Origin of the sequence: Flavobacterium profundi, assembly GCF_006491645.1 — a bacterium.
GTDB classification, from domain to species: Bacteria; Bacteroidota; Bacteroidia; order Flavobacteriales; family Flavobacteriaceae; genus Flavobacterium; species Flavobacterium profundi.
Window position 1 is genome coordinate 1 of record NZ_VDCZ01000013.1, and the last position, 57,671, is coordinate 57,671.

Annotated in this window: 48 protein-coding genes (1 of these 48 running past the window's edge); 30 read left to right on the forward strand and 18 right to left on the reverse strand. The window is 31.6% G+C overall.

The genetic code is table 11. The annotated features are described in order from the left end of the window. Window positions 1–353 precede the first annotated feature (353 nt). The 3 genes from FHG05_RS15125 to FHG05_RS15135 all read right to left on the reverse strand — a co-directional run bounded on the left by FHG05_RS15125 (window position 354) and on the right by FHG05_RS15135 (window position 6,924). Complete coding sequence (locus FHG05_RS15125) at window positions 354–692, reverse strand: hypothetical protein (RefSeq protein WP_140998948.1); 339 nt, start codon at window positions 690–692, stop codon at window positions 354–356. A gap of 2 nt (window positions 693–694) precedes the next feature. Further along, the gene (locus FHG05_RS15130) at window positions 695–3,340 is read right to left on the reverse strand and encodes an EndoU domain-containing protein (protein ID WP_140998949.1); all 2,646 of its coding nucleotides are present in this window, start codon (window positions 3,338–3,340) and stop codon (window positions 695–697) included. A 62-nt stretch (window positions 3,341–3,402) separates the two neighbouring features. Beyond that, entirely contained in the window at window positions 3,403–6,924 is a 3,522-nt protein-coding gene (locus tag FHG05_RS15135; RefSeq protein WP_140998950.1) for a hypothetical protein, read from the reverse strand. Between the two features lie 267 nt (window positions 6,925–7,191). On the opposite strand from FHG05_RS15135, the gene FHG05_RS15140 reads away from it, so the two are divergent. Then, window positions 7,192–7,890 (forward strand): S24 family peptidase, encoded by a 699-nt coding sequence (locus FHG05_RS15140; protein WP_140998951.1) that lies wholly within the window; start codon window positions 7,192–7,194, stop codon window positions 7,888–7,890. 59 nt (window positions 7,891–7,949) lie between these two features. On the opposite strand, the gene FHG05_RS15145 is transcribed toward FHG05_RS15140, so the two are convergent. From FHG05_RS15145 to FHG05_RS15155, 3 genes are all read right to left on the reverse strand, one after another. Continuing rightward, window positions 7,950–9,830 carry a M1 family metallopeptidase gene (locus FHG05_RS15145; RefSeq protein ID WP_140998952.1) on the reverse strand — a complete coding sequence of 627 codons (1,881 nt, stop codon included), beginning with the start codon at window positions 9,828–9,830 and terminating at the stop codon, window positions 7,950–7,952. A 75-nt stretch (window positions 9,831–9,905) separates the two neighbouring features. Then, a complete protein-coding gene (locus FHG05_RS15150) occupies window positions 9,906–11,501 on the reverse strand; it encodes a S8 family peptidase (RefSeq protein ID WP_140998953.1) in 1,596 nt (531 codons plus the stop codon). Window positions 11,502–11,582: 81 nt separating this feature from the next. Further along, window positions 11,583–12,443 (reverse strand): MBL fold metallo-hydrolase, encoded by an 861-nt coding sequence (locus tag FHG05_RS15155; protein ID WP_140998954.1) that lies wholly within the window; start codon window positions 12,441–12,443, stop codon window positions 11,583–11,585. A gap of 172 nt (window positions 12,444–12,615) precedes the next feature. Here FHG05_RS15155 and FHG05_RS15160 point away from each other — a divergent pair, with 172 nt between their 5' ends. The 16 genes from FHG05_RS15160 (at window position 12,616) to FHG05_RS15235 (ending at window position 26,575) form a co-directional block, all read left to right on the forward strand. After that, complete coding sequence (locus tag FHG05_RS15160) at window positions 12,616–12,945, forward strand: HesB/IscA family protein (protein WP_140998955.1); 330 nt, start codon at window positions 12,616–12,618, stop codon at window positions 12,943–12,945. An 8-nt stretch (window positions 12,946–12,953) separates the two neighbouring features. Next, a complete protein-coding gene (gene sufB, locus FHG05_RS15165) occupies window positions 12,954–14,402 on the forward strand; it encodes a Fe-S cluster assembly protein SufB (RefSeq protein WP_140998956.1) in 1,449 nt (482 codons plus the stop codon). An 11-nt stretch (window positions 14,403–14,413) separates the two neighbouring features. Then, window positions 14,414–14,818 carry a hypothetical protein gene (locus FHG05_RS18545; RefSeq protein ID WP_198172273.1) on the forward strand — a complete coding sequence of 135 codons (405 nt, stop codon included), beginning with the start codon at window positions 14,414–14,416 and terminating at the stop codon, window positions 14,816–14,818. Continuing rightward, window positions 14,815–15,300, forward strand: coding sequence for a flavodoxin family protein (locus FHG05_RS15175; protein WP_140998957.1), 486 nt, complete (start codon window positions 14,815–14,817; stop codon window positions 15,298–15,300). The genes FHG05_RS18545 and FHG05_RS15175 overlap by 4 nt, the downstream gene beginning before the upstream one ends. Before the next feature lie 10 nt (window positions 15,301–15,310). Further along, a complete protein-coding gene (sufC, locus tag FHG05_RS15180; protein WP_140998958.1) occupies window positions 15,311–16,060 on the forward strand; it encodes a Fe-S cluster assembly ATPase SufC in 750 nt (249 codons plus the stop codon). A gap of 30 nt (window positions 16,061–16,090) precedes the next feature. Next, window positions 16,091–16,459 carry a four helix bundle protein gene (locus tag FHG05_RS15185; RefSeq protein ID WP_140998959.1) on the forward strand — a complete coding sequence of 123 codons (369 nt, stop codon included), beginning with the start codon at window positions 16,091–16,093 and terminating at the stop codon, window positions 16,457–16,459. A 51-nt stretch (window positions 16,460–16,510) separates the two neighbouring features. Next, window positions 16,511–17,827, forward strand: a complete 1,317-nt coding sequence (sufD, locus tag FHG05_RS15190; RefSeq protein WP_140998960.1) for a Fe-S cluster assembly protein SufD — start codon at window positions 16,511–16,513, stop codon at window positions 17,825–17,827. Window positions 17,828–17,972: 145 nt separating this feature from the next. Further along, entirely contained in the window at window positions 17,973–19,193 is a 1,221-nt protein-coding gene (locus tag FHG05_RS15195) for an aminotransferase class V-fold PLP-dependent enzyme (protein WP_140998961.1), read from the forward strand. 22 nt (window positions 19,194–19,215) lie between these two features. Continuing rightward, a complete protein-coding gene (locus FHG05_RS15200) occupies window positions 19,216–19,719 on the forward strand; it encodes a hypothetical protein (protein WP_140998962.1) in 504 nt (167 codons plus the stop codon). Window positions 19,720–19,722: 3 nt separating this feature from the next. Then, window positions 19,723–20,142, forward strand: a complete 420-nt coding sequence (locus FHG05_RS15205; RefSeq protein WP_140998963.1) for a SufE family protein — start codon at window positions 19,723–19,725, stop codon at window positions 20,140–20,142. Between the two features lie 32 nt (window positions 20,143–20,174). After that, the gene (locus FHG05_RS15210; RefSeq protein WP_130734880.1) at window positions 20,175–20,498 is read left to right on the forward strand and encodes an SUF system Fe-S cluster assembly protein; all 324 of its coding nucleotides are present in this window, start codon (window positions 20,175–20,177) and stop codon (window positions 20,496–20,498) included. Window positions 20,499–20,571: 73 nt separating this feature from the next. After that, window positions 20,572–22,407, forward strand: a complete 1,836-nt coding sequence (locus tag FHG05_RS15215; protein WP_140998964.1) for an ABC transporter ATP-binding protein — start codon at window positions 20,572–20,574, stop codon at window positions 22,405–22,407. 9 nt (window positions 22,408–22,416) lie between these two features. Continuing rightward, window positions 22,417–22,923: a DUF2480 family protein gene (locus FHG05_RS15220; protein ID WP_140998965.1), complete on the forward strand. Its 507-nt coding sequence runs from the start codon at window positions 22,417–22,419 to the stop codon at window positions 22,921–22,923. 122 nt (window positions 22,924–23,045) lie between these two features. Beyond that, window positions 23,046–23,957: a DUF3078 domain-containing protein gene (locus tag FHG05_RS15225; RefSeq protein WP_140998966.1), complete on the forward strand. Its 912-nt coding sequence runs from the start codon at window positions 23,046–23,048 to the stop codon at window positions 23,955–23,957. A gap of 19 nt (window positions 23,958–23,976) precedes the next feature. After that, on the forward strand, window positions 23,977–24,924 hold the full coding sequence (locus FHG05_RS15230; protein WP_140998967.1) for a hypothetical protein: 948 nt from the start codon (window positions 23,977–23,979) through the stop codon (window positions 24,922–24,924). Window positions 24,925–25,630: 706 nt separating this feature from the next. Beyond that, the gene (locus tag FHG05_RS15235; RefSeq protein WP_140998968.1) at window positions 25,631–26,575 is read left to right on the forward strand and encodes a hypothetical protein; all 945 of its coding nucleotides are present in this window, start codon (window positions 25,631–25,633) and stop codon (window positions 26,573–26,575) included. Window positions 26,576–26,627: 52 nt separating this feature from the next. On the opposite strand, the gene hflX is transcribed toward FHG05_RS15235, so the two are convergent. The 4 genes from hflX to FHG05_RS15255 all read right to left on the reverse strand — a co-directional run bounded on the left by hflX (window position 26,628) and on the right by FHG05_RS15255 (window position 32,787). Next, window positions 26,628–27,866, reverse strand: coding sequence for a GTPase HflX (hflX, locus tag FHG05_RS15240; RefSeq protein WP_140998969.1), 1,239 nt, complete (start codon window positions 27,864–27,866; stop codon window positions 26,628–26,630). A gap of 225 nt (window positions 27,867–28,091) precedes the next feature. After that, a complete protein-coding gene (locus FHG05_RS15245) occupies window positions 28,092–29,420 on the reverse strand; it encodes a DUF5689 domain-containing protein (RefSeq protein ID WP_140998970.1) in 1,329 nt (442 codons plus the stop codon). A 5-nt stretch (window positions 29,421–29,425) separates the two neighbouring features. Further along, complete coding sequence (locus FHG05_RS15250; RefSeq protein WP_181369184.1) at window positions 29,426–30,004, reverse strand: choice-of-anchor J domain-containing protein; 579 nt, start codon at window positions 30,002–30,004, stop codon at window positions 29,426–29,428. A gap of 11 nt (window positions 30,005–30,015) precedes the next feature. Further along, a complete protein-coding gene (locus tag FHG05_RS15255; protein WP_140998972.1) occupies window positions 30,016–32,787 on the reverse strand; it encodes a TonB-dependent receptor in 2,772 nt (923 codons plus the stop codon). Window positions 32,788–32,926: 139 nt separating this feature from the next. Between FHG05_RS15255 and FHG05_RS15260 the strand changes: the two genes are divergently transcribed. From FHG05_RS15260 to FHG05_RS15275, 4 genes are all read left to right on the forward strand, one after another. Next, entirely contained in the window at window positions 32,927–34,039 is a 1,113-nt protein-coding gene (locus FHG05_RS15260) for an endonuclease/exonuclease/phosphatase family protein (protein ID WP_140998973.1), read from the forward strand. An 86-nt stretch (window positions 34,040–34,125) separates the two neighbouring features. After that, window positions 34,126–34,665 carry a 3-hydroxyanthranilate 3,4-dioxygenase gene (locus FHG05_RS15265; RefSeq protein ID WP_140998974.1) on the forward strand — a complete coding sequence of 180 codons (540 nt, stop codon included), beginning with the start codon at window positions 34,126–34,128 and terminating at the stop codon, window positions 34,663–34,665. 203 nt (window positions 34,666–34,868) lie between these two features. Then, window positions 34,869–36,422 carry an L-piperidine-6-carboxylate dehydrogenase gene (gene amaB / locus FHG05_RS15270; RefSeq protein ID WP_140998975.1) on the forward strand — a complete coding sequence of 518 codons (1,554 nt, stop codon included), beginning with the start codon at window positions 34,869–34,871 and terminating at the stop codon, window positions 36,420–36,422. Between the two features lie 149 nt (window positions 36,423–36,571). Continuing rightward, window positions 36,572–37,999, forward strand: coding sequence for a hypothetical protein (locus tag FHG05_RS15275; RefSeq protein WP_140998976.1), 1,428 nt, complete (start codon window positions 36,572–36,574; stop codon window positions 37,997–37,999). A 41-nt stretch (window positions 38,000–38,040) separates the two neighbouring features. Here FHG05_RS15275 and FHG05_RS15280 read toward each other — a convergent pair whose 3' ends face one another. Continuing rightward, complete coding sequence (locus FHG05_RS15280; RefSeq protein WP_140998977.1) at window positions 38,041–38,811, reverse strand: DUF5995 family protein; 771 nt, start codon at window positions 38,809–38,811, stop codon at window positions 38,041–38,043. A gap of 89 nt (window positions 38,812–38,900) precedes the next feature. On the opposite strand from FHG05_RS15280, the gene FHG05_RS15285 reads away from it, so the two are divergent. Further along, window positions 38,901–39,653, forward strand: a complete 753-nt coding sequence (locus FHG05_RS15285; RefSeq protein ID WP_140998978.1) for a methyltransferase family protein — start codon at window positions 38,901–38,903, stop codon at window positions 39,651–39,653. Window positions 39,654–39,655: 2 nt separating this feature from the next. On the opposite strand, the gene FHG05_RS15290 is transcribed toward FHG05_RS15285, so the two are convergent. Continuing rightward, on the reverse strand, window positions 39,656–40,543 hold the full coding sequence (locus tag FHG05_RS15290) for a dienelactone hydrolase family protein (RefSeq protein WP_140998979.1): 888 nt from the start codon (window positions 40,541–40,543) through the stop codon (window positions 39,656–39,658). A 257-nt stretch (window positions 40,544–40,800) separates the two neighbouring features. On the opposite strand from FHG05_RS15290, the gene FHG05_RS15295 reads away from it, so the two are divergent. From FHG05_RS15295 to FHG05_RS15330, 8 genes are all read left to right on the forward strand, one after another. After that, entirely contained in the window at window positions 40,801–42,867 is a 2,067-nt protein-coding gene (locus tag FHG05_RS15295; RefSeq protein ID WP_140998980.1) for an ATP-binding protein, read from the forward strand. A 609-nt stretch (window positions 42,868–43,476) separates the two neighbouring features. After that, entirely contained in the window at window positions 43,477–43,932 is a 456-nt protein-coding gene (locus tag FHG05_RS15300) for a hypothetical protein (RefSeq protein ID WP_140998981.1), read from the forward strand. 20 nt (window positions 43,933–43,952) lie between these two features. Beyond that, complete coding sequence (locus FHG05_RS15305; protein ID WP_140998982.1) at window positions 43,953–44,279, forward strand: hypothetical protein; 327 nt, start codon at window positions 43,953–43,955, stop codon at window positions 44,277–44,279. A 5-nt stretch (window positions 44,280–44,284) separates the two neighbouring features. Next, window positions 44,285–45,322 (forward strand): patatin-like phospholipase family protein, encoded by a 1,038-nt coding sequence (locus FHG05_RS15310; RefSeq protein WP_140998983.1) that lies wholly within the window; start codon window positions 44,285–44,287, stop codon window positions 45,320–45,322. Between the two features lie 120 nt (window positions 45,323–45,442). Beyond that, the gene (gene rnpA / locus FHG05_RS15315) at window positions 45,443–45,814 is read left to right on the forward strand and encodes a ribonuclease P protein component (protein ID WP_140998984.1); all 372 of its coding nucleotides are present in this window, start codon (window positions 45,443–45,445) and stop codon (window positions 45,812–45,814) included. A 72-nt stretch (window positions 45,815–45,886) separates the two neighbouring features. Further along, a complete protein-coding gene (locus tag FHG05_RS15320) occupies window positions 45,887–46,705 on the forward strand; it encodes a DUF4349 domain-containing protein (protein ID WP_140998985.1) in 819 nt (272 codons plus the stop codon). Further along, the gene (locus FHG05_RS15325) at window positions 46,705–48,339 is read left to right on the forward strand and encodes a S41 family peptidase (RefSeq protein ID WP_140998986.1); all 1,635 of its coding nucleotides are present in this window, start codon (window positions 46,705–46,707) and stop codon (window positions 48,337–48,339) included. Before FHG05_RS15320 ends, FHG05_RS15325 begins: the two co-directional genes overlap by 1 nt. A 2-nt stretch (window positions 48,340–48,341) precedes the next feature. Next, window positions 48,342–49,166, forward strand: coding sequence for an OmpA family protein (locus FHG05_RS15330; protein WP_140998987.1), 825 nt, complete (start codon window positions 48,342–48,344; stop codon window positions 49,164–49,166). Here FHG05_RS15330 and FHG05_RS15335 read toward each other — a convergent pair. From FHG05_RS15335 to FHG05_RS15360, 6 genes are all read right to left on the reverse strand, one after another. Then, window positions 49,163–49,615 (reverse strand): GNAT family N-acetyltransferase, encoded by a 453-nt coding sequence (locus FHG05_RS15335; RefSeq protein WP_140998988.1) that lies wholly within the window; start codon window positions 49,613–49,615, stop codon window positions 49,163–49,165. The two genes, FHG05_RS15330 and FHG05_RS15335, sit on opposite strands and share 4 nt — an antisense overlap. A 71-nt stretch (window positions 49,616–49,686) precedes the next feature. After that, on the reverse strand, window positions 49,687–50,667 hold the full coding sequence (locus FHG05_RS15340) for a DUF4837 family protein (RefSeq protein ID WP_140998989.1): 981 nt from the start codon (window positions 50,665–50,667) through the stop codon (window positions 49,687–49,689). 12 nt (window positions 50,668–50,679) lie between these two features. Then, window positions 50,680–52,182, reverse strand: a complete 1,503-nt coding sequence (locus FHG05_RS15345) for a lytic transglycosylase domain-containing protein (protein WP_317130151.1) — start codon at window positions 52,180–52,182, stop codon at window positions 50,680–50,682. Between the two features lie 62 nt (window positions 52,183–52,244). Beyond that, entirely contained in the window at window positions 52,245–53,435 is a 1,191-nt protein-coding gene (locus FHG05_RS15350) for a phosphoglycerate kinase (protein ID WP_140998990.1), read from the reverse strand. A gap of 88 nt (window positions 53,436–53,523) precedes the next feature. Continuing rightward, window positions 53,524–54,477: a PorP/SprF family type IX secretion system membrane protein gene (locus FHG05_RS15355; protein WP_140998991.1), complete on the reverse strand. Its 954-nt coding sequence runs from the start codon at window positions 54,475–54,477 to the stop codon at window positions 53,524–53,526. 53 nt (window positions 54,478–54,530) lie between these two features. Next, window positions 54,531–57,671, reverse strand: the 3' end of a protein-coding gene (locus FHG05_RS15360) for a T9SS type B sorting domain-containing protein (protein WP_140998992.1). It continues 7,410 nt past the right edge of the window; 3,141 of the gene's 10,551 nt are visible here — the last part of the coding sequence; the start codon falls outside the window, past its right edge — the gene reads right to left on this strand; it ends in the stop codon at window positions 54,531–54,533.

Consider the following 57,671-nt stretch of genomic DNA (forward strand, 5'->3'; position numbering starts at 1 on the left):
ATCTTAAGCAGAGTATTTGCTGTAATTAACAGACAAACTCCATACATAAACACGTATAAGTTTGCCTGTTGATTATTTTATATTTTTACTTGTTTTTTATCATAGAATGCGCTATCGGGTTTATTTATAAAATCATCAAGTTTTTTACTTTCAGCCAAGTCATCCAAATACTTCCTTGCCACATCATCACTCAACTCTTTTAGTTTATCAGCTATAGCTTCAACTTCTTTTTTTGTGCCTCTAAAAATTTCTTTACCATCTTTTATAAAACTGTAATTGTCATTGTTTTAGACTATTTGGTGTAAGAATAAAACGTTAAAAATAAGGCCACTATTTCTGGTAGCCTTACTTTTTTATTTGTTCAAAAAAATTTTCCACTCATAAAGTATTTCTATAAGCTCTTTTAAAGGCATTTGCATACTAGGCAAATTAGTGTTTTTATCTGCAATAAAATATGCCGTATTTTCATTGCACTCAAACTGTCCTGACCCTTCACCAAAATCCCATGCTACTTGAGGGTGTTCTAATATCTCAACAAATGTTTTTTCTCCTTTTAAAACAGATTCTAAATCCGCAATGACTTCGTTGATATTATATTTTATTTCTGATACAAAATATCCTAATAAAACATCTTCATCTTTGATTCCGATTGCCCAACCTACTTCTTTTTCAAAATTTAATCTATTATTCATCTCTATTTTTTTAAATTATTTGTAAATAAATATGCGTTGTCAATTATACCATCTTTTATTGAAAAAAATTCAACTCTATATCCTTCTTTGGAAATACCTATAAACTTATTCCTATCATTTTTAACTACATTTTCACTTGCTTCCTGAGTTATTCTTTTTATTTTATCTAAACTCCAATTTTTAGGCCAAAGTGTGGATTCTTTCTTTTTGAAAAAACCGTTAAGTTCTTTAATAAAAAATTGTATTTCTACTTTTTCTACTACCTCTCCCGTATGCAAAACATAAGTTTCAATTGTTTTTATCTTTTTGATTAATTTACCGTCAATGAATTTATGCATATGAACACCACCTGCCTTTTCTACTCTAACTTGCCAAGGTGGTAAAATTTCTCTTGCATTTTTACCTCCCTTACCAGTCACATAGGTATAAATTTCTTTAACCTCTCCTGTTTGTGCATTTTTTATATTTATTTTAATATCTCCATATAAAAGATGATTTTCGAAAATTGATGCAAAATTTTTAAATTTAAATGAGTTTTTAAGATCCACAACCTCATCCAAATACTTTTCTAAACCTATTTCATCTCCTTTTTTAAAGTATTCTTCCAAAGCTTCTTTGGCTTCTTTTTTTGTACCTCTAAAAATTTCTTCTCCTTTGTGTACAAAAACATAAATTTCATTTTCGGCTTTTGCAATTTGTAAACCTACTTTGTTAAGGTCGTTTACCCATTTTGTCTTTACTAGTTTTAAAACCGTTTCAACAAAAGATTGAATAGGTATTAGTTCTAATCGAAACGTACCATTTACTGTCCTTAAAATAATAAAAGATTTTAACTCAGCAAAAATACTCTTAAGGAACCTTAAGAAATCATCTAATAACGGTTTTATGTTTTTAGATTTTTGTCTTATAAAAGCAAATATAGCCATAATTTTATCTATACTTGTCGTACTTTTTTTAGCTATATAATTTATCGCTTTAGAAAAATTTACAAATAAGTCTGCAAAACTTCTCCAAACTTCATTAACCGCTTTTGCAACCGTACCAGCACCAAACAACAAAGCTTCCAAAACCATCTCAACAATCATACCAATAATATAACCCAAATAATAGCCTATAGCATCTGAAGTTATGGTTTTACCATCTTGAGTAAGCCAATTTAAAAAAAGTTTAGGAAAACTAAGGCCAAAAAACATGCATGCATTCACAAATTCAAAAATTGCTTCTAGATTTTTTTTGCTAAATAAATTCGTAAAAGTTTCAAGTAGATTTTCTAGCATTTCAAAGAACAAACTCATGTAAGAGAAATCTCCTCCTGCAATTTTATTTTGCGTTTCTTTTAATTCAAGTATTCCTTTACAAATAAGCGCTATTAAGTCTAATAATCCTTTTATGGCTTCAGTTAATCCATTAAGAAGACCTACTATAAAGGCATTGTATATAACAAAGACATCTTCTGCTAGCTCAAACTCTTTTCCCAAAGGGTTTTTAAAAAAATATTTGGCTTCTTGTAAAACGTTTAAAACCAATTTTATTATTTTTTTAAACGCTTTTTCTTTAGTAAAATTTCCATTTGATTCAACCTCGTTATTATGTATGAGTTGGTTTTTTAAGGTACTTTCTAATTTTTCAATATGTGCAATGGCTAAGGCATTAAGCTTACTACTATTTAACTCTTTTTTTTGTTGCGCGTTTGCTTGTTTTATAAGACTTAAGCCTGGTAAAAGCAAATCAGGATTTTCTACGACTGTACCATCTTTATTATAATATTTCCATTTTTTTTCGTCTATTTTTAGTTCATCCATCGCTAGAGATAATTTTTCAGCAGCTTCTTTTATAGCTTTAAGCCCCAAATTTGTTCCAAAACTGGTTACTTTATCATAAAAGCCAAAAACTTCTTTAACAAGATAGATTTTTTCAGTTTTATCCTCTAAATGTTCTTTTAAGATTTCTTCAAATGAAGCGGAACCAATATCTGTATTATAAATTTTTACAATTTTACTTAAATCTTTATAGGGAAACATACCTAAACTGTAGATATTGCTTCCTGTTTTTACACGTACCACCGAGCCAAAAATATTTACACCTTCATTTTTCTCAATAAACAAGACAATTTCATTTTCATATAGCGAATCGATTGACTGGTAGGCTCGCTCCAATTGTGCTCCATCAGTTGAGATAAAAAGAACGACAGTCATTTTTTTATCTTTTAAAATGGTATTTAAAGTAGGTTTAGCCGGTTTTGTTTTTGTATTTGCATAAAGAATTTGTTCTTCACCATTTAATATAATACCAGTAATATCTATAGGTAATTGTATAAAATAGTGATGGTTTATTTGATATACATCCGTTAAGACGACATTTTCATGGTATGAAAATTGTATATTGGAAATTACTTTCTCTATGTCAATTATTCCAGAATCTTTCATGTAATCAAATTCTGTTTGGCTCATAATTAAACCCTCTTTCTTTAATGCCAACTGATTTTCAATCTCAATTTCCATAAATACATAATCATCTTGAGGTATATTAGGATTAATTTCTCCTTCTTTTACAACATTAATCTCATCATTAAAAACAAAGATGTTTGTTTCGGTATCTTGTAAAGAATAGCCACCATATTGTTGCAGCCCATATTCTATTGCTCTCATTATACATTTGTTTAAAAACCCCAACGGAATGGTTGGGGTTTAAGATTAGTATTTCATTATTTTTAGGCGTCTGCAGGTGCAGGTTCTGGTTGCGGTTCATCTGCTGTTTCTGTATCGCCTATTGCGGCATTGGTTTGCACAATAGGATTCATATCAGAATCAAACAATAAATGATCTCCACATTCTGTATTACAAGGCAAGCCTGTTACTTCTAAGCCAATACTTCCTGCTTGAATAAGCGTTAAAGAGGTTGGTACTCTACTTTCCCAAGTTTCTTCTACTTCACCTTCTGGATTGCGTAATTCCTCAATAATAGAAACATATAATTCATCATCCATAGTTGGCACTTGTCCGCCATTCCATATTTGACCCGTTGCCATGTACCAGTTTACTGCTTCTTCAAAACCTGGTCGCACTGTAAGAATTACTCGTGCCATACCACTTTGTAAAAAAGCTTTAAACGTAGGATCGTCAATTTCATTAATGTTGTATAAAGCTTTCCAATTGTCTTTTTGCGCCCAATAGAAAGGATATAAGAAATAACTCATTAAGTTCCATTCAAAAGCCTGCTCGAAGAATTTTACTTTAGCTGCATAGGTTTCTAAAGCCGGGGAATTATAATCGACTCTTAAACCATTTAACGGATTTTCATCATTCCCTTTTAATAGTAAACCTTTCCCTAAAGCTTCGTGACTGATTAAATACTCAATACAGTTTTTACGGAATACCATATTTTCAATTTGACGGTAAAACCCAGGGTTGATTTTTGTTTTTTCTACCTGTTCTAGTTTTAAAGTTGCTAATGCTTCATTGTATTCTGCTAACTTTATTTCATAAGCAGCGATAATGGCATTGAAAGCTTCTAATCTCCATTTTTCTTTTGCTTCTGTTACTAGTTCGCATTCAAGTGTTACAGAAATCGTAACTTTATTAATATCCCAAGAGGTATAACTTACCGCTAAAGTATCTGTAATTCCTTTTAAACTAGATGTACTCAGGGAAACACTCCCATGTCGGTCAGAATAACCGCTTGTCCAGTTTCCAACTGAAAAAATAATTCCAGGATAGGCTTCACAATGTCTCCATGATAAATTTATTTTTGAGTTATCTGTTATCGCATAATTGGATGGAATTGAAAATTCTTTTGCACCACTTGAACCCGCTCTCTCTCCAGTGAAATCAACCGATTTACTTATATTTATTTTTTGAATTGGTTTTTCTGGTACCGCAACATTAAATTCTTTTGCCCAAATTAAATAGGTTTGTTCAAAGGTTTCATCTAATAACAATTTTGTGGTATCAGAAGCCATTCTAGGATCCTTAGGAGGAGTGAGTAATGTATCGTAATTAGAGGTATCCTTAATTGCTTCTTTATGGAACGATGCAGGTTCAGGAATCATAAACTCATACATCAAACGTTTGCCATAATTCACAATTTTATTTTTATACACTTTGTCTATCCATCGATACACTCCAGAAACATGATTGTCTCCTTTTCTATTGTCAAAACCATGTGTGTTTTCTTCAGAGAATTCCTCAATAATTTTAGAAACACGTTCCTCTTTTACTTTTTTTACCACGCGGTCCAAAGCTCTTTCCGTAACTTCCTTTGCATGTGATATGGCTTGATTCGTAGATTCTTCCGATGTGGTATTTGTTGCAAAATCGGCTCCAATGCTTCCACCAAAATCTCCGATTCCTCCCCAATGCATTTCTCCGTGTGATCCAAACGTTTTATCTTCCGCTAAAAGAGAACTAACCTCTTGATTCATTTCAAATCGATCAGTTGTGGAAGTATCCGTTAATTTTTCAATTTCCTGTTCTTTACTAGTGGTAGTAGTGTCTTCTGTTCTTCTTAAGCGACGCGTTGTTTTTTCTTTATATTCGCGAGCCATCACATTTTCAATATGAGAGACTTCACCAGGTACATAACAACATACTTCTTGTTCTACCTTGCGATAATCGGCCACTCCTAATCTACTAATTCCAAAACCCGTTGGCATATAATCCACTACGTTACCCGTATTTCCCTCACCAATACCTATCGTATCATCAACCAATTCTAATTCAAAATTTCCTTTTCCTTTGATGCTGTAGTTAACAATTGATCCTAAAATAGGTGTACTGATTGCAAGAACTCCAGAAAAATTAATTTTGGTTCCATTGGTTAAAACGATTTCTCCAAAAAAGTCAAAATTATTCAATTGATTTATTGATAATCCCTCAGTAAATACCGTTACAGCCAATTTCCCATTTACAATTGAACTAGAAAAAGTTTCGCTATATTGAGAAAATGAATTAATATCTTTACTAGAACCAACCGTGTAAGAAGCAGAAACTACATCTGTAACATTAGGAATTTGATTAAATAAAATTTGCAATGACATGGTTGGATTATATCCTAAACCAAGTCCTTTTACTGTAAAAGTATTTGGAGTATCTGTGTTTAAAGTAGATACTGGAATAACCACTCCATTGGTATTCACCAATGTTTGATTGGAATTGCTATTTGTAAAAACTGTATCGGTTAATGAAATAATTTCAGAATTGATAAAATCATTTATTTCATCAAAAGTTTCAAAATCATGAATTGACACAATATTTTCTACCAATGTAGCCGTTTCTTGAGAAACACTATTGGAAATAGTTGATAAATTGAGCTCTCCTTCAGTAAGAAACTCAAAAGTTGGTAAAACTAAATCAACATATTCTGTTATTGTTCGTTCCTCATTAGTTATTGGGTCTGTATAAATTCTTTGAATAGTATCGGCAGCATCGTAAGCAGATTTTACATCTTCTTGATAGGTTTTTTGAGCTAAATTATAGGCTTTTTGATTTTCTTTTTGATACTTCTTTTTTACAAGTACTAGTTCTTCTTTGGCTTTTTTTAACAAATCAATTTTTTGATTGCTTACTAAAGCGGTAATTTCCGAATCCAGATTTTTTGTAGTAAGAGGTAACTCAGATAATGCTTGCTTTTTTAAAGCATCTTTGGTAGAAGCTCCTTCTTTTTCAAATAATTCCTTTGGCATAATCACTCTTGCTTGAGCAAATTTTCTTAACTGATCTAAATTATCCACTGCAACAGTTGGATAGTTTTTAAGAAAAAAATCCGCTACTAAAATGGATAAAATAATATCTCTAAGATAATTCGATTTTGAATTTACAATCTGATAAAATAAATTATCCCAAAGCAAGACTAAAGTTGCTTCATCTAAACCCTCTAGCAAATCTTCATTTTCCGAAATTTTAGTACTTATTTCAGTTAATGTAAAACGGTTTCTGTTTTTGGTTAACCAAATGGAGAAATCATACATTTCTTGAGAGACCAATGCATTATCAACCAATTGTTCCTTTTTTTCAACAGCATTTGTTTCAAAACTAGCAGTAGTACTTTCTAAAGAAACTCTTTTCCCTTGGGAAGCAGTTTGCATGTCAGATAAATAGGCACTCGTAAATGTTTGATTAATCCCATCTAGCTCTGGATGTTTTACAAAAGATTTATCAATAGTTTCCTTTTCCAATAATTCAGGAGCTCTCATAGTTACAAAACGGAAGAGCGTGTTTTTAATTTGTGTACTCATTTTTTATAAATAATTAAGGTAAAATTTGGTTTACAAGGCTGCGCAACCTTTTAAACGAAGAATATATTCTAAGTAATTGATGCTTAAAATCAATTACAATGCAAATATAAAAGAAAATAATCTAATATACAAACATAAATAAGAAAATTTTCAAAATAATTGATATTTATCTGACTGTTATCTAATTATAAACGAAAAAAATCTATTATATTCGATTTTAAAATGAAAATTTTCGTAAGTTTGTATAAACTTTAAAACGCTATTACCATGGTTTCAGAAAGATTAGGTCAGTATATTGACCAAAAAGGATTAAGTTATTATGCCTTTGAAAACAGCTTAGGTGCTGGTAGAGGAAGTATTTCCAAAGCAGTAAAAGAAGGTAAAAGCATAGGTTCCAATGTGATAGAAAATATTTTGTCACAATACCCAGATTTAAACCCAATTTGGTTAGTTACTGGTAGAGGATCTATGTTCAAACAAGATGATGATTTTTTGCTTAATAAAAGCATTGATGCTTTTCCATTACGTACAGATAAAAATTTAGAATCGCAACAAATACCTTTGTATGATATTGAAGCAGTTGCTGGTTTAGTGCCTTTATTTCAAGATCGAACTACACAAACGCCTTTGGATTATATTTCAATCCCAAGATTGCCTAAATGTGATGGAGCTGTATATGTAACGGGTGACAGTATGTATCCTTTGTTAAAAAGTGGCGACATAGTTTTATACAAAGAAGTTAATGATATCAAAAATGAAATTTTTTGGGGTGAAATGTATTTATTAAGTATGGATATGAGTGGAGAAGAATACATTACTGTAAAATATATTCAAAAATCAGAACATCAAGGACATGTTCGTTTAGTAAGTCAGAACAAACACCATCAAGATAAAGATGTAGAAATGTCTAAGATTAAGGCGTTAGCTTTAGTGAAAGCCAGTATTCGAATTAATTCTATGAATTAAAATAAAATAAAAAAGGGAATCACTATCAAATGATTCCCTTTTTAATCCTTTATATCTCTTTATTTTTTTTCATAAACGTTGTTTGATACATCTACATCTGCCATTAATCCGCTTGGATCTATCACTACTGCTTGAATGGTTGAACTCGCTTTATCAATCGTAAATGAAAAAGTAGGGGCTGCCCAGTCCCAACCCTTCAAAACTGTTCTATTTATAGAATACGGATTTGGTTTTTCCCAACGCATTAACGTATTTGGGATGTAAAATGTTTCTTGTGTTCCATCTTCATAGACTACCAACAAATCAATTGGCATAGGCATTCTTCCAATTCGCTCTAATGTAATTTTAGTCTTAGCATTTTCATCTGAAACTTCTTTAATACTATAATCAATAGTATTGGTAGTTTGCGTCCAATCTAACAAGTACCAATCCAAATTAGCACCGGAAACTTTTTCAGCACTCCTTTTAATATCATTAGGCGTTGGATGCGTCAATTTATAATCACTGTAATATCTTTTTAAAGTCTTCATCAGGTTTTCAACACCAATCACATACCCTAATTGAGACAAGAAAATCTCGCCTTTACTATAAGCTGCTATACCATAACTTCTATTAAAATCATAGCGATCTGCGTGAGTAGATAACGGTTGCTCGGTTCCTGTTTTTACTAAAAAACGGTAATTATTATAAGCCCCTTCAAAGGGGTTTTCTTCTTTTCCATCTGCTGGAGGCAATACACTTTCCATAGCTAAATCAGAAATAAAGGAGGTAAATCCTTCATCCATCCATTCGTGTTTCGATTCGTTTGAGGCTAAAATATGTTGGAACCAAGAATGTGCAAACTCATGAGCAGTAACTCCCACTAAACTACCATAACTTCTGTTTCCAGTAATAAGTGTACACATTGCATATTCCATTCCACCATCACCACCTTGCACAACAGAATATTGCTTGTAAGGATATTGACCTACATTTTTATTGTAAAAGTCTAATAATTCTGCAGTTTTTGGTTGCAGTTTCTTCCAGTTTTCTAAATTTTCAGGCTTGTTTTTGTAGAAAAAATGTAATTCTACATTGTTTGGACCTATAATCATATCGTGAATATATTCTTTATCTGCTCCCCAAGCAAAATCATGTACATTGGGTGCTATAAAATGCCACGTTAGTGTTTTTGCTTTCTTAGGATATTTCACCTCAACACCTTTGTCTTGATAACCGTGTCCAATTTCGTTTTTATTCTGCAAATATCCTGAACCACCAATCGTATACTCTTTGTCAATAGTAATCTTAACATCAAAATCACCCCAAACTCCGTGGAATTCTCTTCCAATATAAGGGTCTGCATGCCAACCTTCAAAATCGTATTCGGCCATTTTAGGATACCATTGTGTCATGGACAAAGCCACACCTTCTTCAGAATTTCTACCTGATCTTCTAATTTGTAAAGGAACTTGTCCATCAAAGTTTAACGTAAAAGTAGTTTTTTGCTTGGGTAAAATGGGTTGATTTAAAGTAACTTCTAATACCGTACCCACAACTTTTGTTGTTGCCAAAGTACCATTTTGCATAAAATTAGTAATATTTAAATAGCCTATTTCATTAGGTTTTAAAGTACTAATTCTACTTTCTTTAACTTCTTTATCTGCTTGTTTGAACGTTCTCACCATTCTACCATCTGGATCAGAAATAGTCTGTAATCTTGAATCCATAGCACTTCCAGGTTGAAAAGCATTGGGATACAAATGATAAAAAACTTTTTGAAGGGTATCGTTTGAATTATTAGTATAAACCAATTCTTGAACACCTTTATATGTAAAATCTTTCACATTCATATCCACTTCCATTTTATAATCAACATGCTGTTGCCAATAACCTGGATTAGGATTGTTTTGACTAAATCCAATAAAAGAAAATAAAGTTAATGCAATTAGTTTTTTCATATTTTTAAAATTAAAAACCACAAAGGGAAACGCGTGTTTTCTTTGTGGTTAATTGATAGTATAATAATTTATAAATTATTTTGACATTTGCTCAGCCATCAATAAAGCATTGTATGCATTTACAATTTTACCTGTTTTTGAGATGGTAGAAAAATTTGCTTTATGCTGATCTTCACCTACTGCAACATCATTTTTCAAAGGTGTACCACTGTCCATAATTATCTGTTTTACCTGAGCAGCAGATAATTTTGGATAATAAGAACGTATTAAAGCGGCAACACCTGCAACGTTTGGAGATGCCATTGAGGTTCCTTGTAAATATTCATATGTTTGATTAGGTGTAGTTGCATAAATTTTAACTCCAGGAGCAAAAATATCAACATTTTTGGTACCATAATTAGAAAACTCTGCTACCATTTTTGAGCCATAAGTTGGTGCTAAAGCCCCAATAATTAAAACATTATTTGAAATTTCTGGAGCACCATCATAAGAGTCACTTGGATATTTATTTTCCACATCTAAATTTTTGGAATCATTTCCAGCTGCGAAAACTACTAAAACATCTTTTGATGCTGCATATTTTAAAGCTTCTTGAACCCATTCTTTATGAGGAGAATAATATTTACCAAAAGAACCATTAATTACTTTTGCTCCATTATCTACCGCATAACGAATACCTAAAGCGATATCTTTATCGTACTCGTCACCATTTGGAACGGCTCTTACTGCCATAATTTTTACATTATTTGCAACACCATCTCCCCCTTTATTATTTCCACGTACTTGAGCTACAATTCCTGATACGTGAGTTCCGTGTTTAGCATCTTCTGGATCTGGACCAATAACATTGTTGTTTCCATACTTAGTATCGTTTATGTCATTTGGATTATCTCCTACAACAGAACGGCCATCAAAATCTACATTAAAGTTATAGTTTAATTGATCCGCAAAATGATCAATTCCACCTTTTACTTGCTCTTTAAATTCAGCAACTGTTCCATCAGGAAAAACTCTTTGTAAGAAAAACTCTTTGTAATTATTTAAAGCCTCATCATCTGTTTGCATGGCTTTTAAATCTGCTTCGGTAAAATCCTCTTTTTTTAGATATTCTTGTAATTCTTTAGCAGCATTTAAAAGTCCTTCATAAAACTGTTTTCTTTGCATAGCCGTTTGAACTTCTGCATCCAATTCGGCTTTTGCTTTATCGTAATCTGGCGTTCCAGGACCTTGCTTTACAATACGAGTCATTTCCAATTGCTCGTTGTTACTATCACCTAAAAAGTTCCATCCATTAATATCATCCACATAACCATTGTTATCATCATCCTTTCCGTTATTCGCAATTTCTTTAGGGTTCACCCAAATTACACTTTTTAAATCTTCATGACGAATATCAACTCCAGAATCAACAATACCTACAACAACAGTAGTACTTTTTTTGCCTTTTAATAATTCTGCATAGGCTTTATCTACACTCATTCCTGGTACCGTATCCTTAACTAAGTCTAAGTGACTCCATCTTTTTAAATCATTCTCAGCTAAAGGAGTTACTTTTAGCGGTAAGTTATCAATATTAGCAGGTGGTGTTGAAATTATTGCTTTGCTACCACCACAACTAGCTAAAACTAAAGCTAATGCGGTAGAAAAATAAATTGGTCTTAAATTTCTCATTTATTTTAAATTATATATTTATTTTATTTAGTATTTGACAAAAATCTGCTTTAAAAGTTACATTTTACTAATGTATTAACACTATTTTAAGATTTCTTCACAAGAAAACACCTCTTTTAATCGTACTCCTTTCTCTGTATTTTGCAAAGTAATTATTGGATTATGAGCATCATGTTCTAGAAATAAGTAAAAGTTTTCTGCTACAGCTCTTTTTAAAAAAACATCTTTTTCATCCATAGACAGTAAAGGTCTTGTGTCATATCCTGTTACATAAGGCAATGGAATATGTCCAGCTGTTGGTAATAAATCAGCCATGAAACAGATAGTTTTATCTTTATAGGTAATCATAGGAATCATTTGCTTTTCTGTATGACCATCTGCAAAAAAGATACCAAAATTTAATTCGCTTTTTTCAACAAAGCCATTTTCTGGTCTTGCAATAAAATGCAAATGACCGCTTTCTTGCATTGGAATAATATTTTCTTTTAAAAAAGATGCTTTTTCTCTGGGATTTGGCTGAGTCGCCCATTCCCAATGATTTTCATTGGTCCAAAATTTAGCATTTTTAAAAGCAATTTCATAACCTGTTCTATCTTTATTCCAAATAACACTTCCACCACAATGATCAAAATGAAGATGTGTCATAAAAACATCAGTAATATCATCTCTATGAAAGCCTTTTTCTTTGAGAGATTTGTCTATGGAATGATTTCCCCAAAGATTATAATACCCAAAGAATTTATCTGATTGTTTATCACCCATTCCTGTATCAATCAAAATCAAACGGTTTCCTTCTTCAATTAATAAACAACGGGCCGCTATATCAATCAAATTATTAGCGTCTGCAGGGTTTGTTTTATTCCAAATTGTTTTGGGTACAACACCAAACATGGCCCCTCCGTCTAATTTAAAATTACCAGCTTCTATAGGGTATAAATTCATCCTTACTTTTTTCATGCAATTTACAAAAATTACCTATTAATACTAAGGAAAAGCCGTATATAAAAAAAAGTTATGCCTTTATAAGTTATAAAAATGTTACGAATTCTTGTTATAAGCATTATATGAACTATATTTGCAGTTAATTTAGACAAAATCAAAATAAGTATAGGCTATGATTAAAGTATCTGATACTGCTAGTAGAAAAATCATCGAAATGATGAAAGACGATGGCTTTGATGCTGCAAAGGACTATGTAAGAGTAGGTGTAAAAAGCGGTGGTTGTTCAGGATTGTCTTACGAATTAAAGTTTGATAATGAAATTAGTGAAAACGATAAGGTTTTTGAAGACAATAATGTGAAAGTTGCGGTAGAGAAAAAAAGCTTTCTATATTTAATCGGAACCACTTTAGAATTTTCAGGAGGATTAAATGGAAAAGGATTTGTGTTCAATAATCCAAATGCGCAAAGAACTTGCGGATGTGGAGAATCTTTTTCTTTATAGTTAAAAATATGAGTAAATACACTGAAGACGACTTAAAAGTCGAGTTACAAAACAAAGAATATGAATACGGGTTTTATACTGATATAGAATCTGAAACTTTTCCTACTGGTTTAAATGAAGAAATTGTTCGCGCGATTTCTAAGAAGAAAAACGAACCAGAATGGATGACCAATTGGAGATTAGAAGCTTTTAGAACTTGGGAAGAAATGATTGAGCCTGAATGGGCTAATGTGCATTATGCAAAACCCGATTTTCAAGCGATTTCTTATTATTCTGCGCCTAAAAAGAAAGATAAATATGAAAGTTTAGATGAAGTAGATCCTGAGTTATTGGAAACTTTTAAAAAATTAGGAATTTCTATAGACGAACAAAAAAAATTGGCGGGTGTAGCTGTAGATATTGTAATGGACTCTGTTTCTGTAGCTACTACATTTAAGAAAACACTAGCCGAAAAAGGAATTATTTTTTGCTCTATATCTGAAGCCATTCAAGAACATCCAGAATTAGTAAAAAAATATATTGGAACTGTGGTTCCCCAAAAAGACAACTTTTATGCAGCGCTTAACTCTGCCGTTTTTTCTGATGGTAGTTTTTGTTACATCCCAAAAGGGGTGAGATGTCCAATGGAACTTTCTACTTATTTTAGAATTAACCAAGGAGGAACGGGTCAATTTGAAAGAACTTTAGTTATCGCTGATGAAGGTAGTTATGTGTCTTACTTAGAAGGCTGTACTGCTCCAAGCCGTGATGAAAATCAATTGCATGCTGCAGTAGTAGAATTAATTGCTTTAGATAACGCAGAAATTAAATATTCTACGGTTCAAAACTGGTTTCCTGGTAATAAAGAAGGTAAAGGTGGTGTTTATAATTTTGTAACCAAAAGAGGTTTGTGTGAGAAAAACGCAAAAATATCTTGGACACAAGTAGAAACAGGTTCTGCTGTAACTTGGAAGTACCCTTCTTGTGTATTAAAAGGTGATAATTCAATTGGTGAATTTTACTCCATAGCTGTTACCAATAATTTCCAACAAGCAGATACGGGTACTAAAATGATTCATTTGGGGAAAAACACTAAATCTACCATTATTTCAAAAGGTATTTCTGCTGGAAAATCACAAAATAGTTACCGAGGTTTAGTCCAAATTAGTTCTAGAGCAGCTAATGCCAGAAATTTTTCGCAATGTGATAGTTTATTAATGGGTAATGAATGTGGTGCACACACTTTCCCATACATTGAAAGTAAAAATACTACCGCTAAAATTGAACATGAAGCAACTACCTCAAAAATTGGGGAAGATCAAGTGTTTTATTGTAATCAAAGAGGAATTCCAACTGAAAAAGCGATTGCACTTATAGTAAATGGTTTTAGCAAAGAAGTTTTAAATAAATTACCCATGGAATTTGCCGTTGAAGCTCAAAAACTATTAGAAATTTCTTTAGAAGGTTCTGTAGGATAACGTATAGCATTATGAATTTATCAAAAACACAAAAAATACTTGTTGGTGTATTACACTTCTTACCTTTCATAGGTTTTATAGCCTACTTTGTATTGTTTTTTTCTCTCTTCTTTAATAATCTAGAAGAATTACAACAAGACAGTTTAAATGGAAACCCTCCATTGGCTTTTTTTAGAAGTTTTATAGGTTTATTTGTTATTATAATACTAACTGTATTTATTGCTCTTGGTATTAAAATTTTTGACATCATTCATCTAACTAAAAGTAACAAAAACGATACCAATAATAAAGTTCTTATTTGGATTTTACTTTTTGTTTTTACAGGAATTATTTCAGAAATTATTTATTATTTCCTTGAAATTGTACCTGATAAAAAAGAAGAATTAGAGGGGCACAAAACCAATACAACTTTATGAGTAAAGCAGTAATTATAGTTGGTTCATCTAGAAAAAATGGAAACACCACAAAGATTGTCTCAGAAATACACAATCAGCTTTTGGTGGATGTAATTAACTTAAGTGATTATGATTTCTCGTACTATGATTATGAGAGTAAAAATAGAGCAGATGATTTTTTCGAATTAATAAAAGGAATTATCGAAAAATATGACACCTTGATTTTTGCAACACCTGTGTATTGGTATACCATGAGCGGTATTATGAAAGTATTTTTTGATCGTTTTTCGGATTTAATTCGTATAGAAAAAGAAACTGGAAGAAAACTAAGAGGTAAAAACATGGCTGTGATCTCCAATTCTCATGACAGTAGCATTGAAGATGATTTTTACCTTCCTTTCCAAAAATCGGCCGCATATTTAGGAATGAATTATTTGGGTCACAAGCATTTTAATGCTGACAGACCCGAAGAAATACAAAATTTAGAATTAGCATTTATATAAAATAGAGACCATGTTAAGTATTAAAAATTTACACGCTTCTGTTGAAGACAAAGAAATACTAAAAGGAATTAATTTAGAGGTTAAAGCAGGGGAAGTTCATGCCATTATGGGACCAAATGGTGCCGGAAAATCGACCCTTTCTTCTATAATCGCAGGAAACGAAAATTATGAAGTGAATGAAGGAGAAATCTTTTTAGATGGAGAAGAAATTTCAGAATTAGCTCCAGAAGAAAGAGCGCACAAAGGTGTTTTCCTTTCTTTTCAATATCCTGTAGAAATTCCTGGCGTTTCAGTAACCAATTTCATTAAAACTGCCATCAACGAAAGCCGTAAAGCAAAAGGATTGGAAGACATGCCAGCGAATGAAATGCTGAAAAAAATTCGCGAAAAATCGGAATTATTAGAAATGGATAAAAAATTCCTTTCTCGTTCGCTTAACGAAGGTTTCTCAGGAGGCGAAAAGAAACGTAATGAAATTTTTCAAATGGCGATGTTAGAGCCTAAAATTGCCATACTTGATGAAACCGATTCTGGTTTGGATATCGATGCTTTACGAATTGTAGCAAATGGTGTTAATAAATTAAAAAGTCAAGACAATGCCGTGGTTGTGATTACACATTACCAACGTTTATTAGATTATATTGTTCCCGATTTTGTTCACGTACTAATGGATGGAAAAATTGTAAAATCTGGAGACGCATCCTTGGCTCTAGAATTAGAAGAAAAAGGATACGATTGGATTAAAGCAGAGTTAGTATAGTCGAAAGTTTTAATGTCATAAAGTCGAAAGATGGGAAGATTCAAATCCTTTGAAGAAATCAATTCTTGGCAAAAAGCAAGAATATTTAACAAAAGAATTTATGAAATTACAGAAAGCCCAAAATTCAACAAAGACGTGGAACTAAATAGACAAATTAAAAGAGCATCTATTTCAATTTCATCAAATATTGCTGAAGGTTTTGAAAGAAATACAGATAAAGAATTTATATATTTCTTGTATGTTGCCAAAGCATCGGCAGCAGAAGTTAGATCTCAATTATACTTAGCTTTAGATTTAGAATATATTACAATAAACGAATTTCAAGAATTAATAGAATTAGTCACTGAAATTTCGAAATTATTAAGCGGATTTATAAAATATTTAAGTCCTAAGCCTTAAAGTAAAAATTACTTTCGACTTTAAGACTTTAGGCTTTAAGACTAACAAAAAATGGATTTAAAAGATAAATTACTTTCGTCATACATCGCTTTTGAAGAAAAGTTTGATATGGACTCTCATTTGCATGATGTACGAAATCAAGCTATAAAAAACTTTGAAACCAAAGGTTTTCCAACTAAAAAAGAAGAAGCTTGGAAATATACCTCATTGAATGCAATATTAAAACATGATTTTTCGGTTTTCCCAAAACATGAAAATGCGATTGAATTTGCAGCTGTGAAAAAATATTTCTTACATGAAATAGACACCTACAAATTAGTGTTTATAGATGGAAAATTTAGCTCGTTTTTATCGTCAACTACTCATGAAGGAATTGATGTATGTTTATTGTCTTCGGTATTAACAAAACCAAAATACAAACCTGTTTTAGAAACGTATTTCAATCAAATTGCTCAAAAAAACGAAAGCTTAACTTCACTTAATACTGCTTTTGCTCAAGAAGGTGCTTTTATCAATATTCCTAAAAGTAAAGTAGCCGATAAACCTATTGAAATTATTAACTTTTCAACAGGAACTGAAGCCGCTTTAATGGTACAACCAAGAAACTTAATAATTGTGGGTGAAAATGCACACGTACAAATTATTGAGCGTCATCAAAGTTTGAATAGCAATCCAGTACTAACCAATAGTGTAACCGAAATTTTTGCGCAAAAAAGAGCCAATGTAGATTATTATAAAATTCAGAATGATGTACAAACGGCGAATTTAATAGACAACACCTATATTGCTCAAAAACAAGAAAGCAGAGTCGCAGTTCATACATTCTCTTTTGGAGGTAATATGACACGTAATAACTTGAATTTCTACCATCAAGGAGAACGAATTGATTCTACTTTAAAAGGAATTACGATTATTGGCGACAAACAACATGTGGATCATTTTACTTTGGTTCATCACGCCCAACCTAATTGTGAAAGTCATCAAAACTATAAAGGTATATTTGGAGATAGTGCAACTGGTGTTTTCAATGGTAAAATATATGTAGAAAAAGAAGCCCAAAAAACCGATGCTTTTCAGCAAAATAACAACATTCTAATTAGCGAAAAAGCAACAATTAATGCCAAACCTCAATTAGAAATTTTTGCTGATGATGTAAAATGTTCTCATGGCTGTACAATTGGTCAGTTAGATGAAAGTGCAATGTTTTACATGCAACAACGTGGTATTCCGAAAAAAGAAGCACGTGCATTATTAATGTATGCTTTCTCAAATGAAGTGATTGAAAGTATTAAAATACCTGAATTAAAGCAACGCATTACAAAAATTATAGCCACAAAATTAGGCGTAAAAATGGGATTTGATTTATAAAATTCACTTTCAAATACAAATAAAGTGTTTCTGTTTTTTTAGAAGCACTTTTTTTATTTCATTATGCCTATTTGCTAATTTTTAACCTTTATTTATTCCAATTTTAAATAATCAAGTTGTAAATTTGTAACCAAATAGATTTAACATGTTTGATGTTCAAAAAGTAAGAGCCGATTTTCCCATTCTAAAACAAGAAGTAAACGGAAAACCTTTAGTGTATTTCGATAACGGAGCCACCTCACAAACGCCTCAACAAGTAATTGATACGATTGTAGATTATTATTCTAGATATAACGCAAACATTCATCGTGGCGTACATACTTTAAGTCAATTGGCTACAGATGCTTATGAAATAGCAAGAAACAAAATCCAACACCATTTTAATGCCAAACATAGTTATGAAATTATCCTTACCTCAGGAACAACTGAAAGTATTAATTTAGTAGCGAATGGTTTTGCGTCGATTTTACAAAAAGGAGATGAAATCATTGTTTCTGCTTTAGAACACCATAGCAATATAGTCCCTTGGCAAATGCTTTGCGAGCATACAGGTGCTGTCTTAAAAGTAATTCCCATGAGTGTGGAAGGCGAGTTGCTTATGGAAGCTTACGATGATTTACTTTCTAATAAAACAAAATTGGTTTTCTGTAATCATATTTCAAATGCTTTAGGAACTATTAATCCAATTGAATATATCATACAAAAAGCACATGAAGTAGGGGCTGCAGTTTTAATTGACGGTGCACAAGCTTGTCCACATTTGAAACCTGATGTTCAAGCATTAGATGTTGACTTTTATGTGGCATCTGCGCATAAGATGTGCGGACCAACGGGAGTAGGCATGCTCTATGGTAAAGAAGAATGGTTGCGTAAATTACCTCCGTATAAAGGTGGAGGAGAAATGATTGCAACCGTTAGCTTTGAAAAAACAACCTATGCTGATTTACCGCATAAATTTGAAGCAGGAACTCCTAATATCTGTGGTGGAATTGCTTTTGGAGCGGCAGTAGATTATATGAATCATATTGGCTTTGATGCCATAGCGAAACAAGAACAAGAATTATTAGAGTATGGAACACAAAAATTGCATGAGATTGAAGGAGTAACCATTTACGGACCTTCTGATTTAACGAGAAAAGCGTCTGTTATTTCATTTAATATTGAAGGTATTCATCCGTATGATATTGGCACGATTATAGATAAATTAGGTATAGCGGTGCGTACAGGACATCACTGCGCACAACCCATCATGGATTTCTTTAAAATTCCAGGTACTATAAGAGCAAGTTTTGCATTTTACAATACCAAAGAAGAAATTGATATCTTTGTGGAAGCCGTTAAAAAAGCAAAATTAATGTTATCCTAAAAACAAACAAAAAATTACATTTATGAAAGCACTTACTATTTTATCTACCCTAATTATAACTCTGATTAGTTGTAATTGTCAAAAGAAAGCAACTGAAACGGCAATGGCCACTTCAAATGAAAAATCAGAAAATATGATTTCAGAATCTAAAGAAGGGCAATCGACTCAGAACTTCCCAGTATTGGTTTATGAATCGACTTCTAGAGGTTATTATAAAAAAATAACGATTGAGAATAACAGTATCTCTGTTCAAAATGGAAGAGAGGAACTATCCAAAACAAAAACATTAACGGAAGAAGAACTTGCAACGATTGAAAAAGCATATAAGGGTATCGATGTAAAAGAATTGCCAAATATTAAAGCACCAACAGAAAAACGTTTTCATGATGGTGCACCGATTACTAATTTAGAAGTTAGAATGGATGATCATATTTACCGTTCTACAGATTTTGATGGTGGTACTCCTCCAAAAGAAATCGAAGGTTTAATAAACACTATTTTAGAAATAGCGGATAAAACAAACTAAAAAATGACCATACAAGCCATACAGGAAGAAATTGTTGATGAATTTTCAATGTTTGATGATTGGATGCAACGTTACGAATACATCATTGAACTAGGAAAGACCTTACCCTTAATTGAAGAAAAATACAAAACGGAAGAAAACATTATCAAAGGCTGCCAATCTAAAGTTTGGGTTCATGCAGAAGAACAAAATGGAACCATTGTTTTTACTGCAGATAGTGATGCTATTTTAACAAAAGGTATTATTGCTATTTTAATTCGTGCCTTTTCGAATCAAACACCTGAAGCGATTCTAGAAGCTAACACAAATTTTATTGATGAAATTGGTTTAAAAGAGCACTTGTCTCCTACTAGGGCGAATGGATTGGTTTCGATGATAAAACAAATAAAAATGTATGCCTTGGCTTTTAATGCTAAAAGTTAATTAATTGGTAAACAAATAAAACTACTAAGAAAATGGAAGAATATAAAGATGAAATCAACCTAGGAGAAAGTGTAGTAAAGGTTTTGAAAACCATTTATGACCCAGAAATTCCAGTTGATATTTACGAGTTAGGGTTAATTTATGATGTGATGATTAATGAAGCAAATGATGTGAAAATCTTAATGACATTAACCTCACCTAACTGTCCCGTTGCGGAAACATTGCCCATGGAAGTGGAAGAGAAAATAAAATCAATTGATGCCGTGCAATCTGCTGAGGTTGAGATTACATTTGACCCACCATGGAGTAAAGATCTTATGAGTGAAGAAGCAAAACTAGAATTAGGAATGCTTTAAAAAAAGGTTGCGTTTTCAGTCACAGTAGTTTTTAAAAAACGGTGACTGAAAACGGTGACTGAAAACTTAAAAAATGGCACGTTTTCAACCAAAATCATTAAACGATAAGAAAAAGATGGGTCTGAAAGCTTCCTTTCATTCTCTTTCTTACATCCCCCGTTTTTTTAAGGAAATTTGGAAAACCAATAAAAAACTTTTTCTAGTTTCTGCATTTTGCCGCATTATTGCTGCTCTACTTCCCGTAATTATTTTGTGGATTGGTAAAATTATCATTGATGAAATAATCAACATTACCACACATGAAATTACAGATTATAGCTTGCTTTGGAAATATGTAGCTATTGAATTTTCATTGGTCATTTTATCTGATTTAGTAAGCAGAGCCATTGCCTTAACCGATGGGATTTTAGGCGACCAATATAATATTCAAACTTCTGTACAAATCATTCAGAAAACTAATGAAATAGACATCAGTCTTCTTGAAGATTCGGAGTTTTATGACAAATTAGAAAGAGCCCGAACCCAAACCATGGGTCGTGTTGATTTAATGTCGAATGTTTTAGGACAAGCACAAACTACCATTTCAATCGCTACTTTAATCGCAGGTTTAATTTATTTTGAACCCTATCTCATTATCTTGTTAGTTTTAAGCATTATTCCTTCGTTTTTAAACGAAATAAGGTTCAGTCAACAACAATATTCATTAGCTAGGAGTTGGACCTCTGAACGAAGGGAACTGGATTATTTGAGATACATTGGAGCCAATGATAAGACAGCCAAAGAAATTAAACTTTTTGGGTTAACCCAATTTGTGGTAAACCGATTTAAGAACTTAGCGGTAAAATATTTTCACCTCAATAAAAAATTAGTCATTAAACGCTCGAGTTATGGGTTTTTGTTCAATGTATTAGGTTCTATTAGTTATTATGCAGCATATGTATTTATCATTTACAGAGTATTATCGGGGGTGATTACTTTAGGAGAACTTACCTTTTTATCGGGAAGTTTTAATCGGTTGATGAAAAGTTTACAAGATTTCTTTTCTCGTTTTACAAGAATTTCTGAAAGCGCTTTATATCTAAAAGATTACTTTGATTTTATCGACATTTCTTCGGAGCCTAAAACCAAAGAAGACATTCCTTTACCAAAAGAAATTAAGCAAGGTTTTGAATTTAAAAACGTTTATTTTGCCTATCCCGAATCGGAACATCAGATTTTAAAAAATGTTAATTTTACTATTAAAGCAGGTGAAAAAGTAGCTTTTGTAGGTCAGAATGGCGCTGGGAAAACGACCTTGACCAAATTAATTTTACGCTTTTACGAACCTACGCAAGGAGAAATACTGCTAGATGGAGTAAACATTAATCGTTACAATAAAAAAGAATATCAAGCTTTTTTTGGGGTACTTTTTCAAGATTTTTTCCGATATGAATTTACTGTTAAAGAAAACATTGCCATTGGTAAAATAGATGAAATTCATAACTTTACGCAAATTGAAAAAGCGGCTAAACTAAGCTTAGCAGAAGAGGTTGTTTCGGAATTAGAAAATGGTTACGAACAACAATTGGGGAAACGTTTTGTGAAAGGTCAGGAATTATCGGGTGGTCAATGGCAGAAAATTGCCTTAGCAAGAGCCTATATGAAAAATGCAGAAGTTATCATTTTAGACGAACCTACTTCGGCTTTAGATGCTAAAGCAGAAAGCGAAGTATTTGAACGTTTGATTCATCTGATTAAAAATAAAACGAGTATTATTATCTCGCATCGATTTAGCACCGTAAGACAAGCCGATCGAATTATTGTGCTAGACGAAGGAAGTATTTTAGAAGCGGGAACACATGAAGAATTAATGCAAAACCAACAATTATACGCTGAATTGTTCTTATTACAGGCAGAAGGATATCAATAAAAAGAAATTATGGAAAAAGAAATCGTAAATAAAGTTGCCAACAGTAAATTGGAAGTGTTTGATCTTGAGGATTATTTTCCAAAAGAAGAAATCGTAATCCTTGATATTTCCAAGTGGTTATTTGAAGGGTTTATTTTAAAAGAAAAAGAATTCCGTGATAACTTGAATAAAGAAGATTGGTCCACCTACAAAGATAAAGGAGTTATTTTATTTTGTAGCACAGATGCTATTTTACCGGCTTGGGCCTATATTTTAATTACAACCTATTTACAGCCTTTTGCGAAACAAGTGGTTCATGGAAACAGTCAGGAATATATTTTACTTCACTATCAACGCGTTTTAGAAACAGTAGATTATTCTATTTATAAAGATAAGCCTGTTATTTTAAAAGGGTGTTCTAAAAAAGCGGTTCCTCAATCTGTTTATACGTTAGCCATACAAAAACTAATGCCCGTAGCTAAAAGTGTCCTATTTGGTGAAGCCTGTTCCGCTGTGCCTTTGTACAAGTCAAAATAAAGTAATACGTCTAAAAAATTTTCACTTAAACGAAATTTTCAGCTATTATTTGTAAGTTTTTATACCTTACTTGCTTAATTGGGTTAAATTTGCCATACAAATCAAAACAAACAAACATCAAAATGAGAAAATTTTTTTTAGCACTAACATTAACTACGTTGAGTGTTTTTTCCCAAAAAACAGAGGGAGAATTAATCAACACCACTTCAGCGGCTGAGACCAAAGCTAAAGACACGACCAATATGGGATGGAAAAGAGCTGGAAACTTCGTGCTGCTTTTAAATCAATCTGCCTTTAACAATGAATGGTTAGGTGGAGGAACTTCTAATATTGCTGGAAATGCAGGATTGAACTATGATTTTAATTACAAAACTCCAGATATGATTTGGGACAATAAGTTTATTGCTGCTTATGGTCTTACCAAACAGAAAGGGCAAGAAATGACAAAATCAGATGATCGTTTAGAATTTACTTCGTTGTTAGGAAAAAAGGCAAAGGGGTATTGGTTTTATTCTGGATTTTTAAATTTTAAAACCCAAATGGATGCTGGTTTCGTTAAAGTTACAGACCCTGTTACCAGTGATGAAATATTAGTTAAAAATTCGCATTTCTTCTCTCCTGCTTATTTACAAGCTGGACCTGGTATGTTGTGGAAAAAAAGTGATAATCTTAAAGTGAATATTGCACCAGCTACTTCTCGTGTTATTTTTGTACACAAGCATTTTACAGAATTTGGTTCTGCATTTGGTGTAGAACAAGGAAAATCTTCTCGTTTCGAATTTGGAGCAGCTTTAAACGGGTATTATAAATTCAACATAATGGAAAATGTTTCCATGGAAAATATTTTGAATTTATACTCTAACTATTTGGAAAAACCTCAAAACGTAGACATGGATTACCAAATGAATTTGGTTATGAAGATTAATAAATACATTTCTACTAATGTCGCTTTTCAAGCCATTTATGATGACAATGCTATTGGTGCATTTCAAATTAGAGAAGTATTTGGTTTAGGTTTTAACTATGGTTTTTAACCGCTAAAAGAGGAATCAAATGGTAAAGAAAAATTTTAAAATGGCCTCTTGGTCATTTGCCTTGTCTATACTAACGCTTTTAATTTTGGCAACTACTGTTTTATTAGCCAATACTCGTTTAGGTGAAAATATGAATTTCTTCACCAATAAGAACCTTCAATCTGATTTGGAAAAATCCTATTTAGAAATTGAAAAATTAATAAGTGAGAAAGAACTTTTAATGCTTCAATTGGAAGAACAATTGGAAAAATACAAAGCATTAGAAATGGAAAATGAAAATCTTCAAACGGAATTAGAATTGAGAAATCAACAAATGGATGCCTTAATTCAAAAAATAGATTCTTTAGAAAAGGATGTTTCTAAACTAATGTCTTTAAAAGACGAATTAGCCAAAGCGAAAACAGCATATGAAACCCATGTAACAGAAGTCAAAAACGAAAAAACTCCTAAAAAAGTCACTTCGGATAATGTTTCAAATAACGAAACTAAAACAATGATAGCAGAAGCTCGTTTTCTGCCTTCTGAAAATCAAAAAAACACCTCTCCTGTTAGTACTATAATTAGGGATGATTATGATGAATTACGCTTATTAAATTCTTCTGTTCAAACCTATCATATAAAGAATTCGGGAGAAAAAAAATTAGCTTCTCAAGCAGATAAAGTAAATAGTCTAGTATTAGAATATACGATTTATTTAGACAAAAATAAATTGAGAAGATCCAACACATTTTATATTCAACTATTTGACACCAACAATAAAAACGTGGGAAAAACAAAAAGTGTATTTGTTGGCTCAAATGAATTGATTTATAGTTTTAGTTCAACCGTAAGCTATGAAGAGGAAGTAAATCGAATTCACGAAGAATTTTCTACAGAAGGGCTAGAATTAGACAAAGGAGTATATTTCCTTAATATTTTTAGTGAAGCTGGAAAGTTACTTTCTTCTAGAAGCTTTAAATTAGATTAAAACAGCATTTAGATTTATTTAGTTAAAAAAATAAGAATTATCTATTTTTTTGTTTAAAAAATTATATTGTTTATTAAACAAAACCGTTTGGATTAACAAAAAAGCATAAAAAATTGTATTTTTTTATGCTTTTTTTATTGTTGTATAAAAATTTTATGTACTTTAGTTCTAGTATTAAGTGATTCAATAAGAAAAAGTTAACTATTTACAAATCATTTAACACTTTAAAAAATCTCTGTTTACAACTAAAATATTTTTGTTTTTACCGTCAATTATTAAAAGGTAAATTTAAAAATAGAACAACTTCAAAACTATCTAAAAAAGAGTAAAATTTTTTCACAATCAACCATTATACTGCTGGTCAAGGTTGATAAAGAAAAACAGTACTAATTTAAAAATGAATTTGTTCCAGCTTCCAAAATTTAATTTGCTTAAGTAACCCTTTTTCAATTTCACTTTTAAATTGAATTAATGTATTTCCTATTTTAATGCTAATATTATGAAGTACTTGGTACAAAAAATCACGGATTTACTGTGACTAAGAATTGAACAACTACAATAAACATAGAAACGTTAAAAGGCTTTTCTTGTTTATATGATGACCATTCGCAAATACTTTTCTACGAAATTCAAAAATTACTAATCGTAACCAAAAATGTATTTGACTGAAATCTAAATTACCGCTAACCCAAAACTATTAACCATCATGATTAGAAAAAAATATAAAATGGCAGTATCGTCATTAGTATTGTCGTCTCTAACCCTGATTGTTCTTGCAGCCAATTTTGTAATTCCGAATACCGATTTTGGTAAAAAATTGTTTTTTCCTAAAGCTTCCGAATTACAATCTGATTTAGAAAAATCCTATCTTGAAATTGATAAATTAATTGGTGAAAAGGAGTATTTAATGCAGGAACTAAAACTACAATTAGAAAAAGTACAACAGTTAAAAGCTGAAAATGATTCCCTTCAATCTGAATTAGACGTGAAATACCAACAAATCGAAACCTTAATTCATAAAATTGATTCGCTGGAACAAGATGTATCCAAATTAATGACGTTAAGAAGTGAGTTGGCTTACGCTAAAAAACAGTATCAAATGGCTGCAAACCCTTCAAATGAAACGAAAGAAATTGTTTCGGAAGAAGTTACTGTAGTCGAAGAGGAAAACAGTGTAGAAAACTCCGCAACTCTTCCTAATTCTGCAACTACAGTTACTACTGATTCACCAATTAAAGATATTATTCGAAATTATGAAGAAAATATACGTTTATTAAATTCGAGCATAAAAACCTATCACAAAAGAGATTCAGGCAGTAAAAAAGAAACCGCTTCGGCTTCTAAAGTAAATCGTTTACTACTCCATTACACTTTGTATGTGGATAAGGGCAATAAAAAAAAGACAGCTAAATTTTATATTCAGCTTTTTGATACCAATAATAAAAATGTTGGAAAAACAAAAAAACTGCTTATTGATGACAAAGAGCTTATTTATAGTTTTGAATCTTCAGTGGAATATACCGAACAAGTGAATCAAGTGGAACAGGAATTCTCTACAGAAGGCCTAAATTTAGACAAAGGAGTCTATTTCTTAAATATTTTTAGTGCAAAAGGAAAACTATTATGTTCTAGAAGTTTTGAGTTAAATTAAGCCTTTCTATAAAAGTAAAAAACTGGAAAATCCAGTTTTTTACTTTTTCTTTTTAAGAATCGGAATCTTTATCGACAGCTTCTTTATATTCAGGATAAAGAAACTTATTATAAGGGAAACGAGTAACATGAATTTCACGAACCGCTTCATATACTTTTTCTCTAAATTCTTCAAAATTGAGCTTATCAGTAGCTGAAATGAATAAGGTATTACTTTCCCCCATTTTGTTCATCCAAGTTTGTTTCCAATCTTCCAATGTAAAATGTTTTGTTGTTTTTTCGATACTTAAATCATTTTCGTCAAAATAAACCGGTTGAAAAGCATCTATTTTATTAAAAACCATAATGGTGGGTTTATCATTACTTTTAATATCTTTCAAGATTTCATTTACCGAAGCAATATGATCTTCAAAATCAGGATGTGAAATATCCACTACATGCAATAATAAATCAGCCTCTCTTACTTCGTCTAAAGTACTTTTAAAGGATTCAACCAGTTGTGTTGGTAGTTTTCTTATAAAACCAACCGTATCACTTAAAAGAAAGGGTAAATTACGTATAACCGTTTTTCGAACTGTGGTGTCTAAAGTAGCAAAAAGCTTGTTTTCTACAAAAACGTCACTTTTACCAATAGCATTCATTAAAGTGGATTTTCCAACATTAGTATAACCCACAAGTGCAACTCTTACCATAGCTCCTCTATTGCTTCTTTGAACCGCCATTTGTTTATCAATGGTTTTTATTTTTTCTTTCAGCAATGAAATTCTATCGCGAACAATACGTCTATCGGTTTCAATTTCAGTCTCTCCAGGACCACGCATACCAATACCACCTCTTTGACGCTCTAAGTGGGTCCACATACCTGTTAATCTAGGTAATAAATATTGATACTGGGCTAATTCCACTTGGGTTCTTGCATAGGAAGTTTGCGCACGTTGTGCAAAGATATCTAAAATGAGATTGGTTCTATCCAAAACTTTACATTCGTCACCTAACTCTCTATTGATGTTTTTTTGTTGTGAAGGGGTTAATTCATCATCAAATATAACCGTGGTAATGGCATTGTCTTTTACATAATATTTGATTTCTTCCAATTTTCCAGTTCCTACAAATGTTTTTGGATTGGGCTTGTCCATTTTTTGCCAAAAACGTTTTACAACTTCTCCTCCAGCTGTAAAAGTTAAAAACTCTAATTCATCTAAGTATTCTCTTAGCTTTTCTTCATCTTGATTTTGGGTAACAATACCTACAACAATTGTTTTTTCAAAAACGTGATTTTCTTTTTCTAACATAGTCTTTCATTAACCTTACAAAGGTAAAGATAATTTAGCATAATGTGTGCTAATAATAAAGGTCTTACTTTTTAACTTTATAAGTATCTAATTTGTATCCAGCAATTTCAAATCGATTGCCAACCGAATCTTAGATTAAATATAAACCTTCTTGATTATTCCAGTTTAACAATAAAACAAAAAACGCTCAGAAAATCTGAGCGTTTTTTGTAATTCTATTTGTATTTATTGTCCGATTACTCTAACATTATCTACTTCCCAACCAGCTGCAGCTGCAGTGGTAGAAGTATATTTAAAAGCAACTCTAACATTTGAATTTCCAACATAATTAGAAATATCAATTCCACCTGAAGCACCTGCACTCCATGAAGTATAAGAACCCGAAGTCCATACTGGCAAATTGAATCCTGTTAATTGTGTCCATGTTGCTGCACTTGGAGCACCTGAACCACTATAATTTGTTGAAATATAAACTTGTAAAGCTGGTCCCGCAAATCTTGTACTGGTCTCAAAAGTAAGAGCAGCAAAAACATTACTTGATAAATCAATAGCTGGAGAAATTAACCAATCTTCATTTGCTTGACTTCCACTACTGAAACCATTCATATAAGCAGATGGTGTTGGGTTACCAAAATTAGTACTAGTCCAAACTTGAGCACCTACTACACTGTAAGCGGTCCAAGTTGGGAAATTATTTACAAATGTTTCTTCAAATAAAACATTCGGAACATATCTATCATTTGTCAACTGAACATCATTAATTGTTCTAATCATTAATTGATAATCACTACCAAATTTAGTCAAAACACCTCTGATTTTTCCATTTCCACTAGGAATTGCTTCTCCAGCGAAAGTCGCAAACTCACTTACTCTCAAAAGAATGTTGTTGCCAAATTTATCTTTAATAGTGTGGTTTGTTCCTGATCCAGCAGTATTATTAGGATTAAAGAAAGTAGTTCCTAACGATACATCATCAAATTGAACATTATCAAATTCAACTAAAGTATGTAGGTTTCCTAAATTACGAGCTTCGCCTAATCCAATATGATTAACTAAATCCTCCTCATCCATTTTTTCACAAGAACGGAAAATTATGTTTTTATACTTATCTAAAGCAACACGACCTATATCGTTTCCAAACAATTGTCCAATTTGTAAATCATCAGTATAATCATCTTCCATAACATACAAACCAGTTAAGTCGATATAAACTTTACGACCTGGCTCGTATACATTAAATAAATTATATTCATCAACCGGTACAGTAAACCCATATTCATTATCATTGTCATCAAAAGTAACCATGGAAATTGTTTTATAGAAGTTACCACCTTCATCTGATGAAGTAACATATGCTTCTAAAATTGTTCCGTTAGCTAAGTCCCATAATGTTGGTGTAGTTGTAGCATTGTTTGCTAATGGTACAATATCTATATCGGCTGTTTTTGTAACGCATTCTCCTGACAAATCAGGCGCATTGTAATCGTCACCCGTAACACAACTTGTTAATGTTGCGAAAAGAGCAGTTGTTAAAATTAATATTGTCTTTTTCATAGCCATTAATTTTTAAGAATTTTAATATTGTCAATTTCCCAAGTTGTAGAAGCTGAACTTGTAGAAGTATATTTAAAAGCTAAACGAACATTTGTACCAGTAAATGAAGAAATATCGATATTTCCAGAATTAGTCCAAACATAATTTGAAGTATCCAAATCTAAATTACCTGATAAATCTGTCCAAGTTGCGCTCGTTGGATCACCAGATGTATAATCTGTAGAAATTTTTACTTCTAAAGGGTTTCCAGAAAATTTAGATGCCGTTTGGAAAGTTAATAAAGCGGCATTCACTGAACTTAAATCAATAACTGGAGAAATTAACCAGTCTTCATTCACATTATTTCCAGAAGCAAAACCAGACATTTTTGCACAATTTCCTGGATTTCCATATTGCGTATCTAATTGCCATTCTTGAGCTCCTGTAACGCTTACTTTAGTCCAATCTGTCCAACTTGTTTCAAAACCATCTTTATATAAATATTCATATATTGTTGGTATAGCATACTCGTCATCTTTTACACAGCTTACAAGAGATAAACAGGCAACTGCGCTTAATAACAAAGATTTAATATTTTTTTTCATCATACAATTTTTTAGAAGTTAATGTAGAAGTTCACAAAATAAGTTCTTCCATAACCATAGAAATATTTTGAACCAAAAGAAGGGGTTCCATTTGCTCTATCTGCAGCTAAATCTGGGTAAGTTGCTTTTCTTGATTGTTCAAATCCTCCTGTTTTATAAACCTCATCTAATACATTATTAATGGAAGCAAAGAATCCAAATGTATTTCTGTTTTTTGAACTGATTCTCCAAGATTTACCACCAATTACATTCAACAACATGAAATTATCAAATTTTTCTTGTTTTAAGATATTTCTAACTGAAGTTTCAGTAACACCATCATAGTTATCTCCTGTGCTAGGATCAACTGTAAAGTTATCTGTTCTCAAAATACTAGACACATCAACGTAACTACCTGTTAAATAGTTGATATTTGCTCCAATCCACCAATAATGAGGATCTCTATATTCTAATCCAAATGAGTATGCTTGTTCAGGTAATCCTGGTTGGTGATAATCTTTTAAATATACCGTTCCAAAATTACGGATTGGATTTAATCCTTCCGCTGCTCTACCATCATCATTAGTAATTAATTTTGCATTGTCAGAATAAATATATTGACCAAATGAAGCAGAAGCATTAGCTGTTATAGTTGAAGTAATTTTATATTCTAAACCTAATTCAGCACCCATAGCTTGTTTATCCAAACCTGTTACAATCTCACTAACGAATGAATCCGCATCTCCATCAGCATCTCCAATACTTTCAGCGTAGTAAAAAGAAATCTCAGAACTGTTTGAAATTTTGTTGTAGAAACCTGTTAAACGCGCTTTTAATTTTGGAGAACGAATAATGTAACTTGCATCTGCAGCAACAATATTTTCATCTGTTAAGTTTGGCGTAATGTTATTATTTAAACGTGCATTAGAAAACACGTTTCTCATAATTGGTGCTTTCGTCATATAAACTCCATTGAAATCTAATAAATGACGCCCATTTATTTTATAGGTTAAACCTCCCTTGAAACCGAAGTTTTCATAAGTTGTTTTTTGGCTTTTCCCATAAGAATTATTAGCATAAATTCCATTTCTGTACAATCCTTCTCTTTGGTATTCTGTTCTTGAAAAAGATTGTGCTAAATAAAAATCAAATTTGCTATAATTGAATTTGAATTGGGTGAACCCATCAAAAACAGTAGCGAAAAGATTATAATTATAACCATAAGTATCACTTTCACCAACATATCTATTTGGATTATTTAAGTCTGACTGACTATTATCACCCGAATAAAATGGATCAATATCAGCAAAATAGGTTCCACCCATTAAATCCAATAAATTTTGGAAATTATGTGATTTTAATCTTTTAAAATTCACACCTCCATTTAAAGAAATATGATCGGATAAACTTGTATTTAAAATAGAGTTCGCACTCCATTGTGTATCATCTGTTCTATCTTCATATAACACATAAATACTTCTTCCTGGGAAACCAGAGTTTTGGTTTGCTAAATACATCGCATTCCAATTGATTTGTGAATTATTTACAAAATCATTTCTAATTCCATCAATCTCAGCCTCAGAATACGTGCCTAAATTATTGAAATAACTAGGTAATTTTTTATAGTACGTAGGATCTGGATTATTTCCATTTTGATAATCTAATCTAGTATTTCCTATCGAACCCGTTTGATAAGCTACATTTGTGTGTAATGTAGTATTTTCATTTATTTTCCAATAATGAGATAACATGTTAATTGGCTCAGCAATATCTTTATCTCTTGAATTTCTTTTTTGGCCACCTTGCCAACCCCAATACGAGTTGTATTTCACACCCATTAAATCAGTAACTTCTTGAGTATTTGGAGAAGATTTACCTCTACTGTTTTCAGCATAAATAGAAGTAAAATTGATACTGTGATTGTCATTAAATTTTTTCTCAACACTCGCAAATAATGAACTCGCACTGTAGTCTGTTCCTTCAAAATAACCTTCTTCAGCCCATCTTCTTGAACCTGAAACTACAAATGCCCAACCTTTATCATTTAAACCTGAAGCATGTGTTCCCATTGCTCTCCAACTGTAATTAGTGTTAGTTCCAGACATTGTAATTCTACTACCTGGTCTATAATGAGAAGCTCTAGTGTCTATTTCTTGTGTTCCAAGAATACCTCCAAAAGTATATTCAGAAGGTGATGAACCCATTGTAAATTCTTGGTTACGTGTAGCATCATTCAATCCACCCCAATTGCTCCATTGTGGTCTTCCATCATAAATCTTGTTCATTGAAATACCATTGATCATTGTCGTTCCATATTGGTTATCTAAACCTCTAATTCTAAAACGAGCTTGACCCCAATTAAAAGCAGCAGCTTGTTGGTACGTATCTCTAGAAGCTTGTAACAATCCTGATGTACTTTCAGAACCAGTATTATCATCTCCTAAATCATTTTCTGTAATAGTTACCAAACTTAATTGTAATTCAGTCGTAATATCTTCTTCTAAAACAATAGTTCCTAAATCTACTGTTTGTCCAGGAGTAACTTCTAAAACAAAAGTTTGAGTTCTATAACCAGTTGAACTAACCACAAGAACGGGTTCTCCATCTGGAATAGATTTAAAATTGAAAATACCTTCAGCATCAGTTACAACAGATTGATTCGTGCTTTGAATTGTTGCAACTACATTTTGTAATGGTTTTTGTGATTTCGAATCTACAACCTTACCTTTTAAGGTACTGGTTTGTTGTGCAAAAACAAAAACGGCTTGTAGTACCAATAATGTACTTAATACAAGTTTTTTCATAGAAAGAATAAAAATTAATAATAATTTAAACTTTAAGCGGTTTAAACTTAACAGCCTGCAAATGTATAACTTTTAATAATATTATTTACCTTTGGCACCGATTTTGTACTAAAATTGATAATTATATAACATACATTTCATGAAAATTAAACAATTTTTAATCGCTTTTTTTGTATTATTCACAATAAGCAAGGCTTTTTCACAAGATAAGAAATTTAAAATTCATACCGTAGCATTCTATAATTTTGAAAATCTTTTCGATACTATCAATGATCCAAATACTATAGATGAAGAATATTTACCAAACAAAGGTTGGACTTACAAAAACTATAGAAAAAAATTAGACAACCTAAGCCGTGTAATCATTGAGCTAGGAACTGATGAAAATCCATCTAACTCTCCAGTAGTTATCGGTGCATGTGAAATTGAAAACCGACGCGTTTTGGAAGATTTAGTAAAACATCCTACATTAGTTAATAAAGGATATAAGATTATTCATTTTGACTCTCCAGATAGAAGAGGTATTGATGTAGCACTTTTATACCAAGACAAATATTTTACACCAGTAAGTTATACTAATATACCTTTGTACATTTATAAAGATGGCAAAAGTACTGGTAAAAAAGAAGAAAAAGATAAAGAAAAAGAAGAAGAGACAGATGATGCGGTACAAGTAGATGAATCCACTCAAAGAATTTATACGCGTGACCAATTATTAGTTACAGGGTATTTAGAAGGTGAAGAAATTAGTTTTATCGTAAATCACTGGCCATCTCGTTCTGGAGGAGAGAAAAAAAGTAGTCCGAATAGAGAAGCAGCTGGTGCTCTAAATAGAAAAATTATTGATTCTCTATATAAAATCAATCCTAAAGCAAAAGTAATTACCATGGGTGACTTAAACGATGACCCAACCAATAAAAGTGTTAAAAAAGGTGTTGGTGCTGTAGGAACTAAAGAAGAATTAAAACCTCTTGGAATCTATAATCCCATGGAAAAAATGCACAAACAAGGTATTGGAACTTTAGGCTACCGTGATTCTTGGAATATTTTTGACCAAATTATGCTTTCTGAACCTTTAGTAAAAGGGGATTATTCTACTTGGACCTATTGGAAAGCCAATGTGTTTAAAAAACCATACCTTATTCAAAATGAAGGAAGGTGGAAAGGCTATCCTAAAAGAAACTCTAATGGTGTACCAGGATTTAGTGATCACTTACCCGTTTATATTTATTTAATTAAACAAGTCAACTAAAGATTTTAAAATATTTGAGAAAAGGTTAGTCCAAAAAAGACTAACCTTTTCTTTTTTTGTAACTTTACGTAACTAAAACATTCCAAATGAGCATACAAAAACCATTCAATTTAAATCAATGGATTGAAGAAAATAGAGCCCTACTAAAACCTCCAGTAGGGAACAAAAATTTATATGTCGATTCTGGCGATTATATTGTTATGATTGTAGCGGGACCTAATGCAAGAAAAGACTATCATTATAATGAAACGGAAGAATTGTTCTATCAATTAGAAGGAGAAATAACAGTTTATGTACAAGAGGACGGTCAAAAAAAAGCCATGACTTTAAAAGCGGGTGATATGTATTTACATCCTGCTAAAGTGCCACACTCTCCTAATCGTACAGCAAATTCTATCGGTTTAGTAATCGAAAGAAAACGCAACCACTTACCTGTAAAAGATGGGTTACTTTGGTATTGTGACAACTGTAATCATAAATTGCACGAAGTGTATTTTGAATTAAATAATATTGAAGTTGATTTTTTAAAACACTTCAATCATTTTTATAATTCTGAAGCATTACGCACCTGTTCAAAATGCGGTACCGTTATGGAAACCGATCCTCGTTTTGTAACGGAAGAGTAAAAGCTAATTCCTGCTATCCTGTTTAGTTTTCTCTGCTAGCTTTTGGTTTTTTAAACCCTAAAAAGAGCTTCTATTGTCGCTTTTTTATGGTAAAAAAACCTAAAAAATAGCCTTTGAAAAGCTATCCATTCTATCAGGGCTAAAAATTCAAATCAATTTCATACATTTGTAGAAATTTAACAAAAACACGTAAAAAAGTTACAATGTCAACAATAGCACAACAGTTTGGAATGCAAGAAGCATTGGAAATATTAGGCGTTAAAGCGACTAATTTAGGAACCTCTACAGGAAGCGAATGGTTTTCAAATGGAACTATCATTGAAAGTTACTCACCAGTAGACGGACAATTAATTGCAAAAGTACAAACTACAACAAAAGAAGATTACGAACGTGTCATGCAAAAAGCAACGGAAGCATTCAAAACTTTCAGAGCCATGCCAGCTCCTCAACGAGGAGAAATTGTTCGTCAATTTGGAAATAAATTAAGAGAATTAAAAGAGCCACTTGGAAAATTGGTTTCTTATGAAATGGGTAAATCGTTACAAGAAGGTTATGGAGAAGTTCAAGAAATGATCGATATCTGTGACTTTGCAGTAGGTTTATCACGTCAGTTAAACGGACAAGTAATTCCATCGGAAAGACCTGGTCACGTCATGCGTGAACAATGGCACCCTATTGGAATTGTAGGTATTATTTCAGCATTCAACTTTCCAGTAGCCGTTTGGTCTTGGAACACAGCTTTAGCATGGATTTGTGGAGATGTATGTGTTTGGAAAGCTTCAGAAAAAGCACCTTTATGTTCTATTGCTTGTCAAAATATTATCGCAGGCATCTTAAAAGAAAATAATTTACCTGAAGGTATTTCATGTATTATCAACGGAGATTATACCGTAGGTGAAATGATGACAGCAGACACTCGTATTCCTTTAGTTTCTGCAACGGGTTCAACTAGAATGGGAAGAATTGTAGGAGCAAAAGTAGCGGAACGTTTTGGTAAATCCTTATTAGAATTAGGTGGAAACAATGCTATAATTATTACTCCAACTGCCGATTTAAAAGTAGTGGTGCCTGGAGCTGTTTTTGGAGCTGTTGGTACTTGTGGACAACGTTGTACCTCAACCAGACGTTTAATTATTCATGAATCGGTTTACGATACAGTTCGTGATGCCATTGTAGGAGCTTACAAACAAATTAAAATTGGTAACCCATTAGATGAAAAAAATCATGTGGGTCCATTAATTGATAAAGATGCCGTAAATACCTATTTAGCAGCGATTGAAAAAGCGAAATCTGAAGGTGGAAAAGTATTAGTTGAAGGTGGTGTACTTTCTGGTGACGGTTATGAAAGTGGTTGTTATGTAAAACCAGCAATTATTGAAGCTGAAAATCATTTTGAAATTGTACAACACGAAACCTTTGCACCGGTTTTATACTTAATGAAATACAGTGGCGAAGTAGAAAATGCCATTGATTTACAGAATGGTGTAGCACAAGGTTTGTCTTCTTCTATCATGACCAATAGCATGAAAGAAGCTGAAAAATTCTTGTCATTTGCAGGTTCAGACTGTGGAATTGCAAATGTGAACATAGGTACTTCAGGAGCTGAGATTGGTGGTGCTTTTGGAGGAGAAAAAGAAACTGGTGGCGGAAGAGAGTCAGGTTCAGATGCTTGGAAAGTATACATGAGAAGACAAACCAACACTGTAAATTATTCCGATCAATTACCATTAGCTCAAGGAATTAAATTCGATTTATAATTCAACACATAAATTACAATGAGAAAACCCCAGTAATTAGTTGCTGGGGTTTTTATTTTACGTTTATCTTTGCTACAAGAATGAAAACCATAAATCAAAAATATTTGCTATTTATGGTTTTAAATATTTATAATTAATAATAAAAAACTATGAGAGTTTTAACCATCCTATTTTTAGGCCTTTCCCTTTTTGCAAGATCTCAAAATGTCATTGTTGAAGAAAAATTTGAAAAAGATAATGTTCCGTTAAATTATGAGCTTCTTCCTTTACAAAATAAGTTAGCTATTAAAAAAGGAAAAGTATTTGGTTTTTCAACCAATAGAGAAGTTAATAAAGTAACTACCTATAATTCTGAAGGAAAAGATAGCATTTGTTTTGACAATAAATCTCTTATGGATGTTTATTTTAATTATAGTGGAAATGTGATAATTGCAGAAGACTTTTCTAAAATGAAACTCTCAGGGGACAACATACATATTTTAGGGAAATTTGGTGATAAAATATTAGACCCAAAAAAACACCAACCTTTTTATGTGTTTGATGACCAAGCAATAATGAGAAGAAAAGAAAAAGACAAATATAATGTTGTTATACCTTATAAAGGTAATACACCTTCTAAAGCTGATTTAAAATTTGAAGGAACTGAACGTATTGTGGGGGAAAATTTTTATGAATCCCAAAGGGTTCCTGGTAGTAAGGTTTTTATAAATGAAAAAGGCAATCTAGAAGCAATTTATAAGTCTTTAACAAAAGATTGTAAAGAATCTATAATTTATAGAACTGAATATACTCCTTTAGGTGAAAGAATAGCTGATATTCAATATAATTTAACCTTAAAAGATTATAGTTTTATATTATCTGTTACCGGTGGGGGTTACATGGTTTTAAAATCAGTGGGTGGTTTTACCAATAGGTTTACAAACAATGCTGGTTTTACCTCTACAGTTAGTTTAGGTTCTAGTACCTATTCCGATTTTGGAGATGATGGATCAATTAATAATCTATTTTTTGATAATTCTGGAAATGTATACGTTTATGGTATGCTAGGAAAAAAAGAAAAGAAAAATTTATTATATAATAGAATCGTGGGATATTATATTTATAAATATAATAAAGAAGGAAGTTTGATTTGGGAAAAAAAATTTGAAACAGGAGATAAATTAGAAAAAATAGGTGTTGCTTATTTAAACAATACTTATGTAAGATTATTCAACACTGATGGTAAATTACAATTTTTATTTGCTTCAACACAGCCAGATGAAGTATTGATGCTGTCTGATATAAATGAAGAAACTGGAGATTTTATTAATTCTGATTTTTATTCTTTTAAAACAAACAATTCAAACGATTTTACAGATTTTATTATTGCATCTATCACCGATAAAGATAATTTGAAAAACAAAATTATAGACTATGAAGGATTAATGTTATATTATAAAAACAAAAAGTTTAAGGATTACATAGATTCTACTGTACATAAAAGCAAAATTTATTTTAATACACTTATTAATAAAGCAGGCACTTGGTTAATAGAATCAGATAATAAATCTTATTATAAAGTAATATATTTTGAATAAAAATTAAAAACCCCAGTAATTAGTTACTGGGGTTTTTAATTTTATATCACACTTCTTAATTTATCAATTTTACTTTTGATGGATCCTACTTCAAACAAACGTAACACTTTAAAGACTAAGGAAGGAATAAAACCAGCATTGGTAATTAAATCTGCTATTTTAGTAATTTTTTGATCCCTAATTAAAATTTGTTCATGTAATTGAGAGTTGTCTAATGGTGCGAGTTGAACTGCAAATTTCCAAGCTCCATTTCTCGCTTCCTGCATACTAAAATCAATTAAAAATGTGTCTACATTTCGTGTCTTTTTTAAAATCCATTTTAGAAAAGGCCACACATCAGAAAGTGCGGTTTCTACATTTCCTACCAAAGATGATAAAATGTGATTTATCATATTAAAATCGGCTTCTAAATCCTGTATTTCGTCACCTGGTGCTACTTGTGCTGCCGCAATACTTAAATCTAAGTTAATATGTGCATTCATGCCTAATAATAAATGTTGTAGCAACACTATCCAAAAATCAGTGGCATATTCAAATGCTACTTGCCAAGAAGTTGAAGGTTTCAATCCCCATTTATACTCATAATAAGCTGCAATGTAACGGTTTGCAAAGATAACATCGAGTTGTTCCATTCTGGGACCATTTTGAAACATCCCATTGGCAATCCCTTCTTTTACTTTTTCCGTTACTTTACAATACAAAACAGCAAAGTAGCCCATTGTACTTTTCTCGTTCAAAGCAGCATCTATAATTATATTTAAATGCAGAATAACCTCATCAATTGTTTTCGCTTGTGGTATTTGTTGTGACATGTTTGTTTATTTTTAGGAAAAATACTGCTTTTTTCTATTATTATTAATATCAAATATATTTTTATCTTTGGACACCTATAAAAAACATCATGGCATTACAAGAAGAATTTGCAAAACAAGGCATCTGGTTATTTAGATATAGAGGCGTGTTACCGGTTATTATTTTAGTAATAGGAGCCTTGCTTTTTCTACAAACAGAATTGCATCCAGAGGTTTTTCCATTAAAAAATACACCTTATGAAATGTATTATGAGATGTTTTGCTTAGTAGTGAGTTTGCTAGGGTTATTCATTCGAATTTGTGTAATTGGTTTTGTTCCAAAAAACACTTCTGGAAGAACGGTTGAAAAACAAGTAGCCGATAGCTTGAATACGACAGGAATGTATTCTTTGGTGCGACACCCTTTATATTTAGGAAATTATTTTATGTGGTTGGGTCTTGCCATGCTCCCAGGTAATTTTTGGTTTGTAGTCGCTTTTACCTTCATATATTGGGTTTATTACGAAAGAATTATGTTCTCAGAAGAAAAATTCTTACGCAGTAAATTTGGAGAAACGTACTTAGCATGGTCGGAAAAAGTTCCAGCTTTTGTTCCTGATTTTAAAAACTATCAAAAACCACACTTGTCATTTAGTTGGAAAAAAGTGGTGAGAAAAGAAATAACGGGTCTTTTTTTATTATTTCTTATCTTTTTTGTGTTTGATTACCTAGGTGTTGTAACTAAAAATGCTCCTCACCCGAATTACTTTTTGACCTACAGTCTAATTGTATTAACAGTTGCTATTATTATAATTAAAATAATCAAGAAAAATACCAATCTTTTAAAGCAAGAAAACAGATAATATTAGCTTAGTTTTTCTTTAAAAAAAGAGAGTGTTCTTTCCCAAGCCAATGTAGCAGCTTTTTCATCATATCTTGGTGTGGTATTGTTATGAAAACCATGATTTACATCAGAATAAAAATGGGCTTCAAATGTTTTTTTATTTTCAAGTAGTGCCTTTTCATAAGCAGGCCATCCTGCATTCACTCTTTCATCCAAACCCGCATAATGGATTAGTAAACTGGCATTAATTTGAGGAACTTCACTTTCCTGAGGTTGTCCTCCATAAAAAGGAACAGCTGCCAATAACTCTGGAATTCTTACTGCCATTGCATTGGAAACCCACCCTCCAAAACAAAACCCTACAACACCTATTTTGCCCGTACATCCTTCATGGTTTTTTAGGTAGTCATGAGCCGCAATAAAGTCTTCTAACATTTCTTGTCTTGTCCTCTTCTTTTGCAGCTCTCTTCCTTCATCATCATTTCCAGGGTAACCGCCTAAGGGAGATAAGGCGTCTGGAGCCAAAGAAATAAATCCTTCTAAAGCAACTCTTCGTCCAACATCTTCAATATAAGGATTTAAACCTCTATTTTCATGAACTACTATTATTCCTGGTAACTTACCTTTGCTTTTTATCGGTTTTGAAAGCAACCCTTTAATCTTTCCACCACCTTTAGGTGAAGCATACGTTATGTATTGAGAATCTAACTTTGGATCATTAGGGTTTATGAGTAAATTATCTTTATAATTCGGCATCATAAAACTTAAAAGTGTAGGTAAGGTTAAACCTCCAACGGCAAAAACAGATAACTTTTCGATAAACTGTCTTCGTTCCAATTTATTATGTGCATACGCATCATACAAATCAAAAATCGCTTGATTTAAATCTTCTTTTTTAATTTTTTGCATTACATCATTATTAAATAATTCTACTAAAGGTACAAAATATTTTTACTGTTTTTAATCTTAACCTATTATACTTTTTCTATGACTAAATTACCTGCAGGAACACCTAATCCAATTATATTATTTCTGTAGTTAGTGTTAATTTACTTTGTTATTTTTAACAAAATTCAATTTTATAACTATTTATTAATGGAATAAGCTGTTCAAGATTGAATTTGTATTAAAATTCTTCCTATATTTATAGTATGAATTAAGCCCATATGAAGTTACTCAAAATCATTTCTTTATTCATAACAATTTTGTTACTATTATGGGCAACTTCTTGTTCAGACACTTCTTTTCTGTCTTCAAAAGAAAAAAAATATTTAGCAAATCACGACAGTATTAAAGTAGCTGTTTTTCCTTATTATCCACCCTATCAATTTACTAATGATCAAGGTGAAATGGATGGAATTTATGTTGATTTTTTAGAATTAATTGAACAAAAAATAGAATATAAGTTTCAAAGAGTGTATTATACAGATTGGGAAAAAGTATTGACTGATGCGAAAACCCATAAAGTGGACATGATTCTTGAAATTCAACAAACAAAAGATAAAGAAAGTTTTTTGGTCTTTTATCCTCCTTTGTTTGAATCCAAACATGCCATAGTTCAGCGAAAAGACGCTACACCTATTACTAACTTAAAACAATTTGGTAAAGATCAAAAGCTTATTTTACCTTATCAATATTCTATAGTAGAGATTATTCAAAAAAAATATCCCCATATTACAATTGGTTTTGGTAAAGATGAATTGGAATGCTTACAAAAAGTTAATTCTGGAGAATATGATGCTTATGTAGGACCGAAGGCTGTCATAAAATATTTGATTACTAAAAACAATCTGAAAGATGTTGGTATCTCTTCTGAACTACCATTTTCTTATAGCCCAGGTTTTGCAGTAGCTAAAAATGATACTGATTTACAAAATATCATCAAAAAAAGTCTGAATAGTATTTCAAATGAAGAAAAAAAATTAATTATAGACAATTGGCTTTTTAATGTCGTAACACCTTTTTATGAAAAACCTAATTTCTGGATATGGGTAACCATTTCTATTGTGTTTTTACTATTGGTTATCATCTTAATAAATCGCTACTTAAAATTTAAAATTAAACAACGTACGCGGCAATTGCGAATTGCGAAAGAAAAAGCAGAAGAAAGTGATCGCTTGAAAACCAATTTTATTCAAAATATCTCTCATGAAATTAGAACACCTATGAACGGTATTATTGGTTTTTCCGAATTATTGCAAAAAGAAAATTTAACGCTAGAAGAACAACGAGAATTTGCTAAAATTATTGCGAATAATAGCAAGGAACTTATCGTAAGTATAGATAATATTTTAGAAATTGCTAAACTACAAACTGAAAAAATCACCATCAAACCTGAAGAAATTGATTTAGATGCTTTATTTGAAACTATTTACAAAAAATACCAACATAAAGCGAAAGAAAAAAACATTCATTTTGTTGTGGAAAGCCAATTGGATAAAGAAGCCGAACACGTATTAATTGATAAACCCAAACTTTTTAAGATTCTTTTAAACCTTATTGATAATGCTATAAAATTTACCAAAGTTGGTTCCATTATAATTGAATATACTGTAGAAGCTGATTCTATCATTATTACCATTAAAGACAGTGGCATTGGTATTAAAAAGAGAGATCAAGAAACTATTTTCAATATTTTTACACAATCTGAAAAAGAAATAGCAAAAAATTATGGTGGACTAGGCTTAGGACTTTCAATTGCTAAAAAAAATGCTGATTTAATAGGTGGCAAAATTACTTTTGAGTCTCTTGAAGGTCAAGGTACGACTTTTACAGTACTATTACCCTTCATTCCTGTACATAAATCTCATTCTAAAACTGCTGAAATACAAACTCCACCCAAAGAAAAACCAGAAAAACATATCATCTTAATTGCTGAAGATGGCGATGTGAATTTTTTATTTTTAAAAACGGTTTTAACCAAAATGCCTGAATTTAATTTTGTGATACATCGAGCCGAAAATGGAAGAAAAGCAGTAGATATTTGCGAAGAAAACTCACAAATCGAATTGGTGTTGATGGATATTAAAATGCCTATTATGGATGGTTATGAAGCTACTCAAAAAATAAAAAAAATTCGCCCTAAATTACCTGTTATTGCTCAAACTGCTTACTCAACTGAAGAAGATATTAAAAAAGCAATTGAAGCCGGCTGCGATGATTTTATTTCCAAACCTATTGATAAAAATATATTAAAACCTATTTTATCTAGATTCATTTTCAAGACCACATAATTATCAAACATTTTTTTGAGTCGACTACATTATTGATAGTACCTTTATTTTACATTCAATTATTACAACACATTTATTATTGAATGCTTTACATTTTAAATTGAATTCTAAGACTACAGAACGTTTTTGAGCGATAATTATTAAAATTGTTATTTCTTTTTGTTATAGAAAGAAGAATCAAATTCTTAAAAAAGAATTGTCTTTAAATTTAAAATTAAGTGTTTTTATGCTCAGAATTCCTTTGTTTTGAAATTTTTAATCCGTTATGAAAGCAAGGTGTGCATGATTTTTTTCAATTAAAACATTTGATACTATGATAAACATAGTAGGCTCGTATAAACTAAAACAAATTAATAAATTAAGATTATTTTCTTTGTTTTTTATTTGTTTATTAGATTATTTTCTATTATATTTGTATTGTTAATTTAAACGCTGCAATACTGGATAAATTAATTTCTGCTTAACAAAAAAATCAAGAAGGTTATATAATCGGATATTTTAATCATTTAACTTTTTTTAAAAAAAAGATAAAAAGGATTATGTAATTTTATAAGCAAGCAAATACAAGAAATATTTCTTACTATAAATCACAAACAAAAAAACACAGACATGAAAACATTTCAAATTAAAATTGCACTATTCACGTTGTTACTATTACAAGGGTGTCAAGCTATTAAAACAGCTGTTTACGATCAGTATTCCTATCAAAAAACAACAGAATTAAAAGTAGAAACGCTACTGGCTATTGATAACGCAACTACTTCTTTTGAAAAACATCAACAAATGGTTGAGAAAGTTCTTTTAGATATGGAAAAATTAAAAGAATATGAAAAGAACAAACCCAATAACGAAATTACTTTTTCAATGTGGTCAATCATGACCGATTCAGAGAAAAATTTAGTTGCTGGTTTTTTCAAACGATGGAAGGAAAAACAAATTCTATCTCCTGCATTTGTTACAGAAGCTAAAAAGCAAATTGAAGAAGCATTCAACTTATTAATTGAATATGAAGTAAAAAAAGACAAAACTTCAAAAGATAATTTATTAGCATTAATTTCAGCATAACAAACATACACCTAAACATCATGGACATTGAAAAATTAATTAAGGAATTAAAGGAAGCACTTTTAACCTTATTGGGAAACAAGTACAAAGAATTTAAACCAGAAATACAAAAGGACATTACCGTATTTCTAAAAGAGTCAGAAGAAAAATTAAAACGTTGGGTTCAGCTTTTAGCAGAGGATTCCATCACAAAAGAGGAATTTGAATGGCTGTTAAAAAGTCAGAAAGACTTAGTTTCCTTAAAAGCTTTACAAACTGTAGGTGTTTCGAAAATTAGATTAAACAATATAAAAAACAGTATCCTAAAAACAATATTTGATATTGTATTAGCAGCAGTTATAAAATAAAAAAAATGGCAAAAAAAATCAGAGTATTAAGTTTAGATGGTGGTGGAATTAGAGGGATTATTACAGCTGTGGTTTTAAAATACATACAAGAACAATTACAAAGAATTGACAATCCAAATGCAAAAATTGGTGATTATTTTGATTTAGTTGCTGGAAGCAGCACAGGAGGGTTATTAACAGCAATCCTATTATTTCCAGACAACACCAAAAGCGCAAAGTTTTCAGTAGAAGCAGCCTTAGATTTGTATGCAAAAAAAGGAGATTCAATTTTTAATGTTTCGTTTTGGGAAGAAATTATTAATCCGTTTGGTTTATTTAATGAAAAGATTTCACAACGCAATTTAGAACGTCAATTAAAAGAGGTATTTGGAGATTTAAAATTAAACGAATTGATAAAACCTTGCTTGATTACAACCTATGATATCAATCAAAGAAAATCAAAGTTTTTTTGCAGTCATGAAGCCTATACGCCCTTAGAAAATTTTTATGTAAGAGATGTTTGTAGAGCAACTAGTGCAGCACCAACTTATTTTGAGCCTGCCAAAATTAAATCGCTTTACGATCAAGAATTTACCTTAATTGATGGTGGTGTGTATGCGAATAATCCAGCGATGTGTGCCTATGCTGAAGCCAGAAAAATTCCTTTTTCTAAGGTATTGCATGACACTCAAAAAATTGATTATCCAGACATTAATGACATGATAATTGTATCTATCGGAACTGGAGAAGTTTTAAAGCCCTACACCTTTGAAAAATTTGAAAATGCAGGTAAAATCAAATGGATATCCCCTTTAATTGATATTTTATTATCTGCCAATGCGGAGACTGTAAATTATCATTTGTCTAAAATGTATGAATCACTTGGTCCAAGAAACAAAAGGAATTATTATCGATTAATGCCTCAATTACGAAATGCTTCACCAGAAATGGATGACACCTCGAAAAAAAACATTTACGAACTCATACAAGCAGGTTTGTATTTTATAGATCAAAACCGAAAAACATTAAATGAAATTGCAAAAAAACTAGTTAAATACAAATAATCAATTTTTCGAATATATTCTATATCACTAGAATTACATTTAATTACAAAACCAAAACAAAAGTGCATAATGTATGCACTTTTGTTTTTCTTACTTATCTTTACACCCTTTTTAAAAAATATGGATTTTAGTTACCCAAAAAACGAAAAGCTTAAAAGCAAAACCACTATCGATTTACTCTTTTCAGAGGGAAAATCGGTATCGAAATATCCCTTGCGTTTGGTTTATGTAGAAAATCCATCCGATACTGAATTTTTAAAATTCGGGGTTTCAGTGTCAAAAAAATACTTTAAAAAAGCAGTTGATCGCAACTATTACAAAAGAGTTCTAAGAGAATGTTATCGATTGAATAAGTCGCTTTTATTGGAAAACATAGAAAAAAACTACGCGATTATGTTTTTTTATCAAACCAAAGACCGTTTACCTTATTCTGAAATTCATCAAAAAACGATACTTTTGTTTGAAAAGTTTATTGCTGAGATAAAAAAATAAGTCTTTTGGCTAAGTTTTTGTAGCATATTTAATCTTATCTTTAATTGTTATTCAAACTAATTCTTTTTGCTTATGAAAACTTTTTGTTTGCGTTTTTTTATGTGTTTGCTTTTTATTTCTTGTAAAGAAAATTTTACAGAAGTGGATGTAGCTGAAAACACCTCATCCTTTTCTAACATTTCCAATTTATCTGAACCAGTAAGAGAAGAAAGTATTAACAAGTTAATGACACATGATTTAAAAATCATTAAAACGGCTCGTTTACGCTATCCAACTCAAGATTTAAAAACAAGCTTTGAAACCCTTTCCAAAGTAGCAAAAATTTACAAAGCCTATATACAAAACGATAATTCCGGAACAGATTATGGTTCTTACTATCGCAATGTAACAATTCGCATTCCAAATACGCATTTTGATGCTTTTATTACGGAAATTAGTAAAGGAGTAACGCATTTCGATGTTAAGGAAATTGCAGCACAAGATGTTACTGAAGAATTTGTAGATGTTACCGCTCGTTTGAAAGCGAAACGTAACTTAGAAAGTCGCTATTTAGAGATTGTGAAAAAAGCGACAAAAGTGAGTGAAATTTTAGAAATTGAAAAAGAATTATCCAAAATAAGGGAAGAAATAGAAGTTGCAGAAGGAAGACTACACTATTTGGAAAATCGTGTTGCTATGAGTACTATTTCAATTGAAATGTATACTGAAAAAGCAGAAGGAACAGGAACTAGAGTTTCCTATGGAAGTAAAATGTGGAATGCTATTACATCTGGTTTTAATGGTTTGTCAAGTTTCTTTCTTGGATTGCTACAAATTTGGCCATTTATCCTTATTTTCGTAGTAGTTTTCATTTTCGTACGAAGAAAAATTAGAAATAAAAAGAAATTATAATGAAACGATTTTTAGCAAAAAAATATATTCTAACTGTTTTAAGTATTGGTTTATTAGTAACTGCCGCAAGTTTTAAAAATGATTTTTTTGAAATTGCCAAACAAATTGAAATATTTACAGAAGCATTCAAAACAGTAAATCAAAATTATGTAGATGAAACCAATCCTGGCGAATTGATGGATATAGCTATAAAAAACATGTTGGCCGATTTGGATCCTTATACGGTTTTTTTTAACGAGCAAGATGTTTTAAAATTCAAAATCAACAATACTGGTGAATATACGGGTATTGGTGCCATGGTGCAACGAAAAGACGGTCGCGTTTTTTTGAAAGAAATCTATAAAGGTTTTCCAGCTGATAAAGCAGGTTTAAAACCAGGTGATGAAATTACGCAAATAGGCGATATCAATTTAAAAGAATACAAAGAAGACGCTTCTCAATTATTAAGAGGTACCAAAAACACCAAAGTAGCCATTACTTTTGAAAGACAAGGAAAAAAACAAAATACAGTAATTGTTTTAGATGAAGTTGAGGTAAAAGCAGTTCCTTTTTATTCTTTATTAGACGATAAAACAGGTTATATTGTACTTTCCAAATTTACTGAAAAAGCCAGTAGTGAAACTAAAGCTGCACTGCTTGATCTAAAGGCAAAAGGAGCTACTAAAATCATCTTAGACTTAAGAGGAAATCCAGGCGGTTTACTACATGAAGCTGTCAATATTTGTAATCTATTTGTACCAAAAGGGGAAACCATAGTTACCACAAAATCTAAAAATGAGAAGCACAACAATACGTATAAAACCAATAATGCTCCTATAGATCTTGAAATACCATTAGCTGTTTTAATTGATGGAAGTAGTGCTTCTGCTTCTGAAATTGTTTCGGGAGCTTTACAAGATTTAGACCGTGCTGTAGTGGTTGGTAATAGAAGTTTTGGAAAAGGTTTGGTGCAACGTCCTTTAAATTTATCATATGGAACTCAAGTAAAAGTAACCATTTCAAGATATTACACCCCTTCTGGAAGATGTATTCAAGCTTTGGATTATGCACATAAAGATGCGAATGGTAAAGCCATAAAAATTGATAAAAGCAACTTTAATGCTTTTAAAACTAAAGGTGGAAGAGTTGTTTATGATGGTGGTGGTGTGCTACCTGATGTCATCGTGGAAGAAACGAAAAAAAGCGCTGTTACTGATGCATTAGTGAAAAATGATGCTGTTTTTGACTATGCAACTACTTTGTATTATAAAAACCCCAACCTTACTGGTATTCCTACTATTTCTGAGGCTGATTTTACTACATTTAAAACGTTTATTAAACAAGAGAAATACAGTTTAGATAGTGAAACTGGTAAAGCTTTGAAAGAATTATTAGATAAAGCCAAAAAAGAAAGCATAGATGGTGCTATTACTGCAGAATATAAAGCGATGCAATTAGCTTTAGAAAAAAGTCAGGATGTGGAAGTAACCAAAAATAAAGAAGACTTTAAAAAACTCCTACAAGAAGAATTAATTACACGCTATCAATACAAAGAGGGTTTGTATGAGTATTACACTCAAAAAGATATTGAAATTGCTAAAGCGAAAGCTGTCCTTAATGATCTCAATCAATACCATGGCATTCTAAAACAGTAACTATGAAAAAAAAGGTACTTCTTCTTTTGCTGCTAACCCTATCCAATTTAAGCGCGCAAGAAGAGGAAGTACATTCTCTGTACTTTGAATTCGACAGGTTTGACTTAAAAGAGATTCAAATTCAATCTTTACTTGATTTTATTCGAAAACTAGACACGACAACAATTAAAACAATTGAAATCTTTGGCTACTGTGATGACAGAGGAAAAGATGCTTATAATTTTACACTTTCTAACCATAGAGCACAAACTGTAAAGACGAAATTATTAGAAAATGGCATTAAGAATAAAATAATCATAACCATAGAAGGCAAAGGTCGCATTCTAATTGATGATGATGTTTTAGAGAACATTCCCGAAGTGCGATCCAAAAACAGAAGAGTAGATGTTGTGATTAATTATAAACCTGTAACCGTTGAAAGTCTAAAAATTCCTGGTGTTTATAGCAGCATTCCTGAACAACCTGTAGCAGGAGATCGCATCTACTTAGAAAAACTACTTTTTGATAGAGGAAGCAGTAAACTATCCACAGATGCCAAAAAAGAATTAGATCGGTTGGCCAAACAATTGCATAAATTTAAAAATATTGAATTTGAGATTCAAGGTCATGTATGTTGCATTCCTTATTATCAAAAGGAAGCTATCGATCGCGATTCTAAAAAAAGAGAACTTTCCATTAATAGAGCTATAGTAGTCTATGAATACCTTTTTAAGAAAAAAATTAAAAAAGAACGCATGACACACAAAGGCTATGGCAATAGTCAACCTTTAAAAAAAGGGCCACAATTTGACAGAAGAGTAGAAATTGTGATAACCAAAGTGAATTAACCTCGTTTCATTTGAATGTGTGGAATATCATCTTCTAAATACATTTCACTCGTTTGAATAAAGCCTAATGATTGGTAAAATTTAGTCAGGTATTGCTGTGCAGAAATTGTGATTTTTGTTTCCTTAAAATACTCTTTTACAGCTGAAATAGAAACCTCCATTAATTGATAGCCCCATTTTTTATCTCTGTATTTTGGACTCACCACCACTCTTCCAATAGAGGCTTCATCAAAATAATATCCTTTATCAAAAATACGCGTATAAGCCACAATTTCATCATTGTAAAACCCAATTACATGAATGGCTTTGGAATCTTTACCATCTATGTCTTGATAAACGCAGTTTTGCTCCACTACAAAGACTTCTGAACGTAGTTGTAGTAAATTATATAATTCTTGTAGAGAAAGTTCGTTAAAACGCTTAATTTTAAATTGAATGGTTGAGTTCATGTTTTTTAAAAGAAAAATCTCATTAACCTAGGTTGAATGAGATTTATATTATGCTGACAAAATTAAGTTATTTATTTTAAAAATTTAACTGATTTTATAATAGCTTCTAATTCGAAAACCAAATCACGCTTGGATTTAGATGGATTATAAGTAAAGCCTTCTAAAACTAAGAAACGGTTGTTTTTAGGGTCTTTAATAGCATAATTGATAAATGGTCCACCCATGAAATCATTTTTAAGATACCAATTCCCTTTGGTTTCATACGTGTCTCTTCCAGTAAGTGTAATATTGAAGAAGTTAGGTGCATAGGCTTCTTCCGTTACCATCCAAGTGTTGTCAAGAGTACCGTGTATAAATTGCTTTCCTATGGAGTCACGCATTTTTACAATATTATTAACTACATTAGAATCGTTTTCAATAATATTGATTGGCATTTCATAAACTAAAATACTATTATAGCCTGTACTAAATTCTTTTCTAATCCATAAAAAATTATCTTTAACCATATCATATTTATAACCATGTCCAATGGTCAAAGCCACACCAAAACGATCTCTAACTTTTTGATCTGTAATAGCCGCTTTATTTAATCGGATTTGATTTTCAACAATTTCACCTTCTTTAATTTTTTGAATTATTTCATTCGCTTTCTTTTCTAAAGTAGCTAAGATTTCATCTTTATTTTTTCCAACGATATAAAAAACTTGTTGGGGTTTAGCAAATTCATCTTTCTTCGCACTAAAACCACTTTGATTGCTTTTTTCAACCACTATAATATTTCTTGAATTTCTAACAAACCCTTCAAATATTTTAGTGGGATACTGATTTAAGGTAAATAATGGCTCTTCGTTTTGTAAACCATCAACTGGAGCAGCAAATTTCTTTCGGATACTATCACCAATTTCTCCATTCCAAAGATTTTCATCAATGATAATGGAAACATTATTTATTTTACCATTTGATTCTGTTAAAACAGCATTTTTTTCAGCCTCGTTATCTTTACAAGACGATAATAAAATTAAACTTAAAAAAGCAATCCCTAATTTTTTCATACAAGCGGTTATTTATCCGTTAATATTGAGTTTCATACCTGGTCTAATATTATTACCACTAATACCGTTCCATTTTTTTATATCTTCAGCAGAAATTCCCGGAAATTTTTTTGCGATAGAGTACAACGAGTCTCCTTTTTTAACCTTATATACCTGATTACTAGCGTTATTACTAGTGTTTGAATAACTATTTGTAGACACTCTTTCAGTAGAAAATATTTTTAAATTTTTTCCAGCTTGTATCGAATTTCCTCTTAAATTATTCCAATTTTTTAATTGTGTAATGGTTACGTTGTATTTATTAGCAATTGAACCTAAGCTTTCTCCACTTCTAATTTTATGGTATTTAGTAGTACTGACTAAAGCTCCCTCAGACATATTAGGCAAAATTGTTTTCTCTTTAAAAGAATCTAAATAATCCACATAGGCATATACTTTTTCTTCATTTGAAACAAATAAACCTAATTTGTTTTTTGGTAAACGAAGATAATGGGCTTTATCATCTTGATAAGGTATAATATCCAATTTATAAATCGGATTTAAGAAAGCAATTTGTTCAATAGGTACATCTAAAATTTCAGAAATTTGTTCAAATGAAATTCTACGTTTCACCATAATGGTGTCTGTTTCAAAATATGTTAATGGAGCTTTTTGAGGTTTGAATTTATGTTCTTTATGATATTCATAAATATACATTGTAGCTAAAAAAGCAGGAACATAATTAGCAGTTTCTCTTGGTAAATTCTTTCGTATGTTCCAATAGTTTTGACTACCTCCTGAACGACGTATCGCTTTAGAAACATTACCAGGGCCCGCATTATAAGAAGCTAAAACCATACTCCAATCACCAAAAATGCGATATAAACTAGATAAATATTGACAGGCTGCTTCAGTTGCTTTAAGAGGGTCATAACGTTCATCTACAAATGAATTAACTTCAAGGTCGAATTGTTTACCAGTTGGATACATAAATTGCCATAAACCGGTTGCACCTACACGAGATTTTGCTTTAGGGTTTAATGCAGATTCCACTATTGCCAAATATTTGATTTCAAGAGGCACATCATATTTGGCTAAATGCTCTTCAAACATTGGAAAATAATATTCTGAAATAGCCATTAAACGTTCGTAGGCACCTTGTCTTTTTTTCAAAAATGTTTTAATCACATTCTCCAATGCAGGATTATATTCAATGATAAAAGGGGATTTATCATCTAGTCTTTTTAAACGCTTTTTTAAGACATCTGTAGATAAATCGAAAGCAACGGTTGAATCGATATCTATTTCTGTGACATCAGTATACATGTCTTCAAAAATTTCTTCATTAGACAATTCAGCTAACCATCGTTCATCAATACAATTGCTAGTATTATGATTGGTAAAAGTGGTTTTAATTGAATCTAGATAGGCCATTTTCAAGACCGCAACATCAACATTTTCTTTTTTTAAATCTTGAGCAAATGAAACACTTGCTAATAAAGATAAAATACTTGTATATAATTTTTTATTCATCATTTTAGTTTTAGTTTAATTAGGGGCTTATTTACTATAACTAATAATTACTTATTATTTTATTTTTAATCTTCTAAAATCGCTGCAATACCTGGTAATACTCTACCTTCTAACATTTCCAACATGGCACCACCGCCAGTTGATACATAACTCATTTTGGGTTCTAAACCAAACTGTTTAACCGCTGCCACGCTGTCACCTCCACCAACTAATGAAAATGCTCCATTTTTAGTAGCTTCTGCAATGGATTCACCCAAAGCTATAGTACCTTTAGAAAAGGTATCCATTTCAAAAACACCTAAAGGTCCATTCCATAAAATTGTTTTTGAATCGTTTAAAATTCTATCAAATATAGCAAGTGATTTTGGACCTGCATCCAAACCTTGCCATCCATCAGGAATTTGCTTTACATCAACAACTTGAGTATTGGCGTCATTAGAAAATGCATCAGCTGCAACAACATCTACAGGTAAATGTATTTGAACACCCTTTTCTTTCGCTTGTTTTAATATTTCAATGGCTAAATCTAATTTATCATCTTCACAAATAGAATTGCCTATTTGACCTCCTAAAGCCTTTACAAATGTAAATGTCATTCCTCCACCAATTATCATATGATTCACTTTATCCAAGATATTCTCAATAACAGTAATTTTTGAAGAAACTTTACTTCCACCAAGAATTGCTGTAACAGGCTTCTCAGAATTAGTAAGCACTTTATTAATGCTTTCAATTTCTTTTGCTAATAAGAAACCAAAACATTTTTTATTAGGAAAAAATTGAGCAATAATAGTAGTTGATGCATGAGCTCTGTGAGCTGTTCCAAAAGCATCATTTACATAAATATCTCCAAAGTTAGCTAATTTTTCAGCAAATGCAACATCTCCTTTTTCTTCTTCACTATAAAAACGTAAATTTTCCAACAGTAAAATTTCGCCTGAAGCTAAATTTGCAACTTCTTGTTCAACAGCTGAACCGATACAATCAGAAACAAATTTTATTTTCTTTTGAAGTACTTTTTCGACTGCTTCTACAATATGTTTTAAAGAGTATTGTTCTTCAAAGCCTTTTGGTCTTCCAAGGTGACTCATTAGAATAACACTTCCACCATCTGCAATGATTTTATCGATTGTTGGTTTAGCCGCTTCAATACGAGTGGTATCAGTTACTTTAAAATGTTCGTCTAAAGGAACATTAAAATCAACTCTTATAATAGCTTTTTGATTATTAAAGTTAAAATCGTGTAGTGTTTTCATGAAGTAAATAGATGTTTTATTTAAATAATTAAAGTTTACTATAATCTAAAAAAAGACTATAGTAAACTTCAAAAGTAAGAGTTTATTTTTAATATACAATTCTATTTTGCGTACAAGGACAATTACTTAGACTTTGTAAAAAGTCGAAACCAATTGTGATCATGTGCGTACCTGAATTATAGGATAGCAATTCATTTGTATTAATTTGGTAAGAATAACCAAAATAAAAGTTACTTTTTCTTCCACCAATTACTGGTCCGACTGTTACAGGAGTTAAAGATTGTTCATTTAAGAATCTAGCAGTAGCACCAATCCAAAAATAATCTTCATAAAAATGCTTTTTGAATTTAATGTTTAAGTCAGTAGTAGAACGACCATCACTTTGATAATATTGAACTAAAGCGGAAGGTTCAATTTCAAAAGTAGATCCACTTCTTCTCAATTTACCACCAAAGTATACTTGATGATTTAATAATAAATCAGGTTCTAAGAAATTAATATCTCGTATGTTTTTGTCCAAAATATTAGACGCATTGTAGCTAATAAAGAAATCTTTGTAACGGTACAAGAAACCAATATCAAAGTTATAATTCTGTGTGGCTCTATCACCATTAATGGCTGGGTCTAATTGATTGCTAAAGTTTTCAATATCAATTCTAAAGTGATTTAAATTAAAAGACACCCCTAAAGACAAGTATTGCTCAGAATCATAATCTAAAATTAAGTGCTGTGCAAAAGAGAATTTAGCACCATATTGCCTCGTATTTCCATTTTTATCATTATATGCAAAAAGACCTACACCAGAACGATCAGCGATTCGAAAATCAGCTGCAAGTGATTGATTAATAGGAGAATCTTTAATTCCAACCCACTGGGTTAAACCATTCAATCTAATTCTAGCATTATCACCAATACCAGCAAAAGTAGGAGATAAAGAAAAAGGGTTGTCGGCTAAGTACTGTGTTTGTTGCGGAATTGTAAGCTCTTGTGCTTGCAATTGGCTTAAACCAAGTAGTATTAAAAATAGGGCTACTTTTTTCATTTTCATATTTTTTTAATACTAAGCCTATTTTTCAATAGGCTTAGCTTTCTTTATTATCTATATAATGTGAAATTACCAACAAATTCTCTTGCGTCAGTTTCACCGTTTAATTTTAACACATACCAGTAGTCACCAGATGGTAATTCATTACCCATGTAAGTACCGTCCCAAGATTCTCCAGGATGTAATGTAATAATTTTTCTACTATATCTATCAAAAACATAAGTAACCGCTTTTGGATAGTTATCTAAATAATTTGGACTCCATCCATCATTATTTCCATCACCATTCGGAGTAAAGTAATCTGGAATATCTACATCATAGAATTCAAAGAATTGTGTATCTGTATCATTACAACCATAAATATCTGTAACGATAACCGTATAATTGTCTGTTTGATTATAGAAATAAACATTATTAGATCCTTCATATACCACTCCATTACTATTAATTACAGTATAGGTATAAGGTGGTGTTCCACCAGTTGCTGTTACAGTAAACTGATTCAATCCACTTTGAACAAATGACGTAATCGTTGGTGTAGTTGGTAAAACTATATCGAAACTAATTGCTGGTGTTTGACAACCATTAGCATGAGTAACAGTAGCTGTATGGCTTCCTGCGGCTACCCCTACAAAAACATTATCTCCTTGTTGAGGTGCAAAAACAGCTCCATTATCAAGTTCAAAAGTAAGATCATTAATATCTAAATCAGTGTTATATAGTACTGTTACAGTGGCAATAGGTACATTGTTGTCACATTCTACGTCATATCTCACACTAGCCTGAATATCAACTCCTGGATTAATTGTAAATTGAACAGGATACACACAAGTAATTGTTGAATCTTTAATAAAATATTCATACTCTCCTGGTGCAAGATTTGGTAAACTAAAGTCACCCGTTAAAGAAGTTAGAGTAAAAGTTGGATTAGTAAGAGAATCTGTTAGTGTATAACCCGTTGTTCCAGGAGTACCTCCAGATATCGTAAATGCTGCCGAACCTCCATCTCCACTACAAATTTCATCAAATACGTTAAGACTAGTTAATACAAATGGTTCTGCATTATCAATTGTAAATGGTAACGGCCCAACCGAACAACCGTTTTCATCTTGAACAAATACCCAATAATCACCTGGAGTTAAATCTGTGAAATATCCAGAATTAACAATTTCTAATGGGTCAGTTGATGTTAAGTCATCCGTAATAGAATATTGAATTGTACCTGTTCCTCCAGATGCTACAACTGTTATAGTACCATCAATAGGATTATCAAAACAAGAAACAGGAGTAGCAATTGAACTACTATCATCAATATCTATAGGAGTAGGCTCAGTTACTGTAATCGATGCTGTTTGAGAACAATCTCCACCTGTTACAGTTATTGTATAAGATCCTGCTTCAACTCCTTCAAATACACCTGGAGAAGTTTGAACAACACCTGATGTAGGTGGGCTAATAGAATAAACATAATTACCTAGACCATTTGTCGCTGTTGCAATAACTGTTGTGGTAGAGCCTGCACAAGAAATCTCTTGAATTGGTTCAACATCAATTGCAATTGGAAGAACTGGTTCAACTGTAATTGAGTTAGAAACAACTACAATACAATTGTTTGCATCCACCACATAATACTGATAAGTACCTGCTGGAACTGTAAATGTAATACTTGCTCCTCCAAAAGGTGTAAATGATCCATTAGGAGAAGTACTCCAACTATAAGGTGCTGTTCCACCCATTGCAGTCAACTCTAAAATAGCGTCTGTTTGACAAGTTGGGTTATAAATTTGAGCTAAAGTAGCTGCTACTTGGTTTGCTGGTTCTGTAATAGTTACATTAGTAGTTGTAAAGTCACAATTAAATGAATCTGTAATCGTTACATTATACGTTCCTGCACCAATATTTGTGAATACGTTACTTGTTTGAGGAGCAGAAGATGTTCCAGTAGTAACATTATTTAAAACATATAAATATCCACTACCATAACCTCCAGTAGTATTTGAAACAGTAATTGTTGCATTTGTATCACCCACACATGCAAGAGCCGTTGGTACAGCACTTATCAGTGCATCTATAGGATTTGGTATTACTAAAGTAACATTATCAGAAACTATACATCCTAAATTGTCTCTAACACTAACAGTAAATGTTCCTGCACCAAGATTTTCAAAATAAGCATTTGATGACCATGAAGGTGTTACACCTGGACCTTGAATTTGATATTCATAAGGACCACCCCATCCATTAGATCCTACTGCTGAAATAGTACCATCATTCACTGGGTTACAAGTAATAGGTGTACTGTTCAATACTAAACTTAAAGCTGTAGTAGGTTGTGTAATCGTAAAACTAGTTGTTGCAGGACAGTTTGGACTATTCGTTAAGGTAGTCACTAATTGATATATTCCTGCAGCTAAACCTGTTACAGTAAATGGTCCTGCGTTTGGACTATTTCCTGAAGTAACAAGAGTATTGCTGGCATCATATATTTCATATGCAAATGGTCCAGCATCATTAGTTGGTGTCAAGTTTTGATCTACGAAAGTAAAGCTTACGCTACCATCATTACCTCCAAAACAAGTAACATTATTATTAACTGTAGCGTTTACAACAAATGTATTAGGATTAAACACATAATGAATTGTTTCAACACTACATCCTGTTATTTGATTTAGAATTGTTATGTTATAGTTACCAATGTCTAATCCACTAAAATTAGGATTGTCTATTTGTGTAACATTATATGGATTGTTTATTCCTGTTACTGTATACGATAATGGACTTGGTAAAGTTGTAGCCACACCATTAATAGAAGCATTCACATTAATTGTAATTGCTTCTAAAGTTGTACAAGTAATAGGGCTAGTAACCGTAATAGTTGGATTAGAAATTTCTACAAATGGAGCAATTGTTGCTGTTGTAGAACCTAAACAACCATTGTTATCGTACACGTTAATAATATATGAACCACCTGCCTCATTGGCTGTGATAAAAGTATTGCTAGTTCCAGATTGAAGCACGCTATTGTTAGCACTATTGATAAATACATAGTTAATATAAGTACCTGAACCACCTGTTACACCCGTTACCACAATTGAAGCATTGTTTACGGTATTTGTTCCAGCGTTACAAGCAAATTCTGTAACGGTTGGAGCAGGTACCACAATAGGAGCTGGTTCATTAACATTAATGTT

Bases quoted from the DNA above. Each gene is read 5' to 3' on its own strand.
- FHG05_RS15125 (WP_140998948.1), bottom strand. From the start codon at position 692: ATGAATAATAGATTAAATTTTGAAAAAGAAGTAGGTTGGGCAATCGGA.
- FHG05_RS15130 (WP_140998949.1), bottom strand. From the start codon at position 3,340: ATGAGAGCAATAGAATATGGGCTGCAACAATATGGTGGCTATTCTTTA.
- FHG05_RS15135 (WP_140998950.1), bottom strand. From the start codon at position 6,924: ATGAGTACACAAATTAAAAACACGCTCTTCCGTTTTGTAACTATGAGA.
- FHG05_RS15140 (WP_140998951.1), top strand. From the start codon at position 7,192: ATGGTTTCAGAAAGATTAGGTCAGTATATTGACCAAAAAGGATTAAGT.
- FHG05_RS15145 (WP_140998952.1), bottom strand. From the start codon at position 9,830: ATGAAAAAACTAATTGCATTAACTTTATTTTCTTTTATTGGATTTAGT.
- FHG05_RS15150 (WP_140998953.1), bottom strand. From the start codon at position 11,501: ATGAGAAATTTAAGACCAATTTATTTTTCTACCGCATTAGCTTTAGTT.
- FHG05_RS15155 (WP_140998954.1), bottom strand. From the start codon at position 12,443: ATGAATTTATACCCTATAGAAGCTGGTAATTTTAAATTAGACGGAGGG.
- FHG05_RS15160 (WP_140998955.1), top strand. From the start codon at position 12,616: ATGATTAAAGTATCTGATACTGCTAGTAGAAAAATCATCGAAATGATG.
- sufB (WP_140998956.1), top strand. From the start codon at position 12,954: ATGAGTAAATACACTGAAGACGACTTAAAAGTCGAGTTACAAAACAAA.
- FHG05_RS18545 (WP_198172273.1), top strand. From the start codon at position 14,414: ATGAATTTATCAAAAACACAAAAAATACTTGTTGGTGTATTACACTTC.
- FHG05_RS15175 (WP_140998957.1), top strand. From the start codon at position 14,815: ATGAGTAAAGCAGTAATTATAGTTGGTTCATCTAGAAAAAATGGAAAC.
- sufC (WP_140998958.1), top strand. From the start codon at position 15,311: ATGTTAAGTATTAAAAATTTACACGCTTCTGTTGAAGACAAAGAAATA.
- FHG05_RS15185 (WP_140998959.1), top strand. From the start codon at position 16,091: ATGGGAAGATTCAAATCCTTTGAAGAAATCAATTCTTGGCAAAAAGCA.
- sufD (WP_140998960.1), top strand. From the start codon at position 16,511: ATGGATTTAAAAGATAAATTACTTTCGTCATACATCGCTTTTGAAGAA.
- FHG05_RS15195 (WP_140998961.1), top strand. From the start codon at position 17,973: ATGTTTGATGTTCAAAAAGTAAGAGCCGATTTTCCCATTCTAAAACAA.
- FHG05_RS15200 (WP_140998962.1), top strand. From the start codon at position 19,216: ATGAAAGCACTTACTATTTTATCTACCCTAATTATAACTCTGATTAGT.
- FHG05_RS15205 (WP_140998963.1), top strand. From the start codon at position 19,723: ATGACCATACAAGCCATACAGGAAGAAATTGTTGATGAATTTTCAATG.
- FHG05_RS15210 (WP_130734880.1), top strand. From the start codon at position 20,175: ATGGAAGAATATAAAGATGAAATCAACCTAGGAGAAAGTGTAGTAAAG.
- FHG05_RS15215 (WP_140998964.1), top strand. From the start codon at position 20,572: ATGGCACGTTTTCAACCAAAATCATTAAACGATAAGAAAAAGATGGGT.
- FHG05_RS15220 (WP_140998965.1), top strand. From the start codon at position 22,417: ATGGAAAAAGAAATCGTAAATAAAGTTGCCAACAGTAAATTGGAAGTG.
- FHG05_RS15225 (WP_140998966.1), top strand. From the start codon at position 23,046: ATGAGAAAATTTTTTTTAGCACTAACATTAACTACGTTGAGTGTTTTT.
- FHG05_RS15230 (WP_140998967.1), top strand. From the start codon at position 23,977: ATGGTAAAGAAAAATTTTAAAATGGCCTCTTGGTCATTTGCCTTGTCT.
- FHG05_RS15235 (WP_140998968.1), top strand. From the start codon at position 25,631: ATGATTAGAAAAAAATATAAAATGGCAGTATCGTCATTAGTATTGTCG.
- hflX (WP_140998969.1), bottom strand. From the start codon at position 27,866: ATGTTAGAAAAAGAAAATCACGTTTTTGAAAAAACAATTGTTGTAGGT.
- FHG05_RS15245 (WP_140998970.1), bottom strand. From the start codon at position 29,420: ATGAAAAAGACAATATTAATTTTAACAACTGCTCTTTTCGCAACATTA.
- FHG05_RS15250 (WP_181369184.1), bottom strand. From the start codon at position 30,004: ATGAAAAAAAATATTAAATCTTTGTTATTAAGCGCAGTTGCCTGTTTA.
- FHG05_RS15255 (WP_140998972.1), bottom strand. From the start codon at position 32,787: ATGAAAAAACTTGTATTAAGTACATTATTGGTACTACAAGCCGTTTTT.
- FHG05_RS15260 (WP_140998973.1), top strand. From the start codon at position 32,927: ATGAAAATTAAACAATTTTTAATCGCTTTTTTTGTATTATTCACAATA.
- FHG05_RS15265 (WP_140998974.1), top strand. From the start codon at position 34,126: ATGAGCATACAAAAACCATTCAATTTAAATCAATGGATTGAAGAAAAT.
- amaB (WP_140998975.1), top strand. From the start codon at position 34,869: ATGTCAACAATAGCACAACAGTTTGGAATGCAAGAAGCATTGGAAATA.
- FHG05_RS15275 (WP_140998976.1), top strand. From the start codon at position 36,572: ATGAGAGTTTTAACCATCCTATTTTTAGGCCTTTCCCTTTTTGCAAGA.
- FHG05_RS15280 (WP_140998977.1), bottom strand. From the start codon at position 38,811: ATGTCACAACAAATACCACAAGCGAAAACAATTGATGAGGTTATTCTG.
- FHG05_RS15285 (WP_140998978.1), top strand. From the start codon at position 38,901: ATGGCATTACAAGAAGAATTTGCAAAACAAGGCATCTGGTTATTTAGA.
- FHG05_RS15290 (WP_140998979.1), bottom strand. From the start codon at position 40,543: ATGCAAAAAATTAAAAAAGAAGATTTAAATCAAGCGATTTTTGATTTG.
- FHG05_RS15295 (WP_140998980.1), top strand. From the start codon at position 40,801: ATGAAGTTACTCAAAATCATTTCTTTATTCATAACAATTTTGTTACTA.
- FHG05_RS15300 (WP_140998981.1), top strand. From the start codon at position 43,477: ATGAAAACATTTCAAATTAAAATTGCACTATTCACGTTGTTACTATTA.
- FHG05_RS15305 (WP_140998982.1), top strand. From the start codon at position 43,953: ATGGACATTGAAAAATTAATTAAGGAATTAAAGGAAGCACTTTTAACC.
- FHG05_RS15310 (WP_140998983.1), top strand. From the start codon at position 44,285: ATGGCAAAAAAAATCAGAGTATTAAGTTTAGATGGTGGTGGAATTAGA.
- rnpA (WP_140998984.1), top strand. From the start codon at position 45,443: ATGGATTTTAGTTACCCAAAAAACGAAAAGCTTAAAAGCAAAACCACT.
- FHG05_RS15320 (WP_140998985.1), top strand. From the start codon at position 45,887: ATGAAAACTTTTTGTTTGCGTTTTTTTATGTGTTTGCTTTTTATTTCT.
- FHG05_RS15325 (WP_140998986.1), top strand. From the start codon at position 46,705: ATGAAACGATTTTTAGCAAAAAAATATATTCTAACTGTTTTAAGTATT.
- FHG05_RS15330 (WP_140998987.1), top strand. From the start codon at position 48,342: ATGAAAAAAAAGGTACTTCTTCTTTTGCTGCTAACCCTATCCAATTTA.
- FHG05_RS15335 (WP_140998988.1), bottom strand. From the start codon at position 49,615: ATGAACTCAACCATTCAATTTAAAATTAAGCGTTTTAACGAACTTTCT.
- FHG05_RS15340 (WP_140998989.1), bottom strand. From the start codon at position 50,667: ATGAAAAAATTAGGGATTGCTTTTTTAAGTTTAATTTTATTATCGTCT.
- FHG05_RS15345 (WP_317130151.1), bottom strand. From the start codon at position 52,182: ATGATGAATAAAAAATTATATACAAGTATTTTATCTTTATTAGCAAGT.
- FHG05_RS15350 (WP_140998990.1), bottom strand. From the start codon at position 53,435: ATGAAAACACTACACGATTTTAACTTTAATAATCAAAAAGCTATTATA.
- FHG05_RS15355 (WP_140998991.1), bottom strand. From the start codon at position 54,477: ATGAAAAAAGTAGCCCTATTTTTAATACTACTTGGTTTAAGCCAATTG.